The organism is Acetivibrio cellulolyticus CD2, assembly GCF_000179595.2.
GTDB lineage: Bacteria > Bacillota > Clostridia > Acetivibrionales > Acetivibrionaceae > Acetivibrio > Acetivibrio cellulolyticus.
This window is the reverse complement of sequence record NZ_JH556657.1, coordinates 79,572-137,242: the sequence shown is the minus strand read 5'-3', so window position 1 is coordinate 137,242 and position 57,671 is coordinate 79,572. Positions and strand designations below refer to the sequence as shown.

The 57,671-nt window shown below is 35.0% G+C and carries 47 protein-coding genes and 4 pseudogenes (1 of these 51 only partly in view); 37 read left to right on the top strand and 14 right to left on the bottom strand.

What is annotated here, in order from left to right; translation table 11 throughout:
• Positions 1-1,952, bottom strand: partial view of a stalk domain-containing protein gene (locus ACECE_RS29400; protein WP_010247647.1) — the 5' portion only. The gene continues 31 nt to the left of window position 1, outside the view; 1,952 of the gene's 1,983 nt are visible here — the first part of the coding sequence; the start codon lies at positions 1,950-1,952; its stop codon lies off the left edge, out of view.
• Between the two features lie 155 nt (positions 1,953-2,107).
• Between ACECE_RS29400 and ACECE_RS29395 the strand changes: the two genes are divergently transcribed.
• Together ACECE_RS29395 and ACECE_RS27450 are read left to right on the top strand one after the other, a co-directional pair.
• Positions 2,108-2,656, top strand: coding sequence for a TetR/AcrR family transcriptional regulator (locus ACECE_RS29395; RefSeq protein ID WP_010247644.1), 549 nt, complete (start codon positions 2,108-2,110; stop codon positions 2,654-2,656).
• 123 nt (positions 2,657-2,779) lie between these two features.
• Positions 2,780-5,203, top strand: coding sequence for an MFS transporter (locus ACECE_RS27450; RefSeq protein ID WP_117385840.1), 2,424 nt, complete (start codon positions 2,780-2,782; stop codon positions 5,201-5,203).
• 544 nt (positions 5,204-5,747) lie between these two features.
• Here the strand turns inward: ACECE_RS27450 and ACECE_RS27445 are convergent.
• Positions 5,748-6,458 (bottom strand): FAD-dependent oxidoreductase, encoded by a 711-nt coding sequence (locus ACECE_RS27445; RefSeq protein WP_456049018.1) that lies wholly within the window; start codon positions 6,456-6,458, stop codon positions 5,748-5,750.
• On the opposite strand from ACECE_RS27445, the pseudogene ACECE_RS30150 reads away from it, so the two are divergent.
• From ACECE_RS30150 to ACECE_RS0212685, 4 genes and pseudogenes are all read left to right on the top strand, one after another.
• Positions 6,435-7,043 (top strand): annotated as a pseudogene (locus ACECE_RS30150) (PfkB family carbohydrate kinase); the annotation flags it as partial. The gene ACECE_RS27445 and the pseudogene ACECE_RS30150 overlap by 24 nt on opposite strands.
• Positions 7,044-7,298: 255 nt before the next feature.
• Complete coding sequence (locus ACECE_RS0212695) at positions 7,299-8,090, top strand: hypothetical protein (protein WP_010247628.1); 792 nt, start codon at positions 7,299-7,301, stop codon at positions 8,088-8,090.
• A 109-nt stretch (positions 8,091-8,199) separates the two neighbouring features.
• The gene (locus ACECE_RS0212690) at positions 8,200-8,889 is read left to right on the top strand and encodes a hypothetical protein (protein ID WP_010247626.1); all 690 of its coding nucleotides are present in this window, start codon (positions 8,200-8,202) and stop codon (positions 8,887-8,889) included.
• Between the two features lie 19 nt (positions 8,890-8,908).
• On the top strand, positions 8,909-9,319 hold the full coding sequence (locus ACECE_RS0212685; RefSeq protein WP_010247624.1) for a hypothetical protein: 411 nt from the start codon (positions 8,909-8,911) through the stop codon (positions 9,317-9,319).
• On the opposite strand, the gene ACECE_RS31760 is transcribed toward ACECE_RS0212685, so the two are convergent.
• On the bottom strand, positions 9,316-9,516 hold the full coding sequence (locus tag ACECE_RS31760) for a DUF6512 family protein (RefSeq protein WP_268871019.1): 201 nt from the start codon (positions 9,514-9,516) through the stop codon (positions 9,316-9,318). The genes ACECE_RS0212685 and ACECE_RS31760 overlap by 4 nt on opposite strands.
• Positions 9,517-9,812: 296 nt before the next feature.
• Here ACECE_RS31760 and ACECE_RS0212680 point away from each other — a divergent pair.
• The 11 genes and pseudogenes from ACECE_RS0212680 to ACECE_RS0212630 form a co-directional block, all read left to right on the top strand.
• A pseudogene (locus ACECE_RS0212680) lies at positions 9,813-10,901 on the top strand (ABC transporter ATP-binding protein); the annotation flags it as partial.
• Between the two features lie 410 nt (positions 10,902-11,311).
• Positions 11,312-12,103 carry an ABC transporter permease gene (locus ACECE_RS0212675; RefSeq protein ID WP_010247620.1) on the top strand — a complete coding sequence of 264 codons (792 nt, stop codon included), beginning with the start codon at positions 11,312-11,314 and terminating at the stop codon, positions 12,101-12,103.
• Positions 12,100-12,912, top strand: coding sequence for an ABC transporter permease (locus tag ACECE_RS0212670; RefSeq protein ID WP_010247619.1), 813 nt, complete (start codon positions 12,100-12,102; stop codon positions 12,910-12,912). The genes ACECE_RS0212675 and ACECE_RS0212670 overlap by 4 nt, the downstream gene beginning before the upstream one ends.
• Complete coding sequence (locus ACECE_RS0212665; RefSeq protein WP_010247618.1) at positions 12,893-14,449, top strand: extracellular solute-binding protein; 1,557 nt, start codon at positions 12,893-12,895, stop codon at positions 14,447-14,449. The genes ACECE_RS0212670 and ACECE_RS0212665 overlap by 20 nt, the downstream gene beginning before the upstream one ends.
• 37 nt (positions 14,450-14,486) lie before the next feature.
• Positions 14,487-15,041, top strand: a complete 555-nt coding sequence (locus ACECE_RS0212660; protein ID WP_010247617.1) for a nitroreductase family protein — start codon at positions 14,487-14,489, stop codon at positions 15,039-15,041.
• Between the two features lie 748 nt (positions 15,042-15,789).
• The gene (locus tag ACECE_RS0212655) at positions 15,790-16,404 is read left to right on the top strand and encodes a S8 family serine peptidase (protein ID WP_010247615.1); all 615 of its coding nucleotides are present in this window, start codon (positions 15,790-15,792) and stop codon (positions 16,402-16,404) included.
• 26 nt (positions 16,405-16,430) lie between these two features.
• Complete coding sequence (locus tag ACECE_RS0212650) at positions 16,431-16,634, top strand: hypothetical protein (RefSeq protein ID WP_010247613.1); 204 nt, start codon at positions 16,431-16,433, stop codon at positions 16,632-16,634.
• Positions 16,627-17,658, top strand: a complete 1,032-nt coding sequence (locus tag ACECE_RS0212645) for a hypothetical protein (protein ID WP_010247611.1) — start codon at positions 16,627-16,629, stop codon at positions 17,656-17,658. The genes ACECE_RS0212650 and ACECE_RS0212645 overlap by 8 nt, the downstream gene beginning before the upstream one ends.
• A gap of 172 nt (positions 17,659-17,830) precedes the next feature.
• Positions 17,831-18,403 (top strand): PadR family transcriptional regulator, encoded by a 573-nt coding sequence (locus ACECE_RS0212640; RefSeq protein WP_010247608.1) that lies wholly within the window; start codon positions 17,831-17,833, stop codon positions 18,401-18,403.
• Positions 18,404-18,520: 117 nt separating this feature from the next.
• The gene (locus ACECE_RS0212635; protein WP_010247606.1) at positions 18,521-20,212 is read left to right on the top strand and encodes a MutS-related protein; all 1,692 of its coding nucleotides are present in this window, start codon (positions 18,521-18,523) and stop codon (positions 20,210-20,212) included.
• A gap of 10 nt (positions 20,213-20,222) precedes the next feature.
• Complete coding sequence (locus ACECE_RS0212630) at positions 20,223-21,896, top strand: MutS-related protein (RefSeq protein ID WP_010247603.1); 1,674 nt, start codon at positions 20,223-20,225, stop codon at positions 21,894-21,896.
• Between the two features lie 91 nt (positions 21,897-21,987).
• Here the strand turns inward: ACECE_RS0212630 and ACECE_RS31135 are convergent, their stop codons facing one another.
• Positions 21,988-23,370, bottom strand: coding sequence for a dockerin type I repeat-containing protein (locus tag ACECE_RS31135; protein WP_010247600.1), 1,383 nt, complete (start codon positions 23,368-23,370; stop codon positions 21,988-21,990).
• A gap of 280 nt (positions 23,371-23,650) precedes the next feature.
• On the opposite strand from ACECE_RS31135, the pseudogene ACECE_RS27430 reads away from it, so the two are divergent.
• The 6 genes and pseudogenes from ACECE_RS27430 (at position 23,651) to ACECE_RS27425 (ending at position 30,606) form a co-directional block, all read left to right on the top strand.
• Positions 23,651-24,602 (top strand): annotated as a pseudogene (locus ACECE_RS27430) (aldo/keto reductase).
• Positions 24,603-24,678: 76 nt separating this feature from the next.
• A complete protein-coding gene (locus tag ACECE_RS0212615) occupies positions 24,679-25,341 on the top strand; it encodes a nitroreductase family protein (RefSeq protein ID WP_010247597.1) in 663 nt (220 codons plus the stop codon).
• Positions 25,342-25,862: 521 nt separating this feature from the next.
• On the top strand, positions 25,863-27,113 hold the full coding sequence (locus ACECE_RS0212610) for an L-lactate MFS transporter (protein ID WP_010247594.1): 1,251 nt from the start codon (positions 25,863-25,865) through the stop codon (positions 27,111-27,113).
• A gap of 172 nt (positions 27,114-27,285) precedes the next feature.
• Complete coding sequence (locus ACECE_RS0212605; RefSeq protein WP_010247592.1) at positions 27,286-29,208, top strand: sensor histidine kinase; 1,923 nt, start codon at positions 27,286-27,288, stop codon at positions 29,206-29,208.
• Positions 29,205-30,074, top strand: a complete 870-nt coding sequence (locus ACECE_RS0212600; RefSeq protein ID WP_010247589.1) for a response regulator — start codon at positions 29,205-29,207, stop codon at positions 30,072-30,074. Before ACECE_RS0212605 ends, ACECE_RS0212600 begins: the two co-directional genes overlap by 4 nt.
• A gap of 100 nt (positions 30,075-30,174) precedes the next feature.
• Positions 30,175-30,606 (top strand): ferritin family protein, encoded by a 432-nt coding sequence (locus ACECE_RS27425; protein WP_010247586.1) that lies wholly within the window; start codon positions 30,175-30,177, stop codon positions 30,604-30,606.
• Positions 30,607-30,685: 79 nt separating this feature from the next.
• Here the strand turns inward: ACECE_RS27425 and ACECE_RS0212590 are convergent, their stop codons facing one another.
• From ACECE_RS0212590 to ACECE_RS31750, 3 genes and pseudogenes are all read right to left on the bottom strand, one after another.
• On the bottom strand, positions 30,686-31,069 hold the full coding sequence (locus tag ACECE_RS0212590; protein WP_010247583.1) for a four-helix bundle copper-binding protein: 384 nt from the start codon (positions 31,067-31,069) through the stop codon (positions 30,686-30,688).
• 125 nt (positions 31,070-31,194) lie between these two features.
• Entirely contained in the window at positions 31,195-31,506 is a 312-nt protein-coding gene (locus ACECE_RS32330) for a hypothetical protein (RefSeq protein WP_407636664.1), read from the bottom strand.
• A 56-nt stretch (positions 31,507-31,562) separates the two neighbouring features.
• Positions 31,563-32,635 (bottom strand): annotated as a pseudogene (locus ACECE_RS31750) (xanthine dehydrogenase family protein molybdopterin-binding subunit); the annotation flags it as partial.
• Between the two features lie 329 nt (positions 32,636-32,964).
• Between ACECE_RS31750 and ACECE_RS0212575 the strand changes: the two are divergent.
• Complete coding sequence (locus ACECE_RS0212575) at positions 32,965-33,558, top strand: zinc dependent phospholipase C family protein (RefSeq protein ID WP_010247581.1); 594 nt, start codon at positions 32,965-32,967, stop codon at positions 33,556-33,558.
• Positions 33,559-33,605: 47 nt separating this feature from the next.
• On the opposite strand, the gene ACECE_RS0212570 is transcribed toward ACECE_RS0212575, so the two are convergent.
• Positions 33,606-34,025 (bottom strand): carbohydrate-binding protein, encoded by a 420-nt coding sequence (locus ACECE_RS0212570; protein WP_010247579.1) that lies wholly within the window; start codon positions 34,023-34,025, stop codon positions 33,606-33,608.
• A gap of 207 nt (positions 34,026-34,232) precedes the next feature.
• Here ACECE_RS0212570 and ACECE_RS0212565 point away from each other — a divergent pair, with 207 nt between their 5' ends.
• Positions 34,233-34,919, top strand: a complete 687-nt coding sequence (locus tag ACECE_RS0212565) for a class I SAM-dependent methyltransferase (RefSeq protein WP_010247577.1) — start codon at positions 34,233-34,235, stop codon at positions 34,917-34,919.
• A gap of 356 nt (positions 34,920-35,275) precedes the next feature.
• Positions 35,276-35,935, top strand: coding sequence for a response regulator transcription factor (locus ACECE_RS0212560; RefSeq protein WP_010247575.1), 660 nt, complete (start codon positions 35,276-35,278; stop codon positions 35,933-35,935).
• A 135-nt stretch (positions 35,936-36,070) separates the two neighbouring features.
• On the opposite strand, the gene ACECE_RS0212555 is transcribed toward ACECE_RS0212560, so the two are convergent.
• Complete coding sequence (locus tag ACECE_RS0212555; RefSeq protein ID WP_010247573.1) at positions 36,071-38,026, bottom strand: dockerin type I domain-containing protein; 1,956 nt, start codon at positions 38,024-38,026, stop codon at positions 36,071-36,073.
• A 431-nt stretch (positions 38,027-38,457) separates the two neighbouring features.
• Here ACECE_RS0212555 and ACECE_RS0212550 point away from each other — a divergent pair, with 431 nt between their 5' ends.
• The 5 genes from ACECE_RS0212550 to ACECE_RS0212530 all read left to right on the top strand — a co-directional run bounded on the left by ACECE_RS0212550 (position 38,458) and on the right by ACECE_RS0212530 (position 44,810).
• On the top strand, positions 38,458-40,080 hold the full coding sequence (locus ACECE_RS0212550) for a peptide ABC transporter substrate-binding protein (RefSeq protein WP_010247570.1): 1,623 nt from the start codon (positions 38,458-38,460) through the stop codon (positions 40,078-40,080).
• Between the two features lie 188 nt (positions 40,081-40,268).
• Positions 40,269-41,915 carry a sensor histidine kinase gene (locus tag ACECE_RS29375; RefSeq protein WP_010247567.1) on the top strand — a complete coding sequence of 549 codons (1,647 nt, stop codon included), beginning with the start codon at positions 40,269-40,271 and terminating at the stop codon, positions 41,913-41,915.
• A 52-nt stretch (positions 41,916-41,967) separates the two neighbouring features.
• Positions 41,968-43,314, top strand: coding sequence for a WG repeat-containing protein (locus ACECE_RS0212540; protein ID WP_010247566.1), 1,347 nt, complete (start codon positions 41,968-41,970; stop codon positions 43,312-43,314).
• Entirely contained in the window at positions 43,298-43,414 is a 117-nt protein-coding gene (locus ACECE_RS32325) for an ankyrin repeat domain-containing protein (RefSeq protein ID WP_162862540.1), read from the top strand. Before ACECE_RS0212540 ends, ACECE_RS32325 begins: the two co-directional genes overlap by 17 nt.
• Positions 43,415-44,111: 697 nt before the next feature.
• Positions 44,112-44,810: a class I SAM-dependent methyltransferase gene (locus ACECE_RS0212530; protein ID WP_162862539.1), complete on the top strand. Its 699-nt coding sequence runs from the start codon at positions 44,112-44,114 to the stop codon at positions 44,808-44,810.
• A 112-nt stretch (positions 44,811-44,922) separates the two neighbouring features.
• Here the strand turns inward: ACECE_RS0212530 and ACECE_RS0212525 are convergent, their stop codons facing one another.
• Positions 44,923-45,327 carry a hypothetical protein gene (locus ACECE_RS0212525; RefSeq protein WP_010247562.1) on the bottom strand — a complete coding sequence of 135 codons (405 nt, stop codon included), beginning with the start codon at positions 45,325-45,327 and terminating at the stop codon, positions 44,923-44,925.
• 283 nt (positions 45,328-45,610) lie between these two features.
• Here ACECE_RS0212525 and ACECE_RS0212520 point away from each other — a divergent pair, with 283 nt between their 5' ends.
• Complete coding sequence (locus ACECE_RS0212520) at positions 45,611-45,958, top strand: cupin domain-containing protein (protein WP_010247560.1); 348 nt, start codon at positions 45,611-45,613, stop codon at positions 45,956-45,958.
• Between the two features lie 53 nt (positions 45,959-46,011).
• On the opposite strand, the gene ACECE_RS0212515 is transcribed toward ACECE_RS0212520, so the two are convergent.
• Positions 46,012-46,623: a hypothetical protein gene (locus ACECE_RS0212515; protein WP_010247558.1), complete on the bottom strand. Its 612-nt coding sequence runs from the start codon at positions 46,621-46,623 to the stop codon at positions 46,012-46,014.
• Between the two features lies 1 nt (position 46,624).
• Positions 46,625-47,980: an SH3 domain-containing protein gene (locus ACECE_RS0212510; protein WP_010247556.1), complete on the bottom strand. Its 1,356-nt coding sequence runs from the start codon at positions 47,978-47,980 to the stop codon at positions 46,625-46,627.
• A gap of 390 nt (positions 47,981-48,370) precedes the next feature.
• Between ACECE_RS0212510 and ACECE_RS0212505 the strand changes: the two genes are divergently transcribed.
• The 4 genes from ACECE_RS0212505 (at position 48,371) to ACECE_RS0212490 (ending at position 54,508) form a co-directional block, all read left to right on the top strand.
• Entirely contained in the window at positions 48,371-49,747 is a 1,377-nt protein-coding gene (locus tag ACECE_RS0212505; RefSeq protein WP_010247553.1) for a PhoH family protein, read from the top strand.
• Between the two features lie 258 nt (positions 49,748-50,005).
• A complete protein-coding gene (locus ACECE_RS0212500; protein ID WP_010247551.1) occupies positions 50,006-51,229 on the top strand; it encodes a glycosyltransferase family 4 protein in 1,224 nt (407 codons plus the stop codon).
• Between the two features lie 774 nt (positions 51,230-52,003).
• On the top strand, positions 52,004-53,671 hold the full coding sequence (locus ACECE_RS0212495) for a ribonuclease J (protein WP_010247550.1): 1,668 nt from the start codon (positions 52,004-52,006) through the stop codon (positions 53,669-53,671).
• Between the two features lie 39 nt (positions 53,672-53,710).
• Positions 53,711-54,508 (top strand): methyltetrahydrofolate--corrinoid methyltransferase, encoded by a 798-nt coding sequence (locus ACECE_RS0212490; RefSeq protein ID WP_010247548.1) that lies wholly within the window; start codon positions 53,711-53,713, stop codon positions 54,506-54,508.
• Between the two features lies 1 nt (position 54,509).
• Here the strand turns inward: ACECE_RS0212490 and ACECE_RS0212485 are convergent, their stop codons facing one another.
• A complete protein-coding gene (locus ACECE_RS0212485) occupies positions 54,510-55,802 on the bottom strand; it encodes a nucleotidyltransferase (RefSeq protein ID WP_010247546.1) in 1,293 nt (430 codons plus the stop codon).
• Between the two features lie 128 nt (positions 55,803-55,930).
• Between ACECE_RS0212485 and ACECE_RS0212480 the strand changes: the two genes are divergently transcribed.
• Positions 55,931-56,374: a DUF2383 domain-containing protein gene (locus ACECE_RS0212480; RefSeq protein WP_010247544.1), complete on the top strand. Its 444-nt coding sequence runs from the start codon at positions 55,931-55,933 to the stop codon at positions 56,372-56,374.
• A gap of 153 nt (positions 56,375-56,527) precedes the next feature.
• Here ACECE_RS0212480 and ACECE_RS0212475 read toward each other — a convergent pair whose 3' ends face one another.
• Positions 56,528-57,481: a hypothetical protein gene (locus tag ACECE_RS0212475; RefSeq protein ID WP_010247542.1), complete on the bottom strand. Its 954-nt coding sequence runs from the start codon at positions 57,479-57,481 to the stop codon at positions 56,528-56,530.
• Positions 57,482-57,671: the final 190 nt, after the last annotated feature.

The window sequence follows — 57,671 nt, the reverse complement described above, 5'->3', positions numbered from 1 at the left end:
GAAAAAGCGTTATTCTTGAAAGTACAGTTATTAAATATGATTTCTGAATCTTTGTTTTTTAGAGATTGCAACTTATTGTCTATAAAATTACTATCATTTATATAGATTATACCACAGCGTTCGAGTTCAAACATATTGCATGAATAGGTGCTCGAAGACTTATTATTAGTAAAGCTGCAAGCTTTAAATAAAATATCTTCACATCTGCACATGTTAACCATACATAATTCTTCATTATCTTTAAAAATGTTGTTTTCAAAGTTGATACTTTTACAGTATCCTAAGTCCATAATTCCATAGGAACAGTCTCTTATAATGGAACCGCTCACTAGCATATTATTGACATCAATTGCAGAAATACCGTAAGTTCCACACCCATAAAAGTCACAATTATTAATACTAATGTCGGAACAATAATCGAATGAAGCAACATCTCCGGCACAATAACCTTTGTCAGGGTAATGACCCATGGTGATATTATTTAGGGTAATCCCTTTTGAGAACTTAAAACTTAGCACATCCGAATAGTAAGTCTCGATGCTGATTTCTGTTTCCTTATAATCCTTGCTTTCTATTGTAAGATTGTTTACATCGTATATTATAAGCTCTTTACCATCATATGTATCAACCCATTTGATATGTCTGTTATCTGAAACATCATAGTTTCCGTATTCAGATAAGTTATACCTTCCCGGTTTTAAAATTATCTTTCTGTTTGAGCCTATGGAATCAAGCAGTTCCTGAACATTTGATACTGTTATTTCCTTATACCCTGTATTTACCTTGATATTGTTCATTATCAAGTCTGAATCGGCCTTATAGGTAGATGCCAATTCTGAGTTTTTAAGAAATAAGTTAATCGAATAATACTTTTTGCCTGTCTTAATAAGGATCACTTTCACAATTCCTCCGCTTTTAGGCTTGTAAGTAAACTTTATAGCTTCGCAGCCGTCTATAGTGTATTTCTTTAAGTCAGTTGCACTAACTCGGCTTTTGTCAATTTCATAATAATCCAGGAAGGATTGATATATATCTTCAATGGATAAACTGCTATAGTCTTTGCCACCCTGCGACTTCTTGACACTAAGCTCTACGCCCTCTTCAATGTAGAGTGATAAAATATCATCTTTGTTAGGCTGGTTAAAGTACCAGGTGCCTGGAAACATTAGCTCGATAACATCATCATTTGAAATCGCATATGAAGCGCCTGCCATTTCACCATAACTAAAATCGGATACTATCTTGTATGAGTTTTTATTACAATACGTACCGATACCATTTCTATAATCTTCTGACCACTCACCTACATAGATGTCACCGGTGTTCCACGTGTATTTTCCGGTACCACTTAATTGGTTATTCCACAAATGACCTTCATAAGTTTCTCCGTTTGGATAGTACATAATACCTTTGCCATGCATATTTCCATATACCCATTCTCCTTCATATCTGGTTCCATCTGGCCATAGGCAGATACCTGAACCGTTTATTGCTTGTATTGTATTCCTTTCACCCTTGTAAGTGGGTTCTGTAAGACTTATCAATATGCCAGAATCTGAAGGATCCCAATAAACCGCTGCTCCAAAGGATTCACTGACAAATCTAAGTGGCACAAGTGTTCTGGAATCCACTATTTTGGCCGGTACATCCAATTTAATAGTGCTTCCGTTTATATCAGCTGTTTTGCTGCCAATCTTCATTATCAATTCTGTATCCTCGTTTACAGCAGTTACAGTCTTTGTTTTTTCATCCCATTTAACAGTTGCTCCTAGTTTCTCGAAAATTGCTCTTAAAGGAACCAGCGTTCTTCCGTTTTCAACTATAGGATAAACATCAAATACCACTTCTTCATTACCGATATAGACCTTTGGAGTCGATGCAAATACCAGTGATCTGGTAATAATCATACATAAAACTCCAAACAGCACAGCTGTCAATAGTTTAAATCTCATATAATTTCCTCCAGTATTGAATATATAGATTCCATTATACTATTATTAGCGAATATGGAAAATATGTTTTTTACCAAAAACAACTACAGGACCTTTGACATAATATATATGATTGGAGTATAATGAACATTGTTCGTTAAAAGGAGGTGAAATTATTGCCTAAAACTTTACCAAATATAAAGCAGGATATATTGATTACAACAAGGAAGTTGCTCGCAGAGTCAGGATATGAAAAACTTAATATCAGAAATATAGCTTCACGATGCGGTATAGCCACCGGAACACTATATAACTACTACAAATCCAAACATGAGATTATTGAAGAAATTCTTGATAATGAATGGAAGGTAATGTTTAGATGCGTAGAACAAGGAATAAAAGACCAGGTTAGCTTAATTGGCAAATTGGGAATAATTTATACAGAACTGTGCATTTTTATGAATGATGTTCATAATATATTGCTAGATAGTTTTTCATTTATGTTCAATATAGATGAGTTTTCGAAGATAAAATGCCATAGAAATATTTTTACAGAGGAATTATTGGAGAAAATATTTTTACTTATTCAAGAAGGTAATGAAGATAAGAATTCTAAACTTTTGGCGGATGTAATATGTAAGTTGTTTGTTTCATATTCTTATCAGGGAAACGTAGAATTTAAAACGTTAGAACCTGTTATTTTATCAATATTGAAATCGGAGTAGTTAAGTGAACATAATTCACATATATTTGCTTGTTATAATTTAAAACCAAAGTGGTAAGTAAATTATATGCAAAGCATTAAAAATAGATTTATATCTAAACTAAATAGAAAAGGAATGGTAGCTATGGAAAGTCTAACGAAAAAAAATCAGACTAAAAAGACTAATTTCGGCATGATTATGGCCATTTATCTGGCCGGAATATTCATGGGGGCTATTGACACAGGAATTGTAACCCCTGCAAGAACGGTAATACAAAATAACCTTATGGTTGGAGACAAGACAGGTATATGGATGATCACTATATACACTCTGGCTTATGCTGCGAGTATTCCAATCATGGGTAAGTTGGCTGATAAATATGGAAGAAAATATATTTATCTCTCGTGTATTTTCCTTTTTGGATTAGGTTCACTATTATGTGGAGTGTCCCAGGAACTTGGAAGTTTTTCATTCCTGCTTTTCGCCAGAGTAATACAGGCTCTTGGTGGTGGAGGCATCATGCCTATTGCTACTGCTGAGTTTGGAACAACTTTTCCTCCTGAAAAACGTGGTATGGCGTTAGGCCTTGTGGGAGGAACGTATGGAGTGGCTAATATATTCGGCGCATCAGCTGGTAGTGCAATATTGGACTTATTTGGCAAAAATAATTGGAAGTTTATTTTCTATGTAAACTTGCCTATTACAGTGTTTATACTTGTTGCAGGTTTTATTTTCCTTACAAATAATCGTGAAAAAGAAGTTAAAAAGACAGATATATGGGGGATTTTGATACTGACATCTATGGTGTTGTCATTAATGTATGGTCTGAAAAATATTGACTTTTTTAATTTCCTTACAACAGTAGCTAACCCAAATGTTTATGTATTCCTGATTATATTTGCTGTTCTTCTTCCGATCTTTATACTAGTTGAAAAGAAGGCGGAAGACCCAGTTATGAACCTCAGCTATTTTACGAATCCAAGAATAGTGGTAACGTTAATACTTTCGTTTGTTGTAGGTATAGTAATGATGGGAATGATTTTTGTACCTCAGTTTTCTGAAAATGCTCTTAAAATTGCTTCAGGAAGCGGCGGGTACTTCGTAATTATCCTAGGTTTATTTGCAGGTGCGGGAGCACCAATGTCAGGTACTTTAATTGATAAATTTGGTGCTAAGTTGATTTTAGGATTAGGATTTCTTGTTTCAGCGATTGGAGGACTTTTCCTGGTTTTTGTTACAACAAACCATCCGAGCACTCTGACAGTTGTTATAAGCCTCATTCTTATAGGACTTGGTATGGGATTTACCATCGGAACACCGCTAAACTACATGATGCTTGAAAATACTAAGAAAGAGGAATCCAACTCGGCTCTAGCTACACTTTCACTTATCCGTTCGGTTGGAACAGTAATTGGTCCTGCAATTATGATCGGGTTTATATCACATGCTGGCGCAAACGTTCAAACAAATGTAATGGGGTTGTTTCCAACAGAAATCAAGGTGCCTGCATTACCATATGCTGAAGAACTGACAGAAAAGATCAATGAGCTAAAAGCTAATCCAAACATGAAGGATAAACTTGCTAATGTTGAAATGCCGGATTTAACTTCCATGACTTCTGTAAAGATTGACATGAGCAGTAAAGGTGATTATAAAATGCCGGAGGATCTTGTTGACCTTATGAGATCTTCTGATGTTACTACCATCACGGCGAACAGTAAGACACTTACTTCTAGAATGTTTGATGAAAAGAATCCGGAAATGATTGCTAAAATTCAAGATGGAATTCAAAAGGGTATTGATTCAATGAGCAGTGGTATGACTGATATGGATAATACCATAGCTGAAATGGAGAAAGGATCTAGTGGTATCGGTGAGGGTATTAAAGGTATGCAAACAGCTGTAGATTCTCAAAAACAGGCTTTGAAGCAACTTGAAGGCCTATATGCGACAATATCAAAGATGTCCAGTACAATGCCGTCAACAGGAACAATGCCAGCGATGGGCACAATGCCGTCAACAGTAACAATGCCAACGATGGGCGCAATGCCATCAACGGGTAAAATGCCATCAACAAGTAAAATGCCGAAAAGTATTCTTGAGATGATACCGGAGCAGGTAAAGAGTAAAATGCCTGAAAGTGTTCTTGAGCAACTTAAAGATGTAAAATCTGCAAAAGATGTTGAAAAGAAAATAGAAGAATTAAAGACTGCAATAGCAACATTGGAGACTAAAATAGCAGATGCTCAAAAAAGTAAGGTTGATATGGAAAAAGCAGTAGATTCAATTAAATTGGCACAAAAAGACATGAAGGATACAATATCTAAAATGAATACCTTGAAAGCTGCTGTTCCCGGTGCTTTTGAAACAGCAAAGAATGATTATTTAAAAGCGATTGACAATATAAGTGCTAATATTGAAAGTGAGTTCCAGACAACTCTTAATAAAGGTTTTAAACAGGTGTATCTCACTGTAGCTATAGCATCTATAGTTGCACTGTTAATATTGACACTGTATACAAAGAAAAAGGAAGAAGAATGTCTTGGGGCAGTTTGCAGTGAGGAATAATAAAATGCGTTACTTATAGATGACATTAAATACAAAGTTGCTGTTAATGGTCTGGAATAGGTCATAAGCAGCAACTTTTTGTTTATAAGAGAAAATATTGATATAGTTGATTGTGATATTATGGAAATTAATCGAATAGAAGAAATAGAAGAAATAAATGATCAGTCCGAAATTAAAAAAAAGTTAACTTTATGCAATGATTTGTCGAAAAATATAAATTAAAAACATAGGAGACTGTTATGCAAAAGAATATACAATCAACAATTTCATATATACTTATAATTGCGGCATCTACTTTGTTTATGCTTCTTTTTGCATACAACACAAGCCCTCTCTTGAAAAGAAGCTGAGTACAGCTTGTTTAAATTGTGAATTCCTATATTGAACATTGTTAAGGAATATTCAATTTATCTCAATCGAATAGTATAGTTTTTGTTCTTTTTTTGTATATTTACATAAGCGATAAGTTCTGATCAAATTTTTATGAAAGATTCTCCAAAAAAGATTTATAGCTTTAATACAGTTTATAAAAACCCCTTATTATCTAAGAAGAAAAATGATTATTCTTCATGTATTCATCCATGGCATCTGCGACTTCTTTAGAATAGCTTACGGCTTCAACTACTGTTTTGGCACCCATTACTACGTCACCGGAAGCAAATACTCCTTTGCGGGTGGTAGAACCGTTTTCATCAGTCAGCAGCAAGCCGTTTGCAGCGACATCTATACCTTGCGTGGTCGATATTATGCGGTTACGGGGGCCCTGGCTGATGGATATAATGATACTATCAGCTGAGTAAAGCTTTTGACTGCCTTCTGCCTTGAAAGCTTTGCCGTTTTCATCATAAGCCATATCCTGAAAAATTACGCCCTGGTCTGTAATTTCAATAGGGGTTTTGTCAAATTCAATATGCACGCCATCAATTTTTGCATATTCTATTTCCCGTGGGCTTGCAGATAAGCGCTTGCTTCTGGCAAATACGGTAACATCTTTTGCTCCTTTGCGAAGAGCGGTTCTTGCAACATCCATTGCAGCGTTGCCTGCACCGATTACTGATTTTCCAAGATTGTAAACATCGGGATTTGTCAGATAATTTATTGCATAATGCACATTCCCAAGAGTCTCACCTTTGATACCCAGGCTGTTTGGCTTCCAAACTCCTGTACCAATAAAGATTGCTTTATATCCATCCCGAAACATTTCATCAATTCCTATGACGGTTCCAATTGAAGTGTTGGACCAAATGTTGCCCAAATTTGTCTTGAAGCATGCAAAAAGGCAAAGGAAAAGGGAATAACCGTAAGCTTTGACCTAAACTACAGAAAGAATCTTTGGACCAGCGAGGAAGCTCAAGCAGTAGTAACAAAGCTGACCCCATATATAGATGTTTGCATCGCCAATGAAGAGGATGCTGAAAAGATATTTGGTATTAAGGCTGAAAATACTGATGTAACAGGCGGAAAGCTCAGTCATGATGGATATAAACAGGTTGCACAAAAGATGGTTGAAAAGTATGGTTTCAAGATGGTTGCAACAACGCTCAGAGAAAGCCTTTCTGCCAGCGACAATATCTGGTCCGCTATGCTGTATGACGGAAAAGAATTCTACTTCTCCAAAAAGTACAATGTTCATATTGTTGACAGAGTTGGCGGTGGAGATTCCTTTGGTGCAGGCTTGATATACTCTCAAATCAACGGATATGAACCGCAGGCTTCCATTGAATTCGCTGTTGCAGCAAGCTGCTTGAAGCACTCAATAGAAGGCGACTTCAATCTTGTTTCAATAGCTGAAGTAAAGGCTTTAGCAGGTGGAGATGCTTCGGGTAGAGTACAGAGATAGTTGAATAGCAATTGGAAGACCCAAGGGTTAGCACGTACTGACCCTTGGGTCTTCTTCTTTATCTATAAAATTGATTGTACGTACAAAAAAATAAAATCAGATTACACTTTTGAGGATAATACTGTAAAATTATAAAGAAAATGTTTGAAACAATAATGCGGGAGATGTATAATTATAGTAGAATTATATAGTATATGTAATTTTGGAAACATAGTAAGAGTCTTTTGAAATAATTAAAAAAAGGAGGAGTTTATTATGGCAAATGGAACGCAAGCAGCTGTAACAGAGGCGACCAGGTTGGGCGAGATTGGCTTTCCGGAGTTCACTGCCAAGCTGATCAGTGATACTTTTGATGCTATTGTGTCGGCCAATATCAGACAGACTGAGGCCTACATTGACCTTCTGAATCAGGTTTCCAAGTCGCTAAGTACTTTTATTAATGACACCAAGGATGATATAGGAGGAGACCTTATACTGCAGTTTCTGGCTAAGGTTTTACCCGACAAAGAGAGTGATTCAGGGACAGTTGTGGCAAATGACAGCACTGCAACTCTTGATGCTTCGCAGGCAGCTGCTTTGAACAATGCTATAGCAGTAAAGGACGAAAATGGAAACGAAGTGCAGGGCAATGTGGTTAGTGATGGTGATGTAATTAAAAATAAATATGATGCAATTTTAGATGCTGTTGCTAAACGTATATCGGCAGACAAGTATTCATTATTAAAAGAGATGGTTAAATTAGGAGTACTTCGTCTTGTAGTAGAGCATGGAGTTATTGAAACAAGACTTACCTTCAATACATATGGATCTACATTTTATGAAAAGAATACCTCAAATTATAACAGAAGTGATTTTAATTTCAGGGCAAAAGCTAAAACCGGATCTTTTCTGAGTCCATGGGTTAAAGCTTCAGCTTCAACTTCTTATAGGAGTGTCAACATATCTACTACAAATGAGTCCAACAGAGATATTTCAGGAAGTCAAGTACAGATTTATGGCCGTGTTCAGATAGATTTTAAAACTGATTACCTACCGCTTAACGCATAATACGGTTTTACAGTATATTAATTAAATAAAAAAGGTTTGATTTTGTTAAAAAGTTTGCCTCAAAGGCAAACTTTTTAACAAAAATTGCATAGGGAGGTGGAACTTTATTATGGGGAATACACGTCTGGAAGAAGTGGGATTTTCAGATTTCACTACTCTTCTGATCACTGAAACCCTCAATGCCGTTATAGTCAGCCAAATCCAGCAGGAAGAGAAGATTCAGGAGTTGAACATGGCATTAGTAATGTCACTTGAAGCGTTTTCTAAAGCATATATTTCAGATGATGAAGTTAAATCAGAATTGACCAGGCTTTTTACTGATCCAGGCATTCCAGATGAAAAGAGTTCGGTAGAGCCGGGTATGCCTTATGTACCTGTTGGTGAAAATAATTCAGAGATGCCCTGCATTAGAGAAATATGCGGGTATGATATGATAAAAGGGGATTATATCGAGAATAAGAATGGCTTTGAGATAACGGAAATGGGATATAAAAACATAAGTAGAGCAGTTTTAATGCGGATTGCTTCGTTAAAGCAGGAAGGTCTTAGGTATGTTGTTTCTAGAGGAATACCAAGGGTCCTGGTTGATAATGGTAAGGTTTCAGCCAAACTTACTATGAGGATTGAAGAACAAAAGAAGACCTCAAAAAACAGTTCCAAATTTTTGGGGTCAAGAAATGACTTCATTGGAGGGAAGCTGGTTGTAAGACCTGTTAATGCCAGGGGACCAGAGTATTTGACCGTTAAAACCGATATAACAAGTGAAGTTGAGATAAACTTTAAAACTATTGTTTTATAACAAGGGGGAGTATAATTTTATGGCTAGCAATGAACCTCATCTGACAGAGATGATTCTGGCAATACATAACGAAATTCAGAGTGCTGTTGACTATATATCTGAAGTTGCTGCTAAAAATGGTACAGAGTTGGGTAAAAGTTCGGCTGTAATGTGTATAGAAAATTTAAGAGTAAAGCTTCCGTTTTTAATTGAACTTGAACAGAAAATGGGAGCCCATAAAGATATAAACGAAGTTATTGATGTAGATGATTTAAAGAAAAACCTTTCCAATAGAAAAGGATTTATGATTGATAAAGGTAAGAAAGGAAAGATGGTACTTTACTCTAAGGTAAAAGTGTTGCCAAACCTGAATTTGCAGGAAGATAAAGAAGGCAGGATTTTTGAAAAAGGAGAAATTGAAATTGTTTTTTCTCCGGTAAATAGAGACTAACCAAAAAAGCCATATTTTCCGGTCGTCGAATCCTGGAACAATGGAAAATGCGGTCGAGCAAAGGTGAAAACAGTGAAAGTGACTGCTAATAGGATTAGTATTGCAACAGAAAAATACAGGCAATACTGGCTGAACCGAGCATATTTGTATAGATGAAGCGCCATGCATTGGGCCATTTTGGTTAGAAATAATAACAAATCTAGTGAAAGCAATGGCGGATTCTTTTCTTTTTCTACTTGCTACTATATTGTTATCAAAGGAGACAGTGGTGAATAAAGCTCCGGAGGATATTATCCTTTAATTAATAACAATAAGAATTCCAGCATTGACGCTATTTGGCTTTGTGTGATAAAATCATACATGTTACGTAGATATAGCAATAAATGATGACAAAAATCAAGGCAATAAAGCCAAGGCATTTGAATGACTTGACTTTGTTGCTTTTTATCATAAGAGGATCATCTCTTTTTAGGAAAGGATTGTTATGAATAATATTATTTCCGAAAACATTATTGAATTAAAAGGCATCAAAAAATGCTATGACGACTTTGTTGCTGTCAAGGATTTTAACCTTGAAGTAAAAAAGGGAGAGTTTGTAACATTTTTGGGCCCATCGGGGTGTGGCAAGACAACAACGTTACGAATGATAGCGGGATTTGAACTTCCTTCAGAGGGTCATATTCTCTTAAATGGCAAGGATATCAGTGTTCTTCCGCCTAACAAAAGGCCTATCAATACAGTATTCCAACGATATGCATTGTTTCCTCATCTGAATATTTTCGATAATATTGCATTTGGTCTGAAAATGAAAAATGTAGATGTAACTTATAAAAATAATGAGGGTGAAACTCTTATTCGGAAAGAAAAACTATCCCATACAGAAATTAGAGAAAAAGTGAAGCGTGTATTAGAAATTGTTGATTTGGAAGGTTTTGAAAAGCGAGATATTTCTACTCTTTCCGGTGGGCAGCAGCAGAGGATTGCCATTGCAAGAGCGATTGTAAATGAACCGGAAATTTTATTGTTGGATGAACCGCTTGGTGCTTTGGATTCAAAGATGCGCAAGGAAATGCAGTTGGAGCTAAAATCCATGCACGAAAAGTTTGGAATTACCTTTATCTATGTAACACATGATCAGGAAGAAGCTCTTACTATGTCAGACAAGGTTGTTGTAATGAGCGACGGTATGATTCAGCAGATAGGAACACCGGAAGAGATTTATAATGAACCGAATACAGTCTTTGTTGCTGACTTTATCGGAGAAAGCAATATCTTTAACGGCAAGATGTGCGCAAATAAGAAGGTTCGTTTCTGTGGAGCTGAATTCGCATGCCTTGATGATTTACGTATTGGGTCAGATGTGGATGTCGTAATAAGACCTGAAGACATAGAAATGACAACCCCTGAAAATGGGCAAATAAAAGGAAATGTGCAAGCTGTTAATTTTAAGGGAATGCATTATGATATTACCGTTCAGTCCGGAGATAATGAAATTTTGGTAAAAAGTACAAAAAATGCAGGAGTGGGAGAATTACTGGGGCTTAGGATTGAACCTGACGGAATTCATGTTATTCATGCAGAAACCAATATTAACATTTATGAAGGTGTTATAACGGCGATCGATAAAGTAGCTTTTGCAGACGGAGAATTCGATTGCAATATTACGAAATTATATCCGGGATCAAGTATCAGCAATAATAATTTGTGCGATAAGGATGGAAACAGGATCAATGTCATTGGAAGTTCTGTAACGGTAAAAGTTCCTGTTGCTGCTCCATCCATGAGTGATGATATCGATGCGGGTGGAACAAAAGGGCATATTGTTTCTCTTATATATAAGGGAGACCATTATCATTATATTGTTCGTACAAAAAGCGGAGAAGATATTCATCTGCATGACCAGAGCTTATGGAATGAAAATGACTATGTCAGTATCCTTATTCCGAAAGAAAGCATTGATTTGTCACTTAATGCAATGGAGGAGCAACATATATGAAATATCAGTTTTCGCGTAAACAATTGTGCATCCCTTATGCATTATTTCTGATATGTTTTGTTATTGCACCGCTTGTTGTTATATTTTATTATGCCTTTACAAACGGAGATGGCAGATTTACAATAGCAAATTTGACAGGTTTCTTTAGTAGCAGCAATACAATAGGAACTCTGTTTTATAGTATTCTGATATCGGTTACAACCACCTGTGTGTGTTTGTTGATAGCTTATCCGGTTTCTTACATACTTGCACGAAGTAAAATGAAGAAAAAAACAATTTTGCTGGCTATATTTATAGTTCCGATGTGGATTAACTTTACCTTGAGAGTCTTAGCTTTAAAGGAAGTTCTCACTATGTTGGAAGGAAATCTGGCTTACCATCCGTTTTTGAATACCATAATTGGTATGACATATGATTATTTGCCGTTTATGATTTTACCTCTATATACAACTCTAATGAAGCTTGACAACCACCTTTTAGAAGCAGCATATGATCTTGGTGCAAGCAAATTAGGCGCATTTACCAAGGTTACATTGCCGCTTTCATTACCTGGAATTATAAGTGGTGTTACTATGGTGTTTTTACCAGCAATGACCAATTATGTAATCCTTGACATGCTTTATAATAATACCTATATAATGGGTAGTTTAATTGGAAGCTATTTCAATGCTTATGACTGGCACAGCGGTTCAATGATATCCATTGTGTTGTTGATGATCATATTTATCATAACGTGGGCAACAAAAGGATTTAGTGAAAATGAACCAGAAAGGGAGGCAATTCTATGATTAAGAAAATAGTAGGTTCTTCATGGCTTGGAATTGTATTGCTTTTTATGTATTTCCCTATTCTGATTCTAACAGTTTATAGTTTTTTGGATACTCCGATAATTGGGGCTTCGGGCAATTTCTCCTTTCAAAATTATGTGACGCTTTTTACTACACCGGAATTACTCGAGATGATTATAGGAACCTTGACCTTGGCTTTACAATGTGCAATTATCTCTACGATTTTGGGAACATTGGGTGCCATTGGCGCTTTTTATTCAAAAAAAGGAATGAGAGGTTTTGTGGTTACATCCAATCAGATTCCTGTTGTTAATGCAGATGTTGTAACCGGATTTTCTATCTGCGTATTACTGATTGTTGTGTTGGGTTTTAATAAAGATTCCTTTATACCCTTGATCGTAGGTCATGTTGTTATGGCTTCTCCGTTTGTTTATCTTTCCGTTGTGCCAAAACTGAAACAAATGGATCATAATCTTTACGAAGCCGCCCTTGATTTAGGTGCTAGTGCGAGACAGGCGCTAATAAAAATTACAATTCCACAGATTATCCCAGGTATTGTTTCAGGATTTTTATTGGCGGTAACACTTTCTTTGGACGATTATTTTATTACTACATATACAAAACCTGCAACATTTAATACTATCAGTACCTATGTGGTTAATGCGACAAAAGGTTCCAATACAGAGCTAAAAACTGCACTTTGGGCATTATCGGCTTTAATTTTTGCAATCATTCTTTTTGCAGTACTTATTAGTAACATTACTACCAATAGAAAGGCTGGTGAGAAGAATGGCAGAAATAAAATCTAAAAGAGAAAGCAGAAGATGTTCTTTGCTTTTATTGGGATTGATTCTTTTTATAGTATTATTGTCTGGAGTACCTAAAGTGTCGGAAGTGAATGCAGCGACTGATGATACAATCGTTTTGAAAATCGGCAATTGGGAAGAATATATCGATCAAGGCGACTGGGGTGATGACGGAAAGATAGAGCTTGACAGCGAGACAATTACAAGTGAAAATGGCTTGATTTCGGATTTTCAGGATTGGTATTATGATACTTATGGCAAGCATGTGGAAGTTGAATACTCAACGTTTGGTACCAATGAGGATCTGTATAGCAAAATTATTCTTGGAGATACTTATGATCTTGTTTGTCCGTCTGATTATATGTTTTCGAAGCTTTTGAAAGAGAATAGACTGGAGCCGCTGTCAGAGAGTTTTTTTGATACATCCAATGAGTATAATTATTATATAAACGGAGTATCACCATATATTAAAGGGATTTTCAGCAGCAACAAGATTGATGGTAAGCCATGGAGAGCTTATGCAGCAGGGTATATGTGGGGCACTATTGGAATTGTATATAATCCGGATGTGGTAAGTGAGGAGGATGCCTCAAGCTGGTCGCTTCTTGCTAGCCCCAAATATAATAAAAGAGTTACTATAAAGGATAGTGTCAGAGAATCGTATTTTCCTGCGTTGGCTATATTACATAAGGATTTGCTGCTTAGCAAGGAATTTATAAACAGTGGGGATTATTCTGAAAATTTGGCGAAGCTTTTGAATGATACTAGTCCGCAAACTATTGCAAGGGCTGAGGATTTATTGCAGAAAATCAGACAGAATGTGTATTCTTTTGAAACCGATAGTGGTAAAGCAGATATGGTTACCGGAAAAATTGTTGCCAATTTGCAGTGGTCGGGAGACGGGGTATACACAATGGAACAGGCAGAAGAGGAAGGCTATAAATTGAATTATTCTGTTCCTAAAGAATGTACCAATCTATGGCTTGATGGTTGGGTAATGCTTAAGTCTGGAATAAACGGCGATATGGAGAGGCAAAAAGCTGCAGAAGCCTTTATTAATTTTATTTCCAGACCGGATAATGCAATCAGGAATATGAATTACATCGGCTATACCTCTAGCATTTCAGGTGGAGATAATCCTTTAATCTATGAATACATCAACTACAAATTTGGAGCAGAAGGCGAAGAAAATACAGTAGAATATCCGTTGGGCTATTTTTTCAGTGGTGATGATGAGGATGAAAAATATGTAATTAAAACTTCTGAGGATCAGGCAAAACGACTTTTATTTGCCCAATACCCGCCGAAGGATGTTATCGATCGGAGTGCTGTAATGGTGTATATTCCAGATAATGTCAATACACAACTGAATCAGATGTGGATTAATGTGAGATGTTTTAATTTTGATCATGTTTCTAAAGTTGTTTGGCTTAAAGCACTTGCTTTAATTTGCTTGGTTTTGATTCTGATCATTATTTGGATCAATCGTTATAGGATTTTTAGAAAACCGATAAAACCCGGATATTACAGGGTGAAATAATATAGATAAGATTCATATACAATGAGGAGGGTTAAAAATGAATGAAGTATTGAAAGTAATAAAAAGTAGGAGAAGCGTTAGAAAATATAAACCTGAGCAAATTAAGCAGGAAGAACTGGAAATGATTATTGAAGCTGGTATTTATGCTCCGAGTGGTCATAATTCACAACCTTGGCGTTTTACAGTTATACAAGATCGAAAGGTTATTGAACACATCAATGACATTTCCAAAAAGGTTATGGCAACGGTGGAAATTGAATGGATTAGGAATGCAGGATTAAATCCGGATTACGATATTACATATAAAGCACCAACGCTAATTATAGTTTCAGGGAGAAGAGATGAAATGAGCAGCCAAGTTGACTGTTGTTGTGCTGTTGAGAATATGCTTATTGCAGCAGAAAGCTTGAATATAGGATCAGTATGGCTGGGATTTGCTTCATTTGGGTTTAAAATAGAAGGAGAGGCTGAAAAAATAGGTATACCGAAAGGTTATGAACCTTACTATGTTTTTGTATTGGGATATAAAGAAGAGGAATACCAACCGTCTGTACCGAGTAGAAATTATAATGTAGTTGACTATATACGTTGAGCCACCCAGATAAAAATGTTAGAAAGATTAAAAGGGCCCTGCTTTTTTAGGTCAAGTGCAGCAAAATATGATTGTGTACGAAACTGCAAGTACAATATAAATAAACGATCAAAAAGGCAGGTTGCTCTTATTAGTTTCAATTTTTAGCACATTCTTATATTTTAAGTTTTGAAATAACACATTCCAATTTTCCAGAGCTTTCCTTTCACTAACTAAATTCCGAACGTAATTGGCATCCTTGAAATACTGCTCACCGATTTCAACTACTAGGTTATAGTCCTTTATTACAGTAAAATTGATAAATTCTAATACATGGATTCTAAGTCAATCTCTATACTTTCACGGAAATCATTTGCAGACTTTTGTGACAAACCGCATATATTTATCTGACAAACTGCATGTATTCATCTGACAAAGTGTATCTATTAATTTGAAAAAAAGTTTTATATAATAATTAACATAAACTGTTTATTATGCTACTCAATTACAAATATACATATACGACCTTTTCGCTATAAAACATCCGAAGTATAAAACTTGTAACTTTTATCCTATCCGCCAAAATCTATAACCAGCAATGTTCCTAAGCTCTCTCCTTTATGTTAAATATAAACGAAAGGCGGTGATCAATAAAACAATTCTTTAGAGGTTTAATAAATGACTTCTATAAATCTCTGTTTGTTCAGCATTATCGGATTTCAATCAGGAAAAAAGAGAAAAATAACGAAACGATTAGGGGGAAATCTATATGATGAGAAAAAAACTATTTTCTGTCATGATCTTAATGAGTGTTTTGTTGTCTATGTTCAGTGTAAATATTGCAAGCGCAAATGACCAGAAAAATCTTAAAAAACTTTCAAACTCCACAGTTTCAGCTAGAGAATCCAAACTGCACGACCATATCCAAGGAGAAATCATTGTCAAGTATAAGTTCGGAACACATGATAAAAAGAAAGCAGAACTTGAAAAGAAAGTTTCTGCGGATACCATCAAGTCAGGAAGAGACAATGTTAAACTGCTAAAGGTAAAGGAAAACGACCTTATAAACACCATGGAAATGCTGGAAGCCAACCCGGAGGTTGAATATGCAGTTCCAAACTATATAAGAAAGGCAATGTCCTTCCCTTCTGACCCGCCGAATGACCCACGATATACCAACCAAAAGGGCCTTCAAACGGTAAAAGCACCTGAAGCCTGGGCAAAGATGGGTGATGCTGCAGGTATGAGCGAGATAATAGTAGCGGTTGTTGATACAGGAATAGACATAAACCATGAAGACTTAAAAGATAAAATTTCTCCGGATGGATATGATTTTTGCGATTTAGATAATGATCCAAGCCCTGGACCGTTTAATATGAATTAGAGCATATTGATTCTACATTAACAAATATGTATGGAATCTGTGAATTCACAGGTGCATCTGTCATTAATGGAAATGAATTTATATTATTTGCACAATACGATATCAAAAATGCTGATGGAGCCTATTCGGTATGGCAGGTAAAGAAGGTATCTGCCACAGGCAAGGTTGTTTTTGACGAGAGTGAACTTATACCTGTAACCCTGAACATAAGTGATAGTTTACATGAGTGAAGGTATTTACCAATTTATGTATGAAGGATCCAGATTCGCTGATCTTGCAATGGATTCGTTCATGCTGCTAACTCCTGATACTTCCATTTCAAGTACTAACAATACTATCACGTTTGATTCACAAATTGACCATTTAGCTAAAATAAATGTCTGTTGGACTGACATGAACAATTTTTCACCGACTATGGTGTATTCATATTTTAGTGAGGGTTGGGATGCTTATGTAACTGGTATCTCCAGAGAACAACTTGCAGCCGGAGATAATTTCTATGTAACCCCGGGATTCTACAAACCTCAATTCTCTATACGGAACAATTATGTGGAAATGAGGGAGGAAGGTGACGCCAGACAATTTACGACTGGAGAGAACACTGTTTTCTATGGAGGAGAAAACATTACAGCAAAGGTTGAACTAAACAAATATACGTATTTGCCTGGTGAAATTATGACAATTACCCCTACACTAAAAGACGAGTACGGCAATCGTTTTCTTTCAATACTGAACTCAACTAATAATTGGCAACAAATGACGGTTGAGATTCTTGACAGTTCAAACCAGGTGGTTTACAGCAGATCAAACACTCCTTACAATTCTGCATCTGTGGAATTACCCCAAAATATGCTTGAAGGTATATATAAGTTAAGGATTTGCTCTCAATATCCAAAACCAATAGAAGCTGAAACCTGCTTTACATTAAGCAGAAATATAGGAAGTAGCGGTGTTAAACTTACGGTCGGTACTCCTGGAAATTTATATGCGAATACATTAACAGTACAGATGCTCAATTTGAATACTGGAGAAAAAATCAATTATCGAGCAAGCAACCTTATAAACGGAGAAGTCTTTATACCTGCTTCCGAAGGGGAATATCAAGTATATATAAATACCCCGACTCAAGATGGCCCCAAAGCAATATACTTAAGAGATGTCAGTGTACCCGGAGAATATGTCTTCAAGTCTTCTACATTAAACAAAGTAAATCTAGCGGTAACAGATGAACTTGGTAATGTATTTGGCAATTAAATGATTTTTACATCTTGACTTGGAGAATTTTGTAATTTAACACAAATTAATAGTAAATGATTTAGAACTCCAAGTAGTAAAGCGATCGAGAATTTATAAATTTTTATTGATTTTATATATCAGAGTGATATAATAGATATGCAGTTTATTTTAATTGAGGAGTTCTAAATATATGGCAAATGTAAACAAAACTAGATTTGCAATCCTCGGAATTTTAAATAATATGCCCGGATCCGGTTATGACATCAAAAAAAACTGTGATACTGGAATAGCTTATTTCTGGAATGAGAATTTTGGACATATTTATCCTGTTTTAAAGCAGATGGAGAGGGACGGAGTAATTACAAAAAAAGAGGAGAAGAGTGAAGGAAGACCATCAAGGAATGTGTATTACATAACCGAAAAGGGAAAGAATGAATTGATAGATTGGTTAATGCGTCCTGTTGAACCTTCGCCGCAGCGGCTGGAACTTCAGCTAAAGCTTACCTTTGCAAAACTCATTCCTGTAGAAAAGACCATTGAAGAACTTGAACGTGTAAAAGAGAGACATAAGAAAAGCCTTGAAGAGTTTAGAAGAGTTGAACAAGAGTTTTTTAACAGCGAAGATGCGCAAAATTATGAAAGTTATCCTTATTGGTATTCAAATTTACGTTATGGAATAGGTGATGCTGAATTCAGAATCAGATGGTGTGAAGAAACCATTGAACGCATTAAGTTCCATAATGCCATTAAAAAAGATAAGTAAATTCTATATTTTCGTCCAAATAAATATTGTTCAGGTTATTTATTGAAATGCTATATCACCGTGATATAGCGTGTATTGTGCTAAAATGGAAATAACTTAATCCTCAGGAGGTATCCTATGGAAAATTCATGTTCGAACGTGCTCGAGAAGGTAGAGTGTAGCATTTTGTGGCCTAATGATGAATCCTATAAGTTCTGGAAAGCAAGACTTGTACCCTCCGGTTGTTTTATCAAGGATCTCAGTATTGATAAGGTACTGGACGAGGTCGGGTTTGAAAGAACTGACCGTGAAAAAATCGGACTGTTGTTTGAAAATCCATGTACTAACGAAGAGGTATTGCAGTTCAGATTGGACATTATGCAGGACTTTTCAGAAAATGAATGGCTTGTAGAGAACTTTAAAGAGTTTGTTAAAACTATGGTTTTTATTCGAAATTGCTCTAAGGAAAAATTAGCAGATATAAAGGGAATACATGTTCAAACATATTTTTTTGAAAAAGCATCTGCATATGCTTCTTTAATTACAGGCATGAGAGTATATTTGGAAGAAAGAAATGAGAGCATTCGGTCTTACGGTCTTCAGAAGCTGCTCAAATATATCACACAGATCTCAGAGGAACATAATTTTAGAACAATGACTGAGGAAATAAAGAAGATAACTGAAGAATATGAAAGTGTATCGGGGGTGTATCTCGAATTTGGATATTATGAAGGCTTGAAAGATATTGCAATAAATTTGGAAAAGACAAAAAAACATATTGAAAGTGAAGAGTCATGGATATCGCAGATACTTAGCAATGGTGCTGCGTTCCTTAATGATATGGATAAGAGGTATTGTAATATATACTACGATGCGCGTTTTTCCAGGTTGGAGGAAATTGTATTTGAAAGATTGCAAATGAAAAAAGCTGCGGTTTTTGAAAGCTTGGATAATTTCTATAATAAATATTCGGAGCAGGATTTTGAAGAAATATGCAAATTAAAAGTTGAGGTAGAGTTTTATATTAAGTTTACCGAATTGATAGGGCGTGTAGAAAGGCATGGGCTTAAGTTTTGCAAACCTGTAATTGGAAAAGACAAAAGAAAAAACACCAAAATCGAGGGCCTTTATGATTTAGGCCTTGCTTTGCAAAGGGTAGAAGACGGAAAATATTTGCTTTCCCAAGAGGTTGTATTAAATGATTTGAGTTTTGATGAAGATGGAGAATTTTTTATATTAACAGGACCTAATAAGGGAGGAAAGACAACCTACATACGATCAATAGGAATTGCACAGGTTTTGTTTCAGGCGGGGTGTTTTGTTCCGGCATTAAGGGCGGAAATGAGTATTGCAGATGCTGTATATACCCATTTCCCTGAAGAAGAGACTCTGGGAATTGATAAGGGCAGACTTGGCAAAGAGGCAGAGAGAATGTCGGTAATTATAAATAATTCCACTTCAGAGAGTTTGGTGCTTTTAAATGAGACTTTCTCAAGTACAAGAAGAATTGACGGATATTATCTTGGAAGAGATGTACTCAAAATATTAATGAAGATAAAATGCAAAGGGATATATGTTACTCACTTCGGTGAGCTTGCTGATGATATTGAGGCATTAAATGAAGAAGTGCATGAGGGAAGTAAACTAGCATGTCTGGTTGCGGGTATAGTAGATTCTGACAATATGGGATTGACAGGAAACAGGACGTTCAAGATTCAAAGGATGAAGTCGGTTGGACTTGGATATTCAATGGACATAGTTTTTAAGCATGGCCTTTTGCCAGAGCAGATTACGGCACTTCTCAAAAAAAGAGGATATATTCCAGGATAGGGGGATATTTATGGTTAAGAAAGTCAGTCTTTTGTACAAGGATGCCAATAGAAAACTTCAATTAGTGGAAGAAAAACCTGAATTTATTAAAGATTTGCAGTTTGATGAAATTCTTCAAATTATGACTTCCGGAAGTAATAACACAAATTCTGAACGTGTTATTGTTTCAGTGTTTGCTGAACTATGCAAAGATATAAATGACATTGCATACAGGTATGATATTCTTCAGGATTTTATCAAACAACCGCAAATGTTCTCAGATATAAAGAGTGCTTTCGCTACAATGATACCTATTGAAAGAGAACGACAATTATCAAACAGGAAGAGAGCTGAGGTATCGGCAGAATATAAACTTAGTAATGGTATTAATATGCTGTTGGGATACTGCAAGGTATGTAAAAAAGTTGGAGAGGTCTTAAAAGTTTCAGAGAACAGCTATTTATCCGATGGCTTGAATAATTTGTCGGAAGCTATATTGGGTTATGTTGGAAATGACAAATTCAATAAGCTTGAAAAGATTTTAATGTCACTCAAAAAGTGTGTAAAAGGGTATATAAGACTAAAACTGGATGCAAGTCTTACTACCTCTTTCAAACTTAAAGAAGCTATTGTGTTAGATATTGATAATAATGGATTTGAAAAGAGTGAATATATAACAGCACACCCATCAATAGGAATAAAGAAGCTTATGGGACTAGGACGAAAAAGAGAGTATAATTATGTTGTTAAGGAAATAGATTATATTCTTGAAGAAAATGTAGATGAGATTAAAAATAAAATTCTTACTAATATTGCGTGTATATTGGAAGCTATGACAGTTAATGTTTCGTCTTTTTTGAGAAATCTTTCAGAAGAAATTCTGTTTTATGAAGGAGCTGTAAAGCTTGTACAAACGATGAAAAGCCTTGGTATGATAACTACAAGAGCCGAGATGGCTCCAGCCGAGGAAAGAACTCTGACAGCTGAGGGTATGTATGATTTGAGCTTTGCTTTGTATCTTTCGGGTAAAGGATGTTTAAATCCACTTGGAAACATTGTGACAAATGATGTTTGCATTAAAGGAGAGGAAAGGATTCAGATCATTACTGGACCGAATCAAGGCGGAAAAACGACTTACATCCGAGCAATGGGGATTTTGCAAGTTCTTGCACAAGCAGGTATACCTATTCCGGCAGTTAATGCTGTTGTTAGTCCGGTAGATCAGCTATTTACTCATTTTCCTGTAGATGAAAAGCCTGAAAGCAATGAGGGTAGATTAGGCGAGGAACTTAGCAGAATTCTGATTATACTGGAAAATGCAACGAAGCATAGTCTTGTTTTAGTAAATGAAGCCTTTGCTTCCACCAATTCTAAAGAAGGAAGCATAATTGCACAGGACATACTGATGGCACTTGCAGTTATAGGTGCTAGATGTTCCTTTGTCACACATCTTTATGAGTTGGCCCTTAGGGTGGATAATATGAACAATGGACTTCTAAGATTTGGCAGAAAGTACAGACCATTTATAAGTATGGCAGCTCAATATGAAGAAATTTGTAGTAACTTGGATGAAGATGCAGATGGTGAAATTCGAAAGAGAACATACAGAATAATTCCCGGAGCTCCATCCAAGTCAAGTTTTGCTGCTGATATTGCTGCTCAGTTCAATATAAGGTATATGGATTTTGTTCAGAAACTGATATAAAACCATCTCCAGCTTTCGATTCTTGATATAAAGATAAAAGTTTTGTGGTTTTGCATATATGATATTGAAGCTTTTAACAAGAATAGTTATATCAACGCTGACATTCTCCCGGATTTTCCGGAATGCCTGAGTCAGATAGAATCTGAACTGCAGTGGCTGGACCTAAGTTCTTCCAATCTTTAAGAACCCATACTACTTTTTTATCCTGTGTAACTTCAATTAGCTGCGGATTATTTCCGCTGTTACCTCTTGAACATAGTATAGTGTTACCGTTGTCTAGACGGACGCAACTTTGGGAATCTGGAATACCATACTCAGGTGGTATATCAGACATTTTGAATTCCCAGACTGTCTCGCCTGCAGTATTAACTTCTCTGACCAGGCCTAACTTTTCACTACTAATTAATGTGTTGCCGTTTTTTAAGCGAATGGCAGCCCAGGGGCTTCTAACTTGATAAGACCAAATTTGGTTAAAATCCTTATCAAACTCTACTACCTTGCCAACGGAGAGATACGAAACCAAATATGTACCTTTGTCAGTAATACGAACTCTGCGGAATTGTCCGTGAACATCCTGTGGTTTTTCATGTGGTAGAGTATGTTCCATTTCAACCTTTCCAGTAGTTTTGTTGATAATAACAAGTTTAGGAGGATTGGCATTTACGGCCATAAGAACCTTGTCTAGTCCGATTGGCTGAGCCGAATGGATTTCGGATCCACTTGGGGCATTATAACGCCAAACTTGTTTCTTTTGTGGATTTACCTCTGCAACATAAGATTGGCGCGTATATAGAATATTTCCATTAGTCATCATCCAAACATCGTCATACTCCTCACCTTGTCCCGTTGAGTAAGTCCAAATAACCTTGCCCTCGTTAACAAGAAATATTTTATTATAGCCTTCTCCGATGTAAAGCATTGGATATCTAGAAAGTCCTCCACCCGGAAGTTCAGAACCATTTCCATTAGGCACGCTCCAACTTATGGAGTCAATCTTCGTTTCCTCAGGGCCAAGTGCTGGTACATCAGAAGCAGTAAACTCAGACAAAATTTCCAGCAACGGGGCAGGTGAACTTGGGCTAAATGTTGGGGTAGTTGATGGTGTTTCAACAGGGGTTGGTGTCGCAGATGTTTCCCCTGGGAATACTTTTATATGTCCAAGCAGATACATTCTAAAATATCCAAAGTCAATGGAGTTTATACTTCCGTCACCACTCACATCAGCAGCTTTTGCAGCATTCGATGATGGAAAGTCCTTGATATTTCCTAAAAGATACATTCTGAGATAAGCAAAGTCTATTGAATTTACACTAATATCTCCGTTCAAATCACCCAGAACTACATTTCCTTGAGTAGACACGAGTGTTTCTCCAGTAGCTTTAATACTCATTGCACTGAAAAAACTAACTAGTAAAGCAAGTATAGCAACACTTACAACCGACGTTTTTGCTTTTTTTAAAATAAAATGTCTCATTACTCCCCTATCCTTTCCTATTGAAATTATTTTCTAGCAGTTTAGTTTTGCACTGCCTAATATATGCGTAATAGTCTTATATTTTAGGGGTATTGTCTAAATCTTGCCGAGTCAAAACATTACCAACATTTTGAACATTACACACACATCATCTAAGTTAGTCGGTAGACATTTTCCCAAGCAGAAAAAAAATTGTGGAAAATATTGTATCACACAACATGTATGTGATACACTCAATTTAGTATTTATAGGGTAGTAAATATAGGAAGGATGTGCAATTATGGAATATCGTGTTTTGGAAAGAACAGGAATTAAAGTCGGTGCCATTGGTATTGGGGGTGAAGGGTTCGAAAATAAAAGTTATAAAGAATGCGAAACACTTATTGACTGTGCAATCAAAGAAGGTATTAGTTTTATTGATATATATAATTCAAATCCTGAAGTTAGGAGTAATGTTGGCAAAGCATTAAGCAAATATCCACGAAACAGCTTCGTTATTGAAGGACATCTATGTACTACTTGGGATAATGGACAATACCGGCGTACGAGGGATATTAATGAAGTTGTCAAGGCATATGAAGACTTTTTAACCAGAATGCAGCTAGATTATGTGGATGTGGGGATGATTCACTATGTGGATGACAAAAAAGATTTTGACAACATTTTTAATGGAGAGATCCTTCAATATGCAAAAGAATTAAAAGAAAAAGGGATTATAAAGTCTTTAGGAATATCAACACATAATAACTGTTATGAAAACATACGCGGCAGGAGTGTTACTAAGTGATACGCAATCACCTTTTGAAAAGGCACTAACCCCAGTGCAATGCATACATTACTGCTTAACCAGACCGGCAGTTGCTTCTGCAATGGTAGGAGTATCTAGTACAGATCAAATACTTGCAGCAACCGCCTATAATACTTCCAGTAATAAGGAAAAGGATTACAGCGAAGTGCTTGCAAATGCTCCTAGAAGTTCATTTAGCGGACATTGTATGTATTGTGGTCATTGTGCCCCATGTTCGAAAAAGATAGATATTGCATCAGTAAATAAATATTTGGATTTAGCATTAATTCAGGAAGATATTCCTGAAACATTAAGGAATCATTATACCTTACTGGAACATCACGCAAGTGAGTGCATAGAATGTGGGTTATGTATGAAGAACTGTCCGTTTGGGGTTGAGATTATTAATAAAATGAAACAAGCTATTGAATTGTTTGGCAATTAAATGGCTTTTACATATGTTACAAATATATAAGTTACGACGATTACAAAAATTATAATGAAGTAACAGGAGGGCGAATATGACAATTATAGAAGCAATGGAAAAAAGGCACACAGTAAGGAAATATCAAGACAAAAAAATTCCAGTGGAAGTAGTGGAAAAATTGAATCAGCGTATTAAAGATTTGAATATGGAACATAACACAAATATGAGTCTTGTAACGGAGAACACAGAAGCATTTAATTTTATGATTAAGTTAATTCTTGCAAAGGGTGTAAAGAATTATCTTATACTTGCTGCAAAAGAAGGTTCAGATGAAGCACTTGGATATTGTAGTACGGACATTATGTTATATGCTCAAACATTAGGATTAAACAGTTGGTGGGTAGGTGGAACATTCAGCAGAGGCAAGGTTGCGGATAATGCGAATTTAAAAGCAAATGAAAAAGTAATCGGGATTATTGCTTTGGGGTATGGTACAGAACAAGGAAAACCACATAAATCAAAAGCAGCTAGTGAAGTATCTATATATAAAGGTGATGCTCCTGCATGGTTTGACAATGGGGTAAAGGCTGCACTCTTAGCACCGACAGCACTAAATCATCAAAAGTTTATGATTACAGGAGAAGAAAGTCGTGTACAAATAACCTGTGATAATGGAATTTTTACTAGTGCTGATCTTGGGATTGTAAAGTATCATTTTGAACTTGGTGCAGGTAAAGATAATTTTCAGTGGGTGTAAATTTTTAAAAATAATTCTGGAATAACAAAAATCATTCTGTGAAATGTACAGGGTGATTTTTTTATACTCAAAACTGGACATATTATAAACAAATAAAATTAAGAGTGTAATTAAGCCAGTTCTAGGCATCATGCTTATAGCGGGCTTTTTTTGTAATGATTTGATAAAATGCATAGAATACTAATTTGTAAAGAACTGGATTCACGAAATTAATATAATGTGAATATATTGAAATAGCTTCTTAAGATAAAACATTCTTTAGGGAATTTGCACATTCTTAAATCTGTGAAAAATATATACTTTGTCGGAATTAAAATAAAAAACAGCCATATTATCTAAAATTTATTCACGAAAATTATTAATAAAACACACTAAAAATTACGGTTATTTGCTTTTTCATTTATTCTATTGCAATACCTATGGCACTAATATATTATTTACATTGTACATTTTTTAGTACAATGTATTATGCCTTAGAGGCATAACGCTTCCTGACATAATAATTTTTAAGGAGTGATTAAATGGGTCAAAATTTAATGGCAGTTAAAGCACCAAATCGTGTGTTGCCTTTAATCGCAGGTATCTTGATTCAGATGTGCTGCGGAACAGCTTATATCTGGGGTATATTTCAATCTTATTTAATTATAACGAAAAATACTCCTAAAGCACTTTTCAACTGGTCACCAACTTATGGAACACTAGCATATGCACTACTTTTAAGTGTACTTACTGCAGGTAGTGTTGTTGGTGGAAAAAGTCAGCAATCAGGAAAAGTTCAGCCGAAAGCAATTATCGTTATTGGTGGATTGGTAATGGGAGGCGGATTCCTACTTGCTCAATTTACAACTGATGCCACACCTTGGCTTCTTTGGCTCTCATATGGGATTCTAGGTGGATTTGGCATGGGTATGGTTTATACAACTACGATTGCAGTTTGTCAGAAATGGTATCCGGATCATAGAGGTTTGGTAACAGGGATTATTGTTTCAGCACTTGGTGCGGGTACTGTAATATTTACAAAAATATCGGAAATAGTAATTCCAAGTGTTGGAGTATTACAGACTTTTGCACTTTTAGGTGTAATGTTTATAGTAGTATGCACATTAGGATCCTTTTTTATAAAGAATCCGCCCGAAGACTTCAAACCAGCTGATTGGAATCCTCCAGCACCTAAAGCTGGGGTAATCAACCAAAACTTTTTACCTGGTGAAGCATTAAGAACACCGCAGCTTTATCTAGTAGCTGCAGCACTTATGTTTGCTTCAGTTGCAGGCTCTATGGTAATACCTATGGCAAAAGTTTTCGGTCTCTCAAATGGTTTGTCAGCATCGGTTGCTGCGACTGGTGTTTTAATTATAGGGGCTTGTAACTCCTTAGGAAGAGTTGTATGGGGATTTGTATCAGATAAAATTGGTAGGAAAAATACTCTCTTAGTTCTTCTGATTTTAGCGGCGTCGTCTATAATAACTTTATCGTTTGTACCAAAAGACGCTATTCTTATTGTATTTGCACTGGTTGGTTTCTCCTACGGCGGATTCCTTGGTGTATTCCCAACTCTTACAGCAGACTTTTTTGGAACTAAATATGTTGCAACCATATATGGAATGGTGCTACTTGGATTTGGAATAGGTGCAGTTGCATCAGCATTCATCGTAGGTGAACTCAGCAAGATAAAGGCTTTCTCGACAGCATTTACAATTGCTGCAATTGCTGCAGGTATTGCTTTTGTTATAGTCTTATTGCTTAAAGCACCTAAAGAAAAATTACAGTAATCATCTATAAGATTAATCATTCAGCTAAGGTCTGGTTTCGATATACTATCGGAGCCAGGCCTTTTAGTTTCTTGCTCAATACGATGAGGCCTGGAGAAATATTAAGATTTTCTATAAAACTGTCGAAAAATATAATAACTATAATAGAAAGTTGAAAGTGAAGGGCTAAATTGTGGATCTAAGAAGATTAGGGAAAAAGATCAGTTCAAATTGGCGAGTGCTGCTTATCATTTTAGTTTCTGCTATGATGCTCTATAGCTTGGTCATGATGTTATCACCAAGTTCGGTCATTACTCATGACGGTAGGGCAGATTTGTCAGGTATAGATTTCAGTCACAATAAATTAGTTTCATTGGATGGACAGTGGGAATTCTATTGGAACAAACTGCTGATGCCAGAAGATTATAATTCCGGACAGAAGGTGAAAATGGATTCGTTTATGAAAGTTCCAGGCGTATGGGCTAGCAATGCCGGTACACATTATACCACTCAGGGTATCGCTACCTACAGGCTGTCGCTTTACTATCCATCGACATTGATAGACCCAGCTCTTCGCATTCAATATGTTGTCGGTGCGTATAAATTATATGTCAATGGACGACTTGTGGAAGAGGTCGGAAGCTCGTTGAACGACAAGGTAAATTTCAAAAGCGATGATAAAATAGCCATTATTGATTTGCCAAAGGATACGCAAAAGATTGACCTGGTTTTTCAAGTAGGCAATTTGAATTGCGCCTCAGGAGGGCTTCGTGCAGCTCCTGTATTTGGCTCAAAGCAGGTATTGGAACAGCAGAGAACAATTATGTTAACCTTGCAGTTGATCTTCATTGGCGGCGTTTTAATATTTGGAATCCATTATTTTTTTCTGTTTCTCCTCCAGACAAAAAACAAGACAGCCTTACTTTATACCATTTTTTGTTTTATAACCGTTTTGCGTTCCATGATATTTGGTGAAATTCCTTTGCAGATCCTTTTCCCCGATGTATCCCCGGAACTGAGAATGTATATCAACTATTCGACTGGCTATAATTATGTGGCGATTGTGATTTTGTTTGTTCACAGCATCTATCCTTTGGAATTTAATAAAAAAGTAATGGCTTTGTTCCTGTTCCCAAGTCTTGTCTTTGATGCATTCCTGCTGATTACAAGCCCTTACACTATGACATTTTATACAATGTACCTGTACATTGTTTTACTCATTCAAATGCTTTATATTATGGTCGTGTTGATTAAATCTGTTCTGAGAAAAAGAGACAATGCGATTTTTGTATTCATAGCCATCTGCATTTTGATTTGGACTATGAATGGAGATATCATCAATTTTATAAAGATTGGCAACATCTATTTAACGTGTATGTTTCTATTCGGGAATTTGGCTGTTATTTTGGCGATGTCATATGTTCAGGCGAGACAACAGGCCATGAACCATAAAAAGCTTATTTTATACAATGAAAAGTTACTCGAGGCAGACAAACTGAAGGATCAAATAGTGGCGACGGAAATGTCGTTTTTGCAAGCTCAGATCAAGCCGCATTTTCTCTACAATGCACTCAGCGCAATTGCCAATGTGTGTGAAAAGGACGGAAAGCAAGCAGGCAAACTAATCATAGATTTGGCGCTCTATTTAAGAAGTAGTCTGGAATTTAACAATCTGGATAAAATGGTGACGATCGAAAAAGAGCTGGAGTTTGTCGATACATATTTCCATATTGAACAAGCGCGTTTTGGACAGAAGATACAGCTGCAAAAAGAGATCGAAATACCTCTTGATGTTCAAATACCAGTGCTTGTCCTACAGCCCTTGGTTGAAAATGCCATCCGGCATGGCATTTCAAAAAAGCCAGGCGGCGGTACTGTAAAAGTACGTATGATGCAGAAAGATAGGAACACTTACATAGAGATTGAAGATGACGGGGTTGGCATAAATAGCGAAAAACTGGCTGTGCTTTTAAGCGGAAACAATATTGGCCAAGGTATCGGACTTCTTAATATCCACAACCGGCTTCTCAAATTGTATGGAAGAGGTCTTCAAATTAGCAGTGAATCAGGACATACCTGTGTAAAATTATTGATACCAGGGGGGATGTTACAATGAGGATTGCAGCAGTGGACGATGAAACACACGTACTGGAACGGTTTGAAAGAATGGTTTCAGAAATAAAGGAGCTTGAACTATGTGGTTTGTTTGAGACAGGAGAACAGTTGCTGGCATATTTGAAAGAGAATCTCCTTGATGCAGTTTTTATGGATATTGAAATGCCGGGTATTAATGGCCTTCAACTATCCGAGCAAATACAAAACCTTAATGAAAATATAGAAATTATTTTTGTCACAGCCTTTAGTCAATATGCTGTAGAGGCTTTTGAAGTGCAGGCTATGGATTATATAATGAAGCCTATGACAGAAGAAAGGCTGGGCAAAACCATACGGAGATTATTAAAGAATAATAGAACGGTAACTCGTTCTGGGAAACCGTTTATTCAATGCTTTGGTGGCTTTGAGGTGTATTCAAATGGAGAAGCATTGACATGGAAGAACTCGAAAGCAAAGGAAGTATTAGCGTTTTTGGTGCATAAGAACGGCGTGCCGGTCAGTTGGGAAAAGATAGCGGATGCTGTTTGGCCGGATTATAATTCTGAAAAAGCTCAGACTAACTTTCATGCAACTACCTATCTGCTGCGGAAAAGATTGTCGGAAGCAGGCCTGTCTCAAGTTCTTGAAAACGTGCGGGGCAATTACAGAATCGTGACAGATAAAATTGATTGTGATGTTTATCAGCTTGAAGAGATGATTAAAAAGAATCAGATGAAAAGGAAAGAAGACTTACTACTGTTTGAACAGTTTATGCAAAAAGGATATATGGAAGCCAACGGATATGAATGGAGTTATCCGAGAGCTGCAGAACTTGACAAAATGTACCGAAAGGTAAAAACCAGCGTAAAAAAAACTAATAAATATTAAATATTTTTTGATAACATTTTAAATATTTTGTTGAAACACTTTAAATATAAGATTTTGCATTTAGTGACCTATCTATGAAGATGGTTATGATGAAAGACAAATGGGTATGGGAATGGGTATGATGGGCATTTCAAGCAGTGATTTGCTCTTGATAAATGACATACAAACAGCTGTAATACTAGAGGTTCAAGCTTTTAACTATTATCAAAGATTAATGGCTCTGACTGCAAATGAACAGCAAAGACAGATTATTACAAGCATACAACGGGATGAAATGAGGCATTATCACTGGTTTACTATGATGTTACGCATGATGGGTGCACAACAACCTCTAATTCCTCCTGGTGAATTACCTGTGAATTTTGTCGAAGGTACCAGAGAGGCTATCCGTCTTGAATTAGAAGCTGCAGTTTTTTATCAAACGATTGCAAATAGAGCAACCGCTCATTTTATTCGGATGCATACCACACGTGCGATTTATGATGAACAACGCCATGCAACTTTACTTCAAAATATATTAATAAGTTTGTAAAAAATAGTTAAAAAGTAAATTGTTAATCACAGCATATATGAGTATTATCTAATACTCATATATGCTGCATTAACCAAAGTTACTGAACTTTACTCATATTAACCATTTTTCTACATTCATCAGCACATTGCTTGCATGTTTCTGCACAAGTTTTGCAATGTTGATCTTTAAACATTTCACATTCTGAAGCACACTTTGTGCAGATATCCGCACAGAGATTACAAATTTCGTTTAAGCTTCCGCTTTGTCTTGAAACATAATGAGCAGCTGTTGAGCATATTTCGGCACAATCCTGAAGTGTTTTCATACAGTTAGTTCTGGCCTTAACATCTGCCTCCTGCATACACATATTAAAGCATTCTTCACAAATTTGAGCACATTTCAAGCATGCATCTATGCAGGATTGGTGTGGGTTTCCGTTCGGCATGAGTGACATCGCTGGCATATTTGTTGCCAATTGCATGTTTATTTCCTCCTAAATAGTTATTATTTTTTCACTGTATAGGGTCTGCTTCTTAAGATAAAATATTCATTAATTTATTCGTTAATTGGGTTATTCTGATGCATACTATTATAATTAACAAAGTTTCATACTTTAATGATTTCATACTCTTTTAATTTGAATTTCTTAATTACAGCATATAAAAGGGTTTCTCTTACTGAAATGTAAATTGAGCAATCTTTGCTGGATAATTGTGATAGCAATTGGTAAAAGCCTTTTTCCTGTAGTTCAATAGGCCCGATTTCATCAACAAAAATGGGGGAGATGTCCTTTTGGATAACATCCTGTATAGTTTCAAAAGCAAAATCAAAGCCTTCTTTAGAGAAGCTATAAACATCAAAGCAATATTTCTCAACCCAGTTGTATGGTGCATAACCTATCTTGAATGAAAATGGTATGCTTATCCCCGTTGAAAGCCTGATAATTTTCTGGCCGGCGTAATTGCCTTTAATTTGACATGAATTCTGTTAATATCCATTCTCAGTTTTTCAGCAAGTAACTGAGCCAATGTAGTTTTCATTCCCGGACCGATCTCAACAGCTCCGCTATTCAGGTTGATACTGCCGTCAGTATTAAATGTTAGAAATACGCCTGAAACAGCATCAGTCGGAGAATCGGAGGTCTTCCAGAAGCAGCTTATGCCTTTTGCTCGGATTTTATTATTTCCTAAATCTATTCTCATACCTTCATTCCGGCTTATTGATTCTTTCAATTTCTCAAGACATGCAGTAAGATTTCCAATATTGCTCGAGGTTGTTACAACCTGCGTTGGAGTTATCTTCCCTGGAGTTATTGCATTCTTCATTCTTAATTCCAATGGGTCAATCCCAAGTGTGAAAGCAAGTTTATCGAGTGTCCGTTCGATACAGCTTGGGTAGATGAACTGATAACAACCTGTCCGTCTGCATGAATTTCTGCCCGGACGTTCCTTGTCTCCATTGCTATATGATCTGACTTGGGAAGTGCGTAACTAGCTTCAATAACCACTTCGCTTTCGGCCCAGCCTTTTGCCATATCACCTTTTCTAATTTTAATGCGTTCAGCGATATTAGTATTTGGTTCTGGAGAAACATCTTCAGCAAGCTTATATTGGCCCAAATTTTCATGGATAATGGTGGCACCGTTCTTAATTGCATCATCTGGTGAATTTATTACCGGTAAGGGCTCATATTCTACTTTTACAAGCTTGACTGCATGCATAGCTTCACGTTCACTATTAGCTACAACTAAAGCAATAGCCTCTCCAAAAAATCTTACCTTATCTGTTGCGAGGGGAGGGCGATCCTCAATTATAACTCCGAAAAGGGTAGGGAAGCTGCTGCCAGTAACTACAGATTGAACGCCAGGGGCTTTAATTGCATAAGAAGTATCAATTGATTTGATTTTTGCATGTGCAAAAGGACTTGTGACCAGTTTTGCATGCAAAATGCCGGGTACAATATAGTCATCAGTATATTTGGCAATACCTGTTACCTTATCCCACGCTTCTTTTCGCTGAATACTCCTGCCGATAGCTACTGTTTCCAAAAAAAGTCCCTCCTATATATAAACTAGCGATTTTCATAATTAATATTGTTAAAAAAATATATACCACTTACATATATTTTCCGAAATTATGGGGAGTTATTCTTTTTAATTTACTATGCTAGCTTAATATTTTTAGATTTAGCAGTTGCTTCATAAACTTGGATTATATACAAGGATATAGTTTGACTTGGTGCAAACAAAATATTATTAAATAGTACACTTGAAATTCAAAAATAATTTAAGTCATGCTATAATTAAGCAATGGATTACGGATTTCTATATAATTTTTGTATCTAAAGAGTAATAATGAGAAAATAGGAGAGTGTTAAATGCCATCACCAATGATTCATCTACTTGTAGCATATGAAATAAACCCTAAAGCACCAGATTTATTCTGGGTTGGGAATTTTGCTCCTGATTATATAAATGATAGACAAAAAAAAGATGAAATTCATTTTAGAAATGCTGAAAACCGTTTGGAAGCGCTTAGACAACTAAGAGAAAAGATTGATAATAACAATCCATTTGAAGCCGGATGGTTGTTACATTTATTTGTCGATACTTGTTGGGATGAAATAATGATACCAGCATTCCAAAATAAATACAAGAATAGCAGTGCTTTTGAGGATTGGTTTATTAAATATAGAGGAGAAACAGCTTTAGCAAGTTATTACATTTATCATCATATGGATTGGGCACCGCAAATATGGACTCAAATTTTAAATGCGGATTTGTCAACTATTAAATCGGAGTTGCCAATAACACAATATGATGTCGAATTGTATAGAGATAGGGTTTACAGGAGACATTCAGAAAGTGATAAAAATTCAGTATCACAAGAGTATACTGAAGAACAAGTATTGGATTTTTCCCGAGAAACCGCCTGCAAATACATTAAGTGGAAAAACCTCCCTGATAATTAATGGAATCAGAAGAGGTTTTTCTTGCTGAGGTTCAATTTTCAGAGCCTTTATTGGATATAGAAGCTATAATTTTTACCTGAATTATTGTCCCAATTGTTTGCACTATCCTTAAAAGCAACATTTATTTGCCCGCTATCTTTTGCAGGGATAGATAATTCAAACATATGCTGGTTTTTATTATTCATAGGAGAAGTTGAAACGTTTTGCCAATTTGTATTATCGCCAAACCCAATTGTTGCAAATACTTGATTTGCACCACTTTTTGCAAGCAGCCCGTTGTAGGTTAGTATTACTTTATCACCTAAAGTTGTAAGCGAAACACCTTTAGAATAATTGTCGTATATTACTTCATCTGCAAACTCTACGTTAAAGCTTTCACAGCCACATTCATTACATCCGGATGACTTACAACCCGTGTTAATTTCAGGTATACTGCTTTTTGTTTCAAAAGCTCTATATATATCCATATTGTTACCTCCTAAAAAACTATATTTTTATAGCCAATATAGTTTTTACAGAGATATAAAAAATTATCTTAAAAGAATAATGGCAAATAATATGTATAGATTGTTGAATTTGGAAAATTATGTTTACGATTGAATTAGATTAATGTATAATTAATAGAAAAGAGAAGATAAATTATAAAAAATTAAGTAAAGAAAGAGGACAATAAGATGTCAATAAAATATGAGTCGGTTGTTCCATGGGGAAGATCATTCGATGAATATGTAGAAATGTTTAAGTTAACAGAATTAGATCTTGAAAAAGATATATTAGGTTGCGGAGATGGCCCGGCAAGCTTTAATAGTATAATGAAACAGAAGGGGAGAAGGGTGGTTTCCGTCGACCCTATATATCAATTTAGCAGACAGGAAATCGAAAATCGTATTGAAGAAACTTATGAAGAGGTCATCAACCAAACAAATCAAAACAAGGATAATTTCATTTGGACTAAAATTAGGGATGTAGAACACTTAGGTGAAATAAGAATGTCTGCTATGAGAGAATTCTTAGTTGATTATGATGTTGGTAAAAGTGAAAATAGGTATGTGTTTGCCGAGTTACCATTCCTTCCATTTCATGATAACGAATTTGATCTAACCCTTTCATCGCACTTTTTGTTTTTATATTCTGATAATTTATCTTTTGAGTTTCATAGAAAAGCCGTAAATGAGATGTTGCGTGTATCAAAAGAAATTAAAATTTTTCCGCTGCTGGATCTAAATGCAGCAAGATCAATATATGTAAATGAAATCATTAAATTATATTCAGATTATGGCTATTATGTCCAGGAATTAGGCGTTGATTACGAATTTCAAAAGGGTGGCAACACTATGTTAAGGATTTCAAAATATCGTTGATCCAGCCAAAACCCTAATGAACGTTCAGTAGGTGGGGGAGAGACAGTCTGTTGATAAGCTACATATCATCTTTATTCATAAGACAAAAGAGTTCTAAATGGGGTGTAAAAAAACAATTGCATGGAGCTTCCCAAAAAGGTAAAATTAACATAAGATTCATCAAAAATTCATCAAAAATACATCGAAAATACATATATTGTGCAATGAAAATAGTTTTAGTTGCATTATACTTTGTTTATATTGTGCGCACATATAATTTTTGAGAGGAATTAGCTTGAAATAATATCTCTGCACAACCTAAGAAATTGCATGTTAAATAAAGATGGGTTTGACCTGAAAAATTAGTGTTCGGAGGAGTGATTTTTATAATTAATGTAGTTATAGCTGATGATATTGCTCTTTTTAGAAATGCAATGAAGACTATTATAGAACAGGATAATGGAATATCCGTTACAGCATGTGTAAGTAACGGAAAAGAAGCAGTTGAAGCATGCCAAAAGCATGATCCCGATGTAATCCTAATGGATATTAAAATGCCAATAATGAATGGTATTGAGGCAACAAAAATTATTAAGAAAAAGAATAGCCTTGTAAAAGTATTGATATTAACTACTTTTCATGAAAATGAAAACATCTGCGATGCTTTTGAATTCGGAGCAGATGGCTATGTACTAAAGGATATAGAACAAACAGAACTAGTCTCTGCTATAAAAAACGTTTCAAAAGGTTTAAATGTTTTTCAAAGTAATATTTTTGAAAATGTCAGAAAACAGTATAATTCAAAAAAATACCTGGAAGATACAGGGGAAAAAGAACAAAACAGCTTTGGACTTACACAAAAAGAACTCCAACTTATAAGATTAATAACTGAAGGTAAAAAGAATAAAGAAATTGCGGAACAAATATTTGTTACAGAAGGTAGTATCAAAAACATGTCTTCTAAAATATTAAAAAAGCTTAATCTTGCTGATCGGACTCAGCTAGCAATTTTTGCAGTAAAAAGTAATTTGGTTTAAATGCCAAAAGATGGTCATCGTTTGAGTTGTACATGATAAGCAAAGGACAAATTGAAAGACCTTAATATGTCCTTTGATTAAACATGTTTTTTTGCGTTAACAAAAAGTTATAGTGCTTCACTGCAAAAGAATCAACTATTTATCTGAATAGTAAGGGAGACAAACTGGAAACATACCTTTTGTGTGGCTAAATAAGTCCGGTCCATTATTGATGTAGTTTTCTAATATTGTTAAATCTCTTGAATCGATAACACCATTATTATCCAAATCTGCACATACTTTCTGAGCGATGTTTTCAAAATAATTGAACATTACTCTTAATGAATCAGCAGCAGTTACCATTCCGTCCTCATTAGTATCTCCGTAAACAATAAGTTTGGAAACACCTACCGGGAATCTGGTTATTTGGTTGTTTATATACTTTTCAATAAGTATGTAATCTTCATTTGTTATCTGACTGTCCCCATTCACATCATAATCTAATATAGTACTAATGTTTGGTGTTGAAGAACCATTCAAATAAAGTCTTATGAAATTCAAAGTACTATTGTCAAAGTTGTTAAAGTATTGGATATTAAACTGAAGAAATTTGGATATTCCAATTATTTCTCCCGATGCGTCTTTTGCCCTAACACGGTAAACATGATTACCGCAAGTTGCTGTATAACATTGTCGGGTACTTGAACCGACATTGACATATGGTTCCGTATCCCTGCTTATTTCATATTCTGTAGCACCACTCATAGCATCCCAGCTAAAAGTTGTATATATCCCATTTAGTGTCACTTTTAAGTTCTTTAACTCTTCTCTCATTTTAATCTCAACATTCATTGAAGAACTGCTTGTACTTATAACTTTTACAGATACTCCGCTTGCTTCATTATAAAAATTCTTACTAGTTGAGAAAGAAGATGTAATGTCTAAAGTATCATCATATTCATTATTATATAAGCTGCCGTAAATCCCTTTTTCAAGTCTTAAGTTTCCAATATTAGGATAATCGAATTTTTCACTGAGAGGTTTACTAACATGCCATATAGCAACTCCACCCTTCAAATTGTTTTTACGTAGTATTGTATCGAAACCATTAAATTGTCGGTTTTCAATTAACAGATATTCTTGAGTAGTTTCTCCTGAAATCATGGGAACTAAAAGAACATCATATATTCCGGGATTATCCGGTAAACTCGAATTAACCGTATAAGTACCAGACGAAGATACAATTGTAGGTGATACAAATCCCATTATCATTTTATTAAATGGGTCTAAGCTAGGCGGTGGAAAAGAATAAGAATCGACCATAATGGATTCATTTTTTATATTGTTGTTTGGAATGCGATATAAATCTTTAGCCCCAAGACTGTGTGACAGTTCATGACAGTAAATACCAAGCGTACTTTCTCCATAATATTTACTGGAATTTACAAATATCATTCCCATATCCTTCATATTCACACCATCTATCATAACTGGGAGATTAGAAGCTGGTACAAGTAGAGCATCAGGACTAAAAAAAGCTCTTGTACCAGGAGTTTTATATTCATCACCACTTGCAAGAACTAAATTTATTTTTAGTTCATCTATAGTGAGTTTTTCATCAGAATTTTTATCATAATATGGAAAATTTATATACGGAGCTGCTTTATTCATTGCTTCTTTGGTAATGCTTCTTCTGGCGGTATCTGTAAGAGATCCCGCATCATCTCCTGAGGTTTTATAAACGTTTGGATGGGGAATATCAAGTGTAACTCTTATTACACCGTCATTTGCAGTCCCAGAGGTTTCAAGGGCTGGAGGTAAATCTAATTTTCCTCCGGATTGTTGTCTGAGGTAGTTTCTAACTGAGTATACGTTATTATTAGCTAAATTGAAAAAAAGGTCAGAATAATATGAATCACTCTCTTTTACATATCCACTATATCCTGTATCTTTATATGTTGTTGCGAAAATATTTGGATCTTCTGTAAATTGTACTAAAATAACAAGATTGTCTTCAACTCTTTCAAAGGTGCTGCTGGCAAAAACATTTGTACTAAACAAGCTGGTAAAAATAATGACAGAAAAAATAACAAATGAAAAAATTTTCTTCATTCAAAAACCTCCTTTAAAATACTATCATTGAATTGTAATACTAAAAATCTTCTATATGTCGACATATTTTCAATTACATTTTACGTCATTGAAATGTAATTATAAAGATGACCAAAGTAATAACAATTCTTGGAAAAGTGTTACTTTGGTAATATTTTTGCATGTTTAAAGAATAATGGAACGGTGTTAAGTAAGTGTAAATTCTACTATAATTAACACTAATTAATGGCTAAAGAGTTGCTTTTTGTTGTGTTTTTTTGTAAAGTATTAAATATGAAGAAAACATGTGATAGACTTGCAATAACTATTTCCGAATTTATTTCGATTTTAGGGTTTAGTGAAAAAATTTGTTTTCTTATTTTTTCATTAAACCAAGCAGTAACTTAATTTTTAGCCATACCTAAATACATAAAAGGAGAAATTAGTAATCCATGAAAAAACTTAAAAAATTCACTAAAGTATTAGTTTTATTTTTGATTGTATTTTCAATTGTTGGGTGTACAATGTTCAACAATAACCTAGAGCAAAATATTACAGTGGCTTTTGAAGCTGGAGTTCATACGCTTGACCCTGCAATACTTCAACGTATGAACGAACAGTATATTGCATGTAATCTATGGGAAGGTCTTGTAAGAAAGAATCTAAATGGTTTGATAGAACCCAGTATGGCAAAGAGTTGGGATGTTTCGGAGGATGGTTTAACTTATATATTTCACCTCCGAAAAAATATACATTGGAGTGATGGACAAGCAGTAACTGCAGGTCAATTTGAGTATGCTTGGAAAAGGGCATTAAACCCGGAAGCGAAATCAGATGTTGTTTTTATGATGTATTTTCTTAAAAACGGAGAAGCATATAACAAAGGAAAGGCAAGAGCAGAAGATGTTGGAGTGAAAGCATTGGATAATAATACTTTGGAAGTAAGGCTTGAAAAACCTGCACCGTTTTTTTTGGAGATACTTAACTATCATACATATTATCCCGTAAGGCAGGATATAGTTGAAAAAGATTCGGATTCGTGGTACTTGAAGGAAAAAACATTAGTGACTAATGGTCCTTTTTGCGTTCAATCTTTGGATTACAATAAAAACATTATGTTGGTAAAGAATAAATATTACTGGGATGAAAAAAATGTTAAACTTGCTTCAATAAGCTTCAAAATCGAAAGACAACCAGATTCTATATGGAAGCAATATCTAGAGGGAAGTGTTGAATATGGAGATACTTTCCCGAACGATATGGATAAACAAAAAGAGGTAGAATCAAATAAAAACAATGTTATTGTTCAGAATGCTCTTGCTACTACATATATATGCTTTAATTCAAGACGGGCTCCTTTAAATAACATAAATGTCAGAAAAGCTTTTGAAATGGTTCTTGACAAAGAAAAGATTGTTCAAGCACGTAAAAGGTCAGAAAATGTAGCCTCTGGTTTTATTCCTCCTGGGATGCCTGATGTTAAACCTGGTACTGATTTCAGGGAAATTGGCGGCAAATATATGAATGAAAAATTTAATAAGGATAACGTAAAAATAGCTAAAGAACTTCTCGAACAAGCTGGCTATTCTGATCCGAAAAAGTTTCCAACAGTTGTGATACTAGCAACGGATCCTTGGAAGCAAACTGTTAATATTATTGCTTCGCAACTAAAAGAAACTCTTGGAATCAATGTAGATGTGCGTACACATGCTTCTGAGATATTTTATCAACAATATTCTGAAGGTGATTTTGATATTGTATTCAGCAATTGGGTAGCAGATTTTGTTGATCCAATCAATTTTATGGGATTTATAGCAGGTGACAAAAACCTTAAAGGTATATTTACTGAAAAGTTCTATACATTAGTCGATAAAGCAAATTCTATGGCTGATAATGAGCAACGTATAAGTACATTACATGAAGCAGAAAATGATTTGTTAAACTCTTATACATTAATACCATTGTTTTATCTTAAAGATATGTATTATACAAAACCTTATATAAGAAATTATTTAAGGACTCCAACATCAGAATTATATTTTAGAAATGCCTATATTGAAAAACACACTAACTAATACATATCGCAGCTGTAGCTGCAATTGCAGAGCAATGACTGCTGGGATAGACATTCGAAAATATCTTCTGAAAAAGCTTGTTTTTGAAACAAGCTTTTTCAGAAGAAGTGTATAAAATTAACAAATGCAAATTTTTAGATGTTATTGCTTTTTGTTGCGGAGTATAAAGCAAAAAGGGAGAAATAAGCGTGATAGGATTTAAAAGACTAATAAAGCAAAAAAAATCTCTTTTAGCAAAGATTTTAACGGCTATCTCTTTATTTATATTATTAAATTTAATTTTATACCTGGTACCAAGTAAATCAATAAATTACTACTATAACAATCTATTGAAGAATAGCGTTGATCAAGAGCAAATTATGGCAGACAATTTTTTAAAATATCCTGAAAATATAATAAATATTCTGGTCAGAGAAAAATCATTACCGGAATATAAGGGTAAAAATAGTAAATTAAAAGAGGAGATTATTTCGTTATTTGAATCAATTATTATATCTGATTCTCGAATAAGTAATATTTACTATGTTTCCAATAGTAGTGATTTTGTTGCATATAAAAACAAAAAAGAAGTTGGGGCTGAAATTATTCAAACAAGTTGGTTTCAGAATGCCGTGAAAGAGGGAACTCAAACAATTTGGGTATCACACAAGAGTGAATTTACAGGTGAAGATGTACTCAGTTGCTTACAATTAGTACTGGACAAGAGTGGAAGTGCAAAAGGTGTTGTTGGCTTGGATATAGTAGGATATAAGCTAAACGGTTTGGTGAATAATGTTAAGTTCGGTGAAAATGGGTGTCTTATAATATTAGATGGCAATAAAATACTTGTACAGCCTGATAGTAACTATATTGGAGAGGTATTTGATGATAGAATTGCAAAAGAATATAAATATAAATCTCTAGACTATAATAAATTTAATTGGAAAATTGTTGCCCTCGTTCCTGTATATGAAGTAAATAAAAAAATTAGAGCACCATTATTATGGGGCAATGTTTTTTATTTAGTTAGTTTCATTGCAATAGTTGCAATATATATAAAAATTAAGTCGATTGAAATAAGAGAATTGAATCAAACTCTTGAGAAAAAGGTTCTGGAAAGAACTGATGAAGTAAATAAGCTATATCGTGAACTTATTGTTGTCAACGAAGATATTAATATAAAAAATCAAGAGCTAATGGATGCAAATGAAAAGTTAAAAGAACATGCAGAAATTGTAGAGGAACTTGCGATGTCAAAAGAGCGGAATAGGCTTGCAAGGGATGTTCACGACACTATTGGTCATACACTGACACTATTAATAACACTTTTGCAAGTAAGTATTTTGTCACTATCTAAGGATGACAAGCAAGAGACTAAAGATACCTTGGAGACAGCAATTAAGGCTGCCAGAGAAGGCTTAAATGAGGTTAGAAGGTCAATATCTGGTTTTAAGCCTGGAAAGTTAGATGAAAATAATTTGTTTTTAGAGTTGGAAAGATTAGCTGATAATTTTAAGTCGGCAGGAATAAGTGTTGAACTTTCAGTTAGTAAGCTAGTGGAAACTTTAAATAAAGATTACTCTGAAACAGTTTTTAGAATATGCCAGGAGGCTATTACAAACTCTTTAAGACATGGGAAGGCAACCGAAGTCACTATTATAGTCAAATTTAGAGATGGATACATAAATCTATTTATAATTGACAATGGGATTGGGTGTAAGACTACCAATCATAAAGTGGGATTTGGACTCGAAGGAATGAAACAAAGAGTTAAGAAATTGAATGGAAGTATAGAATTTGGATCAAATGATGAGGGTGGATTTAATATTCATGCTGAATTACCTATAGTAAGCTGATGTTTATAAATGCTATTAATCAAATGCTGTGGAAGTTTGGAAGGTGAATAATATGAGTAATGCTTTCGGAGAACTAGGAAATGGCCGATATAAAGGAAATATTATATACCCTATTGAAAAAAATAATAAAATCGGGTTTATTGATAAAGATGGGAAAATAGTAATAGAACCAGAATATGGGGATATGCTATTTGTTAATGAAGGCATGATTGCATTTTTAGATCCTCTTACTGATAGATGGGGCTATATGGATAGCAACTTTAATGTCATTTTTAAACCCCAAATTAAAATTATAACACCCGAAAAATTCAGTGAAGGGTTGGCTGGATATTGTGATGAGTTTAAGCAAAAATGGGGGTATATAGATAAATATGGAAACGTTGTAATAAGCCCAAGGTTTGCTGAAGCATTTGAATTTAGAGATAATTATGCAACAGTTGTTGTTAATGAACTGCAAGAAAGCTGTTGGGGGCGTCCTATAAGTGGTGACAGGTGGGGAGCTATTGATATAAATGGTAATTTTGTTATAGAACCTAAATATGATTTCCTCAAAAATAATTGGAAGGGATTATTTACTGCAAGTAAGGATGACCTTTGGGGGTGTATTGATAAAGACAATAATACTGTTATACCCTTCATTTATGAAAAGCTTAGTCTAAATGAATTTGGTGAGGGCTTATCCCTTGCTAAATATAAAGATAAATGGGGAGTAATCGATATAAAAAATAATGTTGTTATCGATTTCAAAATAGATGATTTTCTCGACCCGTTAGAAGGGTGTTATGGTATTGGTTGGGGTGAAACATCATCCGGTAACGTTAAAGCTTATAAATTCGACAATAAATGGGTACTGTTTAATACAAACGGAATTCCAATAAAAACTTTAGAGGGTTATTTTGTTGTTAAGGAATATATTAACGGTTATGCAATGGCAGTTACTGAAAAAGAGGAGTGTCATATTATTGATGAAGCAGGAAATATAATCTTCTCACGTAAACGAAACTACGCAAAGACTCCCGGACCTTTTAGCGAAGGATTGGCTGCAGTGAATGCAAGTGATATTAATGATCCTTTTGAAGAAAAATACTGTTATATTGATTGTAATGGGAAAGTTGTTATTAATCCTGGTTTTGATTCTGCAGATCCATTTTATGAAAATTATGCTGTAGTAGGAATGTATACATATGGATATGAAACTCAATATGGGATTATAGATAGAAGGGGAGAATATTTAATAAAGCCGTTTTATGATTATATAACAAGATTTTATAATGGAATTGCGTGTGTTAAATTAAATAATAAACATGGATATGTTAATACTTCTGGAAAGCTGATTTACGAACCGGAAGGTTTTCTTTCTGATAGAAACTTTAAAATTTATCTTGTCAAAGGGTGCTGACCCAAATCTTCCTGATAACAAAGGAATGACACCATTAGGAATTGCCGAGGAATATTATTACCAACCTATGATTAAACTTTTAAAAGAATGGGAAATCTAATTATTTAAAATATGTTGCTCATGAGATAGACAAGCTTGATACACTCTCTAAAAGCTAGCTAGCCTTGTGTGGCAAGCTGATACGAGTATTCTATGAAACTCAATGTAGAAAAATAAAAAACGTTGCAAACTAACTGAAAAGTTACGTCTGCAGCGTTTATTTAGATTAGAAAATAGGAGTGTTTTAGTTTTTAACAAACCTACACCATTTTACTAACTCTTAATGCAATGGGTTTTGACAATAAATTTATCATCATAAATATACAAAATTTTCAAATGCCTTTTAACATAATAATCCCTCCTCTTAGTTCTCCTCAAAAATTATGTGTGCGCACATTATGAACAAAGTATAAGGCAATCAAAATTATTTTGAGTGCACAAAGTATGTATTTTTTATGAGTTTTTTATGAGAATTAGGTGACTATTACCTTTTAAGGATTTTCATATTGACAAACTGGAAGTTGTATGTAAAAATATTTCAAAAGTGAGTATGCATAATGGCGATTTTGCTTGAGCTGCATAGGGGTTTACAGCCTTACACGTGGATATATGCCCACGGAGTCACGTAATGGTGATTCTGCGGGCTTTTTATTTAGGAAGGGGATTTTACATAAATCCGAAAGTTGAGATTTGGGGAGAAAGAAAAAAATTATGAAGGATTACGGTTCATATATTTAGAGAAGGAAAGGGTGCATACTATGGATACAGTGGATTCAATGGACAAAATTAAGAATCATTTTGAGGAGGAAGCTGCGCAGTATGACGGTATTATAAAAAACCTTATACCTTATTATTATCAGATGGTTGAGGCAATTGTAAATACTTTGCCTTTTAGCCGTTCAGAAGATTTTGAGGTTATTGATTTGGGTTGTGGTACTGGTACTATATCACGTGCAGTAAAAGATGCTTATCCCAAGGCTAAAATAACATGCGTTGATATTTCAGGAAAAATGCTGCAAATAGCTGCTGGAAAGCTGAATGATGTACAGGATGCAATTTATATCAACAGTGACTTCTATGAATTTAACTTTGGTAGAAAATATGATGTTGTAGTGTCTTCGCTTGCACTCCATCATCTTGTGACAAATGAGGATAAACTTGATTTTTATAGAAAAATATATTCATCCCTTAACACTGGCGGCATATTTATAAATGCAGATGTGGTACTTGCATCCACAGAAATACTTCAGGAATGCTTTATGGAGCAGTGGAAAAATTTCATGTGCATAAATGTGCCTATGGATGAAGTTGAAAGCAAATGGATTCAGACATATTATGATGAAGATCGGCCGGTATCAATGATGGAGCATTTTGATATGCTTAAGGATGCCGGTTTTGAAACAATGGATGTAGTTTGGAAATATTACAATTTTGCTGTATATATGGCAGTAAAGTGAGGAGTATTCTAAAAGTTTTAATATTCGTGGGTATAGAAGTGTTTATAGAAATAATATACGAAAAAGTTTACAGCAAAATCTAACCACCCTTTGAAAGGGTGGTTTAGAGTAATTAACCTTTATTGTTTTGATCGTTTTCAACGATTATAACTGTGCTGCCTGTAGGCTCAAACCCGGTTTGAGTTGCAAGATAAAAAGTTATAGTGTGCTCACCAGCCATGGTGAAGTGAACATTATTCCAAATAAGTATATTTGAAAAAGAGTTCTCATTAACTTCTACACAATTTATATTTGATTCGTGCATAGTTTCATTCAAAGGATTAGATATTCTAAATTTAAAGTTAACGATGCCATTAGGTACATTAAATACTGTAGTATAGGTTACAAATGACATTGTAATTTGCGGTGCCTTAAAAAACGGATTAAAAAGAAGATCCCGTCCTCGAAGTTTTGTAATTTCATCAAACACAAGGATATTAACAATTGCCGGTGAAATATTTAATATAATAATCCCCACCCTTATATAATTTACTTTTGTATTCAGTGTATTTTAATATCAAAATTTACTTTCTAGGTTATATTTCTCGCATGTCCTGAAAAATCATATTACGAGGTTACTAACACTATTAATTATTCTACTGCATTTTTTTTATTTCTTCAATAAGCAAAAGGAAGGCAGGTAAATATATTGAATTTGGAGGATTTATATATTAAAATATTGTATGGTTATATCAGGAAACACAGTATTGGGATAAGCCAAAAAGTAAAAATGTAATTATAATTATAAATGAGGTGTCGATATGATTAAACGCGCTAATGAAATGGTTAAGGAGATAAAGGAGCAAATGAGGGGTGGAAAGGGTTCTGTTGAAATCCTTCATGTTTTCCAGCAGGAAGAACTTAAAGGGAAAGCTAGACTTTGTGCCAAAATTTCAATAGGGCCAGGCTCATCAATTGGACTGCATCAGCACGATAATGAAGAAGAAATTTTCTACATCATCAACGGTAAGGGAATGGTAAATGATAATGGAACCTTAAGTGAAGTTGGAGTGGGGGATTCCATTATAACGGGAAATGGGGCTTCACATGCTGTTGAAAATATTGGAGACAGTACTTTGGAAATGATGGCTGTAATTTTACTTTACTAATTTGGGATATTTGCTTTGCACTAAGTAAAAAACAAAAAAAGATAGCTGCAGCTTCAAGCAGCAGCTATCTTTAACAGTTTATCAATTATTCTATCAATATTATCAAGGTCAAATTCGACAGGTGCAAGGTCGGGAATAGTAGCAAGCAGATATTTAAGTTCTATAATAAGGTTATCCTTTTTTCGAACAAGATCTTCATAACTATTGAATTCCTGGCCGTTCCTTATTTCATGCAGGGCTTTTACACTAAGTTCCTGTTCCCAATTGATAATCTTTTCCCGTATAAATCTGTTTTCAATTGACAGATTTGATATCTCTGCATTCATTTTAGTAATACTATTCTTCAGATCTTTTTTCATAAAATACATTTTTATAGGAAAGGTAACTTTTCTTATTTCACTGCTGTCCTTTATAAAATCGTACCATTCATTCAATTTTGCAGTGATGTTCATGTTTATTTCCTTCATTTTTTCTAAATTGGACTTAAAGCTGTCAATATCGCCCTGAATTTCAACTTTTGATGAATTAAATATACTTTCGTAAAAATTGTCAGAGTTGCTTTCTATCCCTGAAGAGAGTTTTTTCAGCTCTTTATAGACATCATTTAATTCGTTTAGCAATGAGAGTACAAAGGCAGACCTTTTTTGCATATTACTATCCTTCATTCTATTCACCTCTAAATTCTTTCAAATATTTAGATGATACCCAACCGGATATACCGTCCTTTGTTGTTATTTTATACCAGGCTCCGTCTTCGGCTTCCTTTATTACAATTGATTCAAATGGAAGCTGAAGTAGCTTTTTTGAAGAGGCATTGGGTTTTTCTCTAAGATTAAGTCCGGTTTCTGCAGTGATTATATATTTAGACTGAACAATACTATCATTAGATTCTGTTGTTGGTTTATAATCAGTTTGAGCAGCAACAGGCTGCGGAGTGCCGCTAATATCCAGTATTTCATCCCATACATAAGATACAATTCCTTTAACAGTATAGAATGCTTTAGTTTGTTCATCCATAAGATCAAGACCTGCATATTTGTAAGTAAGGGCCTTACCGTAGGGGAAGAAGCATAAAAAACAGTAAATAGCAGCAATGCCTATAAAGGCTAATTTTTTATGCTGAATAAAAAATCTTATGGGCGTACATAGTACATATGCTACGGACAAGAATGCTTTTTTTACGTGTTCTTTTGCAGTAATTTTTTCTTCATGAGAATTTTCATAAGGTGACCCGTTAAGTGAATACCTGAGTGAGTGGAATTCTCCTGCCTGTGACCTTATGGCTTTGTAATCCTGGGATGAAGCATTATATGTGCACGATTCCTTTTCGGTTTCAATATGGTTATTTTCACTTTTTACTTTTGAGGGTTGTTTAATTTTACTTATAAATCCGATTAATGCTTTGAATATATATAAAAGTCCGCCAAAGATAAATACAGCTGAATACTTAAGACCTTTTAGCAATAGCAGAGGCAGCCTGATCAGGAGAAATTTCAGATCTGCCAGGATATCATGAGAATATTGTCCGAACCATTCCTTAACTGAAAAAGGAAGGTCAAAGTCAATATCCTTACTGGTTCTGATATCGCTGCCTTCAATATTTAATTCGGAATTTAATATTGATGAGGTAAAGTCAAACCTCAAAGATGGCAAAGTATCTTTGATATTTACCTTGCAAACATCTTCATATTTTTCCTTGCCTGAATAGTTATTCAGGTATTTATTGGTGATAAACAGGTCTGTATTCCAATGATTGCTTACTACTTTAATTGTCCATGCTGCCAGCTCTTTATTGCCAATAGTTTCAAGAGGGTCATCAAGCAATTCTTTTAAAGCAACCAATGAATCCTTAAGCCTTAGTTCATTTATTCTGATAATGGAAAGTCTTCTTATATATTCATCTGAATTGCTCAAGTATGGAATTATTTCTTTAATTGTAGTCAATTTTTTTATGATTTTCTCAGTATCCTTTTCTATCCTATACCAATCCGGGTAGTTTTCGATTGCCTTTGATACAGCCATTAATTTTCACCTCGCTTATGGTGAGATTAATTTTAAGGAAATACCTTCCTAAATATATAATAGCATGGTTTTGCGAGGAATTATGTAGATAATTTCTACTAACAAGGACTAGTAAATACGGTCCATTTTAACGTGGGAAACGTAGTTCTAATAACTCATGTAATATAAAAATAATGAATCATTAGTAAGAGAATAAACATATTTTATATTAGATTTATTTTAAATATGGTATAATTAATTATCACTATTCTTCATTTGTTTGTTTTGTAGTAAAGAATGCTATAATGAAAAAATGCAAAATATCACACTTTCATTTATGAATTGCAACTGTAAGCCCTTAAGTTTATAGGAGCAGCTCATACAAATTTATAGGGATAGGAGCGATATCTATTGAAGAAAACATTCGTTCTTGACACTAATGTACTACTGCAAACTCCCTTCGCGCTGTATTCGTTTGGTGACAATAGTATAGTAATTCCTGAGGTTGTTCTGGAAGAATTGGATAAATTCAAGAAGGACAATTCAGAATTAGGCGCAAATGCACGCCATGTAGCAAGGATATTGGATGACTTGAGGTCTAAAGGGGATCTTAGCAAAGGGGTTACACTGGAGAACGGCGGAGAATTAAGGGTTGAACTGAATTGCAATAATGTTAAACTGCCAGCTAGTTGGTCGGAAGTAAACAATGATAATAGAATTCTAAAAGTATGTAAAGGATTAATTGAAAAAGGCGAAAGCGTTTTTTTGGTAACAAAGGATGTATTTGAAAGAATAAAGGCTGATGTTTTAGGTATTATAGCGCAAGACTTTTTTGCAGAGCAGGTTCCGGAATATAAAGAGCAATATCAGGGAAGATTGGATGTATATACGACAGAACAGAAAATTAATGAATTTTACAGCAAGGGATCTTTGCAGGTTGAAGATATATTTTGTTTTAACTGTGATTATTCAAAGCAGGAATGCCCCGAATTAGTTATAAACCAGTTTTTGATAATACATTCTTCTGTTAATGAAAAGCAGACTGCTTTGGGCAAATACGATGGAAAAAGAATTGTACCCTTGACATTTTTACAGGAAAGGCCTTTTGGTGTAACACCAAGAAATGCAGGCCAGAAATTTATGCAGGAAGCATTAATGATGGATGCAGATAAAGCACCGCTTGTAATAGTTAAAGGACCTGCAGGTACAGCAAAAACCTTTTACTCTCTAGCTGTCGGATTACATAAAATAATGGGTGATCAAAATAAGTTATACAGGAAAATACTTGTATGCAGGCCAAATGTTCGCTTGGACGAGGATATTGGATTTCTTCCTGGTACAGAGCAGGACAAAATTGCTCCATTTTTAAGGCCGGTAATAGATAATCTTGAAGTGCTGATAGATAATGATGAAAATGAAAGATATAACAGTGAGAAAGAATTAAAAGACAAAGTAGATGAGCTTTTTGACAGGAAAATAATAAACACTGAGGCAATTGCTTTTATACGCGGAAGATCTATAGTGAAGCAGTGGGTTATTATTGATGAGGCTCAGAATCTTACACCCAAGCAGGTTAAAGGTATAATAACTCGTGCAGGGATAGGGACAAAGATAATTTTAATTGGAGACCCGGAACAGATTGATCATCCATTCCTTGATATAAGGACAAACGGTTTGTGCTATGCGTCAGAACGAATGAAGGGAAGTTCGCTTTGTTGCCAGGTCACATTAACCGATGAAGAATGCGAACGTTCAGATCTGGCTTATGAGAGTGCAAAAAGGATGTAGAGAGGAAATAACATAAAATATATAAACTCCTTTTATTGGTGTTTCAAAATTGTAACACCAATAAAAGGAGGATTTTTTTAAAATACGACGAATAGTATTAATCTTATAATTAGCTTATATTACCAACAAAAAAACTGGAGTAAGTTTTGCACAATTAATATAAAAAAAATGATATTGCGTATAATATGAATAGAGTAATTACACAGACGATTAAGAGCAAAACATGCAGCTGCTTGCTTATGCCTGGAGGAGATTAATATGCGAGTTTTAATGCTATCGTGGGAATATCCGCCTAGAATTGTGGGTGGGATATCTAGAGTTGTACATGGTTTGGTCCAGAAAATTGCATCAAAAGGAAACGAAGTTCATGTTATAACATGTTGGGAGATGGGAACAAAAGAACTGGAAAAGGATGAAAATGTTTATGTTCACAGACTTCACTCATATGATGTAAATGCTAATAATTTTGTAGATTGGGTGCTTCAATTAAACTATGTTCTTATAGAATATGGAGTCAAATTGATAAATGAAACAGGAAAGTTTGATATAATTCATGCTCATGATTGGATAGTGGCTTTTGCCGCAAGAGCATTAAAGCATTCGTATACAATACCTATGGTAGCAACAATTCATGCTACAGAGCATGGACGAAATTGTGGAATACATAGTGATACTCAAAGTTACATCAACAATGTTGAGTGGTGGTTGGCTTACGAATCATGGAAACTTATCGTCAATAGCGGATATATGAAAAATGAAGTTAAATGCGTTTTTAACATACCTGATGACAAAATCTATATTATTCCTAATGGTGTTGATCTAAACAAATTTAATGGATATGAAAAAGATATTGAATTTAGAAGAAGGTATGCTGCGGATAATGAAAAAATAGTTTTCTTTGTTGGAAGACTGGTAAATGAAAAGGGCGTACATGTTTTGATTGATGCAGTTCCCAAGACACTGCATTATTATAATGATACAAAGTTTATAATAGCCGGAAAAGGTCCGGAAATTGACCACTTGAAGTGGATGGTGTACCAGAAGGGGATAGCACATAAGGTATGCTTTACAGGTTATATTTGTGATGAAGACCTTCTAAAGCTTTACAAGTGTGCTGATGTGGCAGTATTTCCAAGCCTTTATGAACCTTTCGGTATTGTTGCTTTAGAAGGAATGGTTGCCAATGTACCTGTTGTTGTTTCGGAAGCAGGGGGACTCGCAGAGATCGTTGATCATGGTGTGGATGGTATGAAATCTTATACAGGTAATGCCAATTCCCTAGCCGACAGTATACTGGAGATACTACATAACCCAGATAAGGCTGAAAGAATGAAGAAAAAGGCGTTTGAAAAAGTGCATACCATATACAATTGGGATGTAATTACCGAACAGACACTTAAGGTTTATAACGATGTAATAGAAGATACTAAGAGAATAGGGTGGAACCTTCCTAGTATTAAGCAAGGTCTGGATAATTTGTAAGGAAGTTCCGTAAGATAGTGAGCTCTAAAAAGCATAAATAATTTTTAAAACAGTTTTAAAGTAAATTTTTGTTTGTATTATAGAAAAATATGCTATAATATATAAGTTGTTTGTGAATAATTAAAAATTTGTATAGCTAAAAGTTAGTTGAGCTATATTTACTATAAATATATATATAATCCTTTGAATTTAACTTTAGAGTTTTTCATCCATAGTATTTTGGGCTTGTGATGGTTCTATAAAACTCTGAAATTGTATAAATTGATAAAACATATGGATATCTTATATTTCGATTTTAGAAATTTGCAAAGCAAATGTACCACAATCGAATAGGGCGAAAAATGCCTATGAAATTTTGATTATAATACACTGTAAACAGTGTATATAAATAGAGACTAACAAATAAATTGTTTCGTGCGGATGTTTTGGTATAGGGTGTAGGAAGTAATTAACTTTTCTTTTTCTTGCGGGTCTTTTTTGGAGAATATTATTATGAAGGAAAAAGGGTTAATATTTTCAATTTCCCTGGATCGAGCAATGATGTTGTTAATATGAGCGGATTAGAGGAAAAGTATTATTTAATGCTGTTGTAAAATTATACATCTTCTTGCTTTTATCATTAACCTGGAAGCGGATATATATACTGGGTTTGTTTTAATTTGTTTAGATGACAAAAATATCTTAAAACATAATGATATTGGTAAAACGCGGGATTTATTTGAAGCTCTATGAAAATAAACTCAATTACTTATAGAAGAAAGTGGAGGTTTAAGCGTGGCTAAAAAGAAGAAAAAACTAAAGATAATACCACTCGGCGGAATGGGGGAAATAGGCAAAAATATAACTCTGTTTGAATATGATGAGGATATATTTGTTGTTGATTGCGGAGTGGCCTTTCCAGAAGATGACATGTTAGGAATTGATCTTGTTATTCCTGATGTTACTTACCTATCTAAAAATATTGAAAAAGTCAGAGGGATAGTTGTAACCCATGGACATGAAGATCATATCGGTGCACTTCCTTATATATTAAAGGATTTAAAGGTGCCTGTTTATGGGACAAAGTTGACATTAGGCCTTATTGAACAAAAACTTGAAGAGCATGGTATTTTAAATGACGTAGAATTAAGGGTGGTAAAACCTTCTGATGTAGTAAGCCTTGGTTGTTTCAAGGTTGAATTTATACGTTCAACCCACAGTATTGCAGATTCTGTTGCTCTCGCAATACAGACACCGGTTGGTACTGTAATACATACTGGTGACTTTAAAATTGATTATACACCTATTCAGGGAGAGGCGATGGACCTTGCAAGATTGGCTGAATTGGGTAATAAAGGTGTTCTGCTTCTTATGAGTGATAGTACCAACGTTGAACGTCCCGGTTATACAATGTCTGAAAGGACTGTAGGGGAAGCTTTTGAAGAAATATTTATGAACGCAAAGAGAAGGATTCTTGTTGCTACATTTGCTTCAAATGTTCATCGAATCCAGCAGATTGTAAATGCAGCGGTCAAGTTTGATAGAAAAATTGCCATTTGCGGCAGAAGTATGATAAATGTTGCCAAGGTTGCTATGAATTTAGGATATTTGGATATGCCTGAAGGGATACTTATTGATATTGACCAGATTTCAAAGTATCCGGAGGAAAAACTGGTTATAATAACCACCGGAAGTCAGGGCGAGCCAATGTCGGCATTGGCAAGGATGGCTGCGGGCGATCACAAAAAGGTCGATATTGTTCCGGGTGACTTGGTAATTATATCTGCAAGCCCTATACCTGGAAACGAAAAAACAATTTCAAAGGTAATTAATGAGCTTTTCCGTAAGGGTGCTGAAGTAATATATGAGTCTTTGGCAGAAATCCATGTTTCCGGACATGCCTGTCAGGAAGAGTTAAAGCTGATTTACAGCCTTATAAAGCCAAAATTCTTTATGCCTGTGCACGGAGAATTCAGACATCTTAAACGTCATGCAAATCTTATACATGAATTGGGTATGCCAACAGAAAACATTTTTATCATGGATATAGGAAGAGTAATGGAACTCACGGAAGATTCGGCCAGGATAAATGGAAGTGTTACCTCGGGCAGAGTATTAGTTGACGGCTTAGGAGTAGGCGATGTAGGAAATATCGTACTGCGCGATAGAAAGCATTTATCCCAGGATGGCCTTATAGTAATAGTTATCACCATAGAAGGGGATACAGGAAATGTTGTTGCCGGACCGGATGTGATTTCAAGAGGTTTTGTATATGTCAGAGAATCTGAAGACTTGATTGAGCAGATAAGAGAAGTCAGCAGACTGGCCCTTCAGAGGTGTGAAGATAAGAGGAAGAATGATTGGTCTACTAAGAAGAGTATAATAAGAGATGCTCTTAGGGACTATTTATATGAAAAGACAAAAAGGCGTCCAATGATCCTTCCTATAATTATGGAAGTTTAAACGATCATACAGTAGTACTTATTGGTTGGAGGGGTAATAATGATAGTTATCGGTGAGAAAATAAACAGCAAAACTGCTGCTGTTAAGGTCGCTATAGATAGCCGGGACTCCCGCTATATACAGGAGCTTGCGAAAAAGCAATACGAAGAGGGCGCAACCTATATAGACGTTAATGCCGGTGCTTTTGAAGATGAGCCGGAAAGACTTGAATGGCTTATTAACACTATTCAGGATGTTGTTGACGCACCTTTTTCAATTGACTCTCAAAACGCCAATGCAATAGAAAAGGCTTTAAAACTCAATAAAAATCCTAAGCCTATTATTAATTCTATTACAGGGGAAAAGGAAAGATTTAATTCGGTACTTCCGTTAGTAGTGGAATATAATGCAAGTGTAATAGCATTATGTATGGATGATACAGGAATGCCCGAGACTATGGAAGAGAGGCTTAGTATTACTGATAACCTTATATTGAGCCTGACAAAGGAAGGCGTAAAGTTGGATGATATATATATCGATCCGTTTGTAAGGCCTGTTGGAACTGGTATTCATAACGGCTCAATAGCTCTTGAAACCTTCACAAAAATCAGAAGTGAGTTTCCAGGCGTTCATATTACATGCGGTATAAGCAATATTTCTTTTGGAATACCTGCAAGGAAACTTATGAATCAGGCATTTTTAGTTGCTGCAATGGTGAGTGGGGCAGATACTGTTATATTGGACCCTCTTGACAAAAAGCTTATGTCACTCCTCTATGCAACAGAAACTCTTACGGGGAATGACGAATTCTGCATGAATTATCAGATGAAGTTCAGGGAAGGTATGTTGGATTTTTAATTTATTTCATTACAACAACGTTTTGGGTAAACTCCTGACCTGCTTTGCGATAAAGGGGATTTTGATATCCCAGAACATACATATCGGTTGCAAAAGACTCTATTTCGAGCATTCTTCTTAAAAGTGGATTGCACGATTTTGAAAAGTTAGCGGTTTTAGTTATAATAGGTAGGTGAGTGCTTTTATTTATCATAGATAAAAGCTGCCTGCCTTTATTATTTAGACCCAAAACTCTTGCATACTGAGGTCCGCCAAACTTATTGAAGGTATCCAGATCATTTGAAGTAAAGCCTGTCATTACACTTGTAATAATTCTTTGAATGCGGGTTCTCGTATATCTTTTGGTTAATATGCTTTCAATAAGAGTCTCTAGAGTTCCGCAGGCTTCTGCTGCATCTTTTATTCTATTCTCCATTCCTTCTTTTACATAAGGCAGTAGTTTTAGTTCTTCCTTTGGCATTCTGCGGATGCTCGAAATGACCAGTTGTTCATAGAGATTCGAATATATTGGCCCCCTGCCGGAATTGAATTCTTCTTCCAAAATGTTTAGAGAATTGGCCGGTAAAACTATATCCAGCTGGTTTTTATCTGTTTCGGTTGCATGGGCGAGCAGTGAAGCGTCAGCCAAACGACCAGTTTGAATCAATTTTCTGATGGCTGTAGCGCTCGAAATACTGCCTGTGATTTCGGACGAATTGTAGGAATTATTTATACGTTTTATTGAAAGTGGAGTAATTTTGCTTTTAAGTCTTTTTAATGCTTTTATGTATTCTATACCTAAAATATTGTTTGAAGAACTGATAACAGCTTCAATATCGGATATCTGAGAGCCTTTCTCGGATAAATAGCTCTTTAGTGCAAGTTCCCTTGAGGCTGGAAAAGAAATTCCTTTGGCGAGCTCTTGTTTCAAAGCCTGTTTATAGCTTTCCGGTTCATTAATCAATATATCTGCAATAGTGCTAAAAGTATCTATATCAGCGTTTTCACTGCCAAAACACAGATAATCTACAACACCTATATCGTTAAGAATTTTGACAGCTCCGTAAGCAAAAAACTCAGCACTCGACATGGCATAGGGTACAGGAAGCTCTATAACCAGATCAATTCCGCATTGCAAAGCCATTTTAGCTCTAGCCCATTTATTTATAATTGCAGGTTCTCCTCTTTGTATAAAGTTTCCGCTCATAACACATACAACAAAATCTGCATTACACATGCTTCTGGCTTGCTCAAGATGGTATAGATGACCATTGTGAAAAGGGTTATACTCAACTATTAAACCTAATACCCGCATTAAAAGATTTCCTTTCGCATTGTATTTAATATATTATAACCCATATATGGACGGATAAAAATAATTTTTACCTTAATGGAGATAATATTATTATGAACATTTAATATTGGAAAAGGAGAAGGATATAAATGGAAAATGCAGTGGTGAACGAGTTGAATACTGTATTAAAAGGTACGCTTATGGCAGTAGAATCTTATGATAAATATATCAATGAGCTGGAAGATAAAAAAATCAAGGATGAATTAAAAAAGATACAGGGCGACCACAAGGAACATGCAAATTTGTTGGAAAACAGGATAAAAGAACTGGGAGGCAAACCTAACGAAAAGCTTGGGGTTGCAGGAGCTATGGCAAGTGCCAAAATAGCCATCCAGAATATAGGAAACACTAAAGCTGTAGACATACTTAAGCGGGCTTATGATGGAGAAGATAAAGGTATATCTATGACAGAAGAGATTATTAAAGGGGACCTTGATGATAAAAGTATGAAGTTGGTTAGTGACATTTTATCTATGGATCATGGTCACCTAAAGAGAATGAATACTCTCATAGTAGAGCAGGGGAAAATGTAAACCATATTTAGAAATCCTAAAAATATAAGTTCGACTACCTTTTTACTTTAAAGTCTTGTGTTTTGTTCTTTAATCAAAGTCTATAAAAAGACTGTTATTTAAGGCTTCAGGGGACTTCGATTCCACCTGAAGCCTTTGTATCCCGCTTCTTTTTTAACTTTTCTTAGCTTCTTTTTCCAGACTTTCTGTGTTTGAAATTGCAATCCTGCCTTTTATATCTGTAAGGGATAGATTTTTCTCGGTAACTACCTTTTCCAGTTCATAAATTGAGTAGTCAAGCTTACTTGATATATCCTGATTTTTTGGGTCAACTGTGTTTTTGTATATTCCCCAGGTAGACTTCAAATTACTAATATCTTTTCCTGCCTGATCCCAGTTTGAAATGGTAGCATTTAGTACTGCATTTCTGGCAAAATACCTGATTCTTTTAATTTCTGGGGATGTTTCCGTTTTGTACAGCATATAAAAATCAGGAACATATGAATATAAATTATTTGCGGCTAAAAGTGTGTTATCTTTGTTTTTTGTAAGGATAGTGGAGGTTAAAGTATTTAAAGCGTTGTCGAAATTGTCAAGCAGTTGTCTATTTGCGTTCTTCTTAGTAGCTGAAGGTAGATAACTATTCCACTGGTAATGCAAATTATTGATAACGGGGGAAATTTCCTGCCAAGGGTCCTTTGTTGCACTAGCTTGGTTTTGGCTATTCTGGGCGTTATTTGAGGGCTGGGGAGTTTTTTGTCCCTGGCTGCCTTGACTTCCTTGACCGCCTTCACTTCCTTGCTGACCCTGATTTTGATCGCCACTACTCTGGCTGCTTTGTTGGCCCTGATTCTGACCAGTTTTTTGGGGAGCTTGGTTCTGTCCTTCTTCTTGTTTTTTTTCTTCTTTTAATGTTACTGACGGGCCTCCTAAAGTTTTGATGATTTTTTCTATACTGCTTTCTATATTTTCGAGGTCCTTAGGGACTTTGTCTGATTGCTCACTGGCTTTCATCTGTTTTGCTTGCGATTCCTGATTTTGTTTGTTTTTGCTGCAGCCACATAGCATCAAAATGTTAGCTGTGAGAACTACTAATACTATTTTAGATAAGTTTGGTATCAGTTTCATATTATTCTGCAATTCCCTCCTTTTCTGTGAATTTTAAGATTACTATTATTATTTCTAAATAATGATTTTAAATACAGTTTGTTGTTTCTAAGGAAGAAGAAAAAATTACATAAAGGTTTTTTTTTATTTTTGTCAAATTAATTATGTAATATAATAGGCATTTGCAAAATGACTTAAAAAATCAGATGTA

Excerpts from the sequence above, each read along its gene's own strand:
- ACECE_RS0212565 (WP_010247577.1), top strand. The coding sequence starts at position 34,233 with ATGTCAATAAAATATGAGTCGGTTGTTCCATGGGGAAGATCATTCGAT.
- ACECE_RS0212480 (WP_010247544.1), top strand. The coding sequence starts at position 55,931 with ATGGAAAATGCAGTGGTGAACGAGTTGAATACTGTATTAAAAGGTACG.
- ACECE_RS0212650 (WP_010247613.1), top strand. The coding sequence starts at position 16,431 with ATGTATGGAATCTGTGAATTCACAGGTGCATCTGTCATTAATGGAAAT.
- ACECE_RS0212555 (WP_010247573.1), bottom strand. The coding sequence starts at position 38,026 with ATGAAGAAAATTTTTTCATTTGTTATTTTTTCTGTCATTATTTTTACC.
- ACECE_RS0212675 (WP_010247620.1), top strand. The coding sequence starts at position 11,312 with ATGAAATATCAGTTTTCGCGTAAACAATTGTGCATCCCTTATGCATTA.
- ACECE_RS0212520 (WP_010247560.1), top strand. The coding sequence starts at position 45,611 with ATGATTAAACGCGCTAATGAAATGGTTAAGGAGATAAAGGAGCAAATG.
- ACECE_RS0212475 (WP_010247542.1), bottom strand. The coding sequence starts at position 57,481 with ATGAAACTGATACCAAACTTATCTAAAATAGTATTAGTAGTTCTCACA.
- ACECE_RS0212610 (WP_010247594.1), top strand. The coding sequence starts at position 25,863 with ATGGGTCAAAATTTAATGGCAGTTAAAGCACCAAATCGTGTGTTGCCT.
- ACECE_RS0212575 (WP_010247581.1), top strand. The coding sequence starts at position 32,965 with ATGCCATCACCAATGATTCATCTACTTGTAGCATATGAAATAAACCCT.
- ACECE_RS0212490 (WP_010247548.1), top strand. The coding sequence starts at position 53,711 with ATGATAGTTATCGGTGAGAAAATAAACAGCAAAACTGCTGCTGTTAAG.
- ACECE_RS0212655 (WP_010247615.1), top strand. The coding sequence starts at position 15,790 with ATGATGAGAAAAAAACTATTTTCTGTCATGATCTTAATGAGTGTTTTG.
- ACECE_RS0212600 (WP_010247589.1), top strand. The coding sequence starts at position 29,205 with ATGAGGATTGCAGCAGTGGACGATGAAACACACGTACTGGAACGGTTT.
- ACECE_RS0212685 (WP_010247624.1), top strand. The coding sequence starts at position 8,909 with ATGGCTAGCAATGAACCTCATCTGACAGAGATGATTCTGGCAATACAT.
- ACECE_RS0212635 (WP_010247606.1), top strand. The coding sequence starts at position 18,521 with ATGGAAAATTCATGTTCGAACGTGCTCGAGAAGGTAGAGTGTAGCATT.
- ACECE_RS0212645 (WP_010247611.1), top strand. The coding sequence starts at position 16,627 with ATGAGTGAAGGTATTTACCAATTTATGTATGAAGGATCCAGATTCGCT.
- ACECE_RS0212570 (WP_010247579.1), bottom strand. The coding sequence starts at position 34,025 with ATGGATATATATAGAGCTTTTGAAACAAAAAGCAGTATACCTGAAATT.
- ACECE_RS27425 (WP_010247586.1), top strand. The coding sequence starts at position 30,175 with ATGGGTATGGGAATGGGTATGATGGGCATTTCAAGCAGTGATTTGCTC.
- ACECE_RS0212630 (WP_010247603.1), top strand. The coding sequence starts at position 20,223 with ATGGTTAAGAAAGTCAGTCTTTTGTACAAGGATGCCAATAGAAAACTT.
- ACECE_RS0212590 (WP_010247583.1), bottom strand. The coding sequence starts at position 31,069 with ATGCAATTGGCAACAAATATGCCAGCGATGTCACTCATGCCGAACGGA.
- ACECE_RS0212660 (WP_010247617.1), top strand. The coding sequence starts at position 14,487 with ATGAATGAAGTATTGAAAGTAATAAAAAGTAGGAGAAGCGTTAGAAAA.
- ACECE_RS0212615 (WP_010247597.1), top strand. The coding sequence starts at position 24,679 with ATGACAATTATAGAAGCAATGGAAAAAAGGCACACAGTAAGGAAATAT.
- ACECE_RS0212540 (WP_010247566.1), top strand. The coding sequence starts at position 41,968 with ATGAGTAATGCTTTCGGAGAACTAGGAAATGGCCGATATAAAGGAAAT.
- ACECE_RS0212510 (WP_010247556.1), bottom strand. The coding sequence starts at position 47,980 with ATGGCTGTATCAAAGGCAATCGAAAACTACCCGGATTGGTATAGGATA.
- ACECE_RS0212550 (WP_010247570.1), top strand. The coding sequence starts at position 38,458 with ATGAAAAAACTTAAAAAATTCACTAAAGTATTAGTTTTATTTTTGATT.
- ACECE_RS0212640 (WP_010247608.1), top strand. The coding sequence starts at position 17,831 with ATGGCAAATGTAAACAAAACTAGATTTGCAATCCTCGGAATTTTAAAT.
- ACECE_RS0212530 (WP_162862539.1), top strand. The coding sequence starts at position 44,112 with ATGGATACAGTGGATTCAATGGACAAAATTAAGAATCATTTTGAGGAG.
- ACECE_RS0212485 (WP_010247546.1), bottom strand. The coding sequence starts at position 55,802 with ATGCGGGTATTAGGTTTAATAGTTGAGTATAACCCTTTTCACAATGGT.
- ACECE_RS0212665 (WP_010247618.1), top strand. The coding sequence starts at position 12,893 with ATGGCAGAAATAAAATCTAAAAGAGAAAGCAGAAGATGTTCTTTGCTT.
- ACECE_RS27450 (WP_117385840.1), top strand. The coding sequence starts at position 2,780 with ATGGAAAGTCTAACGAAAAAAAATCAGACTAAAAAGACTAATTTCGGC.
- ACECE_RS31135 (WP_010247600.1), bottom strand. The coding sequence starts at position 23,370 with ATGAGACATTTTATTTTAAAAAAAGCAAAAACGTCGGTTGTAAGTGTT.
- ACECE_RS0212515 (WP_010247558.1), bottom strand. The coding sequence starts at position 46,623 with ATGAAGGATAGTAATATGCAAAAAAGGTCTGCCTTTGTACTCTCATTG.
- ACECE_RS0212500 (WP_010247551.1), top strand. The coding sequence starts at position 50,006 with ATGCGAGTTTTAATGCTATCGTGGGAATATCCGCCTAGAATTGTGGGT.
- ACECE_RS0212670 (WP_010247619.1), top strand. The coding sequence starts at position 12,100 with ATGATTAAGAAAATAGTAGGTTCTTCATGGCTTGGAATTGTATTGCTT.
- ACECE_RS0212695 (WP_010247628.1), top strand. The coding sequence starts at position 7,299 with ATGGCAAATGGAACGCAAGCAGCTGTAACAGAGGCGACCAGGTTGGGC.
- ACECE_RS0212690 (WP_010247626.1), top strand. The coding sequence starts at position 8,200 with ATGGGGAATACACGTCTGGAAGAAGTGGGATTTTCAGATTTCACTACT.